The 57,671-nt window shown below is 69.6% G+C and carries 52 protein-coding genes and 1 pseudogene (2 of these 53 cut by a window edge); 26 read left to right on the top strand and 27 right to left on the bottom strand.

Features of this window, described 5'->3' with window-relative positions:
* Positions 1–2,447, bottom strand: partial view of a DNA gyrase subunit A gene (locus QRX50_RS01055; protein WP_353074201.1) — the 5' portion only. It extends 952 nt beyond the left edge of the window; the window shows 2,447 of its 3,399 coding nt (coding positions 1–2,447); it begins with the start codon at positions 2,445–2,447; its stop codon lies beyond the left edge, outside the window.
* Positions 2,448–2,569: 122 nt separating this feature from the next.
* Positions 2,570–4,621, bottom strand: a complete 2,052-nt coding sequence (locus QRX50_RS01050) for a DNA gyrase/topoisomerase IV subunit B (protein ID WP_285970125.1) — start codon at positions 4,619–4,621, stop codon at positions 2,570–2,572.
* A 318-nt stretch (positions 4,622–4,939) separates the two neighbouring features.
* On the opposite strand from QRX50_RS01050, the gene QRX50_RS01045 reads away from it, so the two are divergent.
* Together QRX50_RS01045 and QRX50_RS01040 are read left to right on the top strand one after the other, a co-directional pair.
* The gene (locus tag QRX50_RS01045) at positions 4,940–6,055 is read left to right on the top strand and encodes an LLM class flavin-dependent oxidoreductase (RefSeq protein ID WP_285970124.1); all 1,116 of its coding nucleotides are present in this window, start codon (positions 4,940–4,942) and stop codon (positions 6,053–6,055) included.
* A 28-nt stretch (positions 6,056–6,083) separates the two neighbouring features.
* Positions 6,084–6,692 (top strand): FMN reductase, encoded by a 609-nt coding sequence (locus QRX50_RS01040; protein ID WP_285970123.1) that lies wholly within the window; start codon positions 6,084–6,086, stop codon positions 6,690–6,692.
* Between the two features lie 46 nt (positions 6,693–6,738).
* Here QRX50_RS01040 and QRX50_RS01035 read toward each other — a convergent pair whose 3' ends face one another.
* Together QRX50_RS01035 and QRX50_RS01030 are read right to left on the bottom strand one after the other, a co-directional pair.
* Entirely contained in the window at positions 6,739–8,013 is a 1,275-nt protein-coding gene (locus QRX50_RS01035) for an RNA polymerase sigma factor (protein ID WP_285970122.1), read from the bottom strand.
* Positions 7,986–8,342, bottom strand: a complete 357-nt coding sequence (locus tag QRX50_RS01030) for a YciI family protein (RefSeq protein WP_285970121.1) — start codon at positions 8,340–8,342, stop codon at positions 7,986–7,988. Before QRX50_RS01030 ends, QRX50_RS01035 begins: the two co-directional genes overlap by 28 nt.
* A 166-nt stretch (positions 8,343–8,508) precedes the next feature.
* Here QRX50_RS01030 and QRX50_RS01025 point away from each other — a divergent pair, with 166 nt between their 5' ends.
* The 4 genes and pseudogenes from QRX50_RS01025 to QRX50_RS01010 all read left to right on the top strand — a co-directional run bounded on the left by QRX50_RS01025 (position 8,509) and on the right by QRX50_RS01010 (position 11,047).
* On the top strand, positions 8,509–8,847 hold the full coding sequence (locus QRX50_RS01025; RefSeq protein ID WP_285970120.1) for an ArsR/SmtB family transcription factor: 339 nt from the start codon (positions 8,509–8,511) through the stop codon (positions 8,845–8,847).
* On the top strand, positions 8,844–9,269 hold the full coding sequence (locus QRX50_RS01020; RefSeq protein WP_285970119.1) for an SRPBCC domain-containing protein: 426 nt from the start codon (positions 8,844–8,846) through the stop codon (positions 9,267–9,269). The genes QRX50_RS01025 and QRX50_RS01020 overlap by 4 nt, the downstream gene beginning before the upstream one ends.
* Positions 9,270–9,405: 136 nt before the next feature.
* Positions 9,406–9,798 (top strand): annotated as a pseudogene (locus QRX50_RS01015) (PGPGW domain-containing protein); the annotation flags it as partial.
* A gap of 577 nt (positions 9,799–10,375) precedes the next feature.
* Positions 10,376–11,047 carry a TetR/AcrR family transcriptional regulator gene (locus tag QRX50_RS01010; protein ID WP_285970118.1) on the top strand — a complete coding sequence of 224 codons (672 nt, stop codon included), beginning with the start codon at positions 10,376–10,378 and terminating at the stop codon, positions 11,045–11,047.
* On the opposite strand, the gene QRX50_RS01005 is transcribed toward QRX50_RS01010, so the two are convergent.
* The 5 genes from QRX50_RS01005 to QRX50_RS00985 form a co-directional block, all read right to left on the bottom strand.
* Positions 10,995–11,687, bottom strand: a complete 693-nt coding sequence (locus QRX50_RS01005) for a Rossmann-fold NAD(P)-binding domain-containing protein (RefSeq protein ID WP_285970117.1) — start codon at positions 11,685–11,687, stop codon at positions 10,995–10,997. The genes QRX50_RS01010 and QRX50_RS01005 overlap by 53 nt on opposite strands.
* Positions 11,684–12,082, bottom strand: a complete 399-nt coding sequence (locus tag QRX50_RS01000) for a carboxymuconolactone decarboxylase family protein (RefSeq protein WP_285970116.1) — start codon at positions 12,080–12,082, stop codon at positions 11,684–11,686. The genes QRX50_RS01005 and QRX50_RS01000 overlap by 4 nt, the downstream gene beginning before the upstream one ends.
* 24 nt (positions 12,083–12,106) lie before the next feature.
* On the bottom strand, positions 12,107–13,861 hold the full coding sequence (locus QRX50_RS00995) for a glycoside hydrolase family 2 protein (RefSeq protein ID WP_285970115.1): 1,755 nt from the start codon (positions 13,859–13,861) through the stop codon (positions 12,107–12,109).
* 63 nt (positions 13,862–13,924) lie between these two features.
* Positions 13,925–14,530, bottom strand: a complete 606-nt coding sequence (locus QRX50_RS00990) for a LysE family transporter (RefSeq protein ID WP_285970114.1) — start codon at positions 14,528–14,530, stop codon at positions 13,925–13,927.
* Between the two features lie 212 nt (positions 14,531–14,742).
* Positions 14,743–15,891: an AAA family ATPase gene (locus QRX50_RS00985; RefSeq protein WP_285970113.1), complete on the bottom strand. Its 1,149-nt coding sequence runs from the start codon at positions 15,889–15,891 to the stop codon at positions 14,743–14,745.
* A gap of 522 nt (positions 15,892–16,413) precedes the next feature.
* Between QRX50_RS00985 and QRX50_RS00980 the strand changes: the two genes are divergently transcribed.
* The 8 genes from QRX50_RS00980 (at position 16,414) to QRX50_RS00945 (ending at position 28,069) form a co-directional block, all read left to right on the top strand.
* On the top strand, positions 16,414–18,426 hold the full coding sequence (locus tag QRX50_RS00980; protein WP_285970112.1) for a fibronectin type III domain-containing protein: 2,013 nt from the start codon (positions 16,414–16,416) through the stop codon (positions 18,424–18,426).
* 56 nt (positions 18,427–18,482) lie between these two features.
* A complete protein-coding gene (locus QRX50_RS00975) occupies positions 18,483–19,448 on the top strand; it encodes a carbohydrate ABC transporter permease (protein WP_285970111.1) in 966 nt (321 codons plus the stop codon).
* A gap of 54 nt (positions 19,449–19,502) precedes the next feature.
* Positions 19,503–20,372 carry a carbohydrate ABC transporter permease gene (locus tag QRX50_RS00970; protein ID WP_285970110.1) on the top strand — a complete coding sequence of 290 codons (870 nt, stop codon included), beginning with the start codon at positions 19,503–19,505 and terminating at the stop codon, positions 20,370–20,372.
* Between the two features lie 10 nt (positions 20,373–20,382).
* Complete coding sequence (locus QRX50_RS00965; protein WP_285970109.1) at positions 20,383–22,752, top strand: glycoside hydrolase family 95 protein; 2,370 nt, start codon at positions 20,383–20,385, stop codon at positions 22,750–22,752.
* The gene (locus QRX50_RS00960) at positions 22,752–23,723 is read left to right on the top strand and encodes an acetylxylan esterase (protein WP_285970108.1); all 972 of its coding nucleotides are present in this window, start codon (positions 22,752–22,754) and stop codon (positions 23,721–23,723) included. The genes QRX50_RS00965 and QRX50_RS00960 overlap by 1 nt, the downstream gene beginning before the upstream one ends.
* Positions 23,724–23,846: 123 nt before the next feature.
* Positions 23,847–25,208, top strand: coding sequence for an ABC transporter substrate-binding protein (locus QRX50_RS00955; protein ID WP_285970107.1), 1,362 nt, complete (start codon positions 23,847–23,849; stop codon positions 25,206–25,208).
* Positions 25,209–25,235: 27 nt separating this feature from the next.
* A complete protein-coding gene (locus QRX50_RS00950) occupies positions 25,236–27,395 on the top strand; it encodes an alpha-galactosidase (RefSeq protein ID WP_285970106.1) in 2,160 nt (719 codons plus the stop codon).
* On the top strand, positions 27,392–28,069 hold the full coding sequence (locus tag QRX50_RS00945; RefSeq protein WP_285970105.1) for a GntR family transcriptional regulator: 678 nt from the start codon (positions 27,392–27,394) through the stop codon (positions 28,067–28,069). The genes QRX50_RS00950 and QRX50_RS00945 overlap by 4 nt, the downstream gene beginning before the upstream one ends.
* Positions 28,070–28,137: 68 nt before the next feature.
* Here QRX50_RS00945 and QRX50_RS00940 read toward each other — a convergent pair whose 3' ends face one another.
* Both QRX50_RS00940 and QRX50_RS00935 read right to left on the bottom strand, forming a co-directional pair.
* Entirely contained in the window at positions 28,138–28,716 is a 579-nt protein-coding gene (locus tag QRX50_RS00940) for a snapalysin family zinc-dependent metalloprotease (RefSeq protein WP_285970104.1), read from the bottom strand.
* 142 nt (positions 28,717–28,858) lie between these two features.
* Positions 28,859–29,347 carry a winged helix-turn-helix transcriptional regulator gene (locus QRX50_RS00935; protein ID WP_285970103.1) on the bottom strand — a complete coding sequence of 163 codons (489 nt, stop codon included), beginning with the start codon at positions 29,345–29,347 and terminating at the stop codon, positions 28,859–28,861.
* A gap of 100 nt (positions 29,348–29,447) precedes the next feature.
* Here QRX50_RS00935 and QRX50_RS00930 point away from each other — a divergent pair, with 100 nt between their 5' ends.
* Positions 29,448–30,152 (top strand): SDR family oxidoreductase, encoded by a 705-nt coding sequence (locus QRX50_RS00930; RefSeq protein ID WP_285970102.1) that lies wholly within the window; start codon positions 29,448–29,450, stop codon positions 30,150–30,152.
* Between the two features lie 95 nt (positions 30,153–30,247).
* On the opposite strand, the gene QRX50_RS00925 is transcribed toward QRX50_RS00930, so the two are convergent.
* From QRX50_RS00925 to QRX50_RS00915, 3 genes are read right to left on the bottom strand one after another with little or no spacing between them, the layout of a single operon-like run.
* Positions 30,248–32,665 (bottom strand): hypothetical protein, encoded by a 2,418-nt coding sequence (locus QRX50_RS00925; protein WP_285970101.1) that lies wholly within the window; start codon positions 32,663–32,665, stop codon positions 30,248–30,250.
* Positions 32,662–32,979 (bottom strand): type VII secretion target, encoded by a 318-nt coding sequence (locus tag QRX50_RS00920; RefSeq protein ID WP_285970100.1) that lies wholly within the window; start codon positions 32,977–32,979, stop codon positions 32,662–32,664. The genes QRX50_RS00925 and QRX50_RS00920 overlap by 4 nt, the downstream gene beginning before the upstream one ends.
* Before the next feature lie 16 nt (positions 32,980–32,995).
* Positions 32,996–33,658 (bottom strand): YbaB/EbfC family nucleoid-associated protein, encoded by a 663-nt coding sequence (locus QRX50_RS00915; RefSeq protein ID WP_285970099.1) that lies wholly within the window; start codon positions 33,656–33,658, stop codon positions 32,996–32,998.
* Positions 33,659–33,774: 116 nt separating this feature from the next.
* On the opposite strand from QRX50_RS00915, the gene QRX50_RS00910 reads away from it, so the two are divergent.
* The 5 genes from QRX50_RS00910 (at position 33,775) to QRX50_RS00890 (ending at position 37,499) form a co-directional block, all read left to right on the top strand.
* Entirely contained in the window at positions 33,775–34,401 is a 627-nt protein-coding gene (locus tag QRX50_RS00910) for a TetR/AcrR family transcriptional regulator (RefSeq protein ID WP_285970098.1), read from the top strand.
* Between the two features lie 154 nt (positions 34,402–34,555).
* The gene (locus QRX50_RS00905; protein ID WP_285970097.1) at positions 34,556–35,794 is read left to right on the top strand and encodes a cytochrome P450; all 1,239 of its coding nucleotides are present in this window, start codon (positions 34,556–34,558) and stop codon (positions 35,792–35,794) included.
* A gap of 24 nt (positions 35,795–35,818) precedes the next feature.
* The gene (locus QRX50_RS00900; RefSeq protein WP_285970096.1) at positions 35,819–36,013 is read left to right on the top strand and encodes a ferredoxin; all 195 of its coding nucleotides are present in this window, start codon (positions 35,819–35,821) and stop codon (positions 36,011–36,013) included.
* Between the two features lie 133 nt (positions 36,014–36,146).
* Positions 36,147–36,668, top strand: coding sequence for a hypothetical protein (locus QRX50_RS00895; RefSeq protein ID WP_285970095.1), 522 nt, complete (start codon positions 36,147–36,149; stop codon positions 36,666–36,668).
* A 45-nt stretch (positions 36,669–36,713) separates the two neighbouring features.
* Positions 36,714–37,499: a TetR/AcrR family transcriptional regulator C-terminal domain-containing protein gene (locus tag QRX50_RS00890; RefSeq protein ID WP_285970094.1), complete on the top strand. Its 786-nt coding sequence runs from the start codon at positions 36,714–36,716 to the stop codon at positions 37,497–37,499.
* Between the two features lie 716 nt (positions 37,500–38,215).
* Here QRX50_RS00890 and QRX50_RS00885 read toward each other — a convergent pair.
* From QRX50_RS00885 to QRX50_RS00860, 6 genes are all read right to left on the bottom strand, one after another.
* Positions 38,216–38,452 carry a putative acetyltransferase gene (locus QRX50_RS00885; RefSeq protein ID WP_285970093.1) on the bottom strand — a complete coding sequence of 79 codons (237 nt, stop codon included), beginning with the start codon at positions 38,450–38,452 and terminating at the stop codon, positions 38,216–38,218.
* Complete coding sequence (locus QRX50_RS00880) at positions 38,449–38,673, bottom strand: glutaredoxin family protein (RefSeq protein ID WP_285970092.1); 225 nt, start codon at positions 38,671–38,673, stop codon at positions 38,449–38,451. Before QRX50_RS00880 ends, QRX50_RS00885 begins: the two co-directional genes overlap by 4 nt.
* Entirely contained in the window at positions 38,670–40,790 is a 2,121-nt protein-coding gene (locus tag QRX50_RS00875; protein ID WP_285970091.1) for a phage holin family protein, read from the bottom strand. The genes QRX50_RS00880 and QRX50_RS00875 overlap by 4 nt, the downstream gene beginning before the upstream one ends.
* Complete coding sequence (locus QRX50_RS00870) at positions 40,787–41,380, bottom strand: DedA family protein (protein WP_285970090.1); 594 nt, start codon at positions 41,378–41,380, stop codon at positions 40,787–40,789. The genes QRX50_RS00875 and QRX50_RS00870 overlap by 4 nt, the downstream gene beginning before the upstream one ends.
* Complete coding sequence (locus QRX50_RS00865) at positions 41,377–42,165, bottom strand: MBL fold metallo-hydrolase (protein ID WP_285970089.1); 789 nt, start codon at positions 42,163–42,165, stop codon at positions 41,377–41,379. The genes QRX50_RS00870 and QRX50_RS00865 overlap by 4 nt, the downstream gene beginning before the upstream one ends.
* Positions 42,166–42,902: 737 nt before the next feature.
* Positions 42,903–45,137, bottom strand: a complete 2,235-nt coding sequence (locus tag QRX50_RS00860) for a terpene synthase family protein (RefSeq protein ID WP_353074079.1) — start codon at positions 45,135–45,137, stop codon at positions 42,903–42,905.
* A gap of 254 nt (positions 45,138–45,391) precedes the next feature.
* Between QRX50_RS00860 and QRX50_RS00855 the strand changes: the two genes are divergently transcribed.
* Positions 45,392–45,703: a GNAT family N-acetyltransferase gene (locus QRX50_RS00855; protein ID WP_285970088.1), complete on the top strand. Its 312-nt coding sequence runs from the start codon at positions 45,392–45,394 to the stop codon at positions 45,701–45,703.
* Positions 45,704–45,716: 13 nt separating this feature from the next.
* On the opposite strand, the gene QRX50_RS00850 is transcribed toward QRX50_RS00855, so the two are convergent.
* The gene (locus QRX50_RS00850; RefSeq protein WP_285970087.1) at positions 45,717–46,151 is read right to left on the bottom strand and encodes an SRPBCC family protein; all 435 of its coding nucleotides are present in this window, start codon (positions 46,149–46,151) and stop codon (positions 45,717–45,719) included.
* Between the two features lie 272 nt (positions 46,152–46,423).
* On the opposite strand from QRX50_RS00850, the gene QRX50_RS00845 reads away from it, so the two are divergent.
* The 4 genes from QRX50_RS00845 to QRX50_RS00830 all read left to right on the top strand — a co-directional run bounded on the left by QRX50_RS00845 (position 46,424) and on the right by QRX50_RS00830 (position 50,693).
* Complete coding sequence (locus tag QRX50_RS00845; protein ID WP_285970086.1) at positions 46,424–47,440, top strand: S1 family peptidase; 1,017 nt, start codon at positions 46,424–46,426, stop codon at positions 47,438–47,440.
* Positions 47,441–47,509: 69 nt separating this feature from the next.
* Positions 47,510–48,382: an SCO6745 family protein gene (locus QRX50_RS00840; protein ID WP_285974771.1), complete on the top strand. Its 873-nt coding sequence runs from the start codon at positions 47,510–47,512 to the stop codon at positions 48,380–48,382.
* Positions 48,383–48,917: 535 nt separating this feature from the next.
* Entirely contained in the window at positions 48,918–49,886 is a 969-nt protein-coding gene (locus tag QRX50_RS00835) for a zinc-binding dehydrogenase (RefSeq protein ID WP_285970085.1), read from the top strand.
* Positions 49,887–49,937: 51 nt separating this feature from the next.
* Positions 49,938–50,693, top strand: coding sequence for an SDR family NAD(P)-dependent oxidoreductase (locus tag QRX50_RS00830; RefSeq protein ID WP_285970084.1), 756 nt, complete (start codon positions 49,938–49,940; stop codon positions 50,691–50,693).
* On the opposite strand, the gene QRX50_RS00825 is transcribed toward QRX50_RS00830, so the two are convergent.
* From QRX50_RS00825 to QRX50_RS00800, 6 genes are all read right to left on the bottom strand, one after another.
* On the bottom strand, positions 50,690–51,106 hold the full coding sequence (locus tag QRX50_RS00825; protein WP_285970083.1) for a VOC family protein: 417 nt from the start codon (positions 51,104–51,106) through the stop codon (positions 50,690–50,692). The two genes, QRX50_RS00830 and QRX50_RS00825, sit on opposite strands and share 4 nt — an antisense overlap.
* A gap of 73 nt (positions 51,107–51,179) precedes the next feature.
* Positions 51,180–51,596 carry a hypothetical protein gene (locus QRX50_RS00820; RefSeq protein WP_285970082.1) on the bottom strand — a complete coding sequence of 139 codons (417 nt, stop codon included), beginning with the start codon at positions 51,594–51,596 and terminating at the stop codon, positions 51,180–51,182.
* On the bottom strand, positions 51,596–52,414 hold the full coding sequence (locus tag QRX50_RS00815; RefSeq protein WP_285970081.1) for a heavy metal-binding domain-containing protein: 819 nt from the start codon (positions 52,412–52,414) through the stop codon (positions 51,596–51,598). The genes QRX50_RS00820 and QRX50_RS00815 overlap by 1 nt, the downstream gene beginning before the upstream one ends.
* A gap of 10 nt (positions 52,415–52,424) precedes the next feature.
* On the bottom strand, positions 52,425–53,225 hold the full coding sequence (locus tag QRX50_RS00810) for a heavy metal-binding domain-containing protein (protein ID WP_285970080.1): 801 nt from the start codon (positions 53,223–53,225) through the stop codon (positions 52,425–52,427).
* Between the two features lie 98 nt (positions 53,226–53,323).
* A complete protein-coding gene (locus QRX50_RS00805) occupies positions 53,324–54,562 on the bottom strand; it encodes a GGDEF domain-containing protein (protein ID WP_285970079.1) in 1,239 nt (412 codons plus the stop codon).
* Positions 54,563–55,700: 1,138 nt separating this feature from the next.
* A complete protein-coding gene (locus QRX50_RS00800) occupies positions 55,701–56,894 on the bottom strand; it encodes an MFS transporter (protein WP_434533225.1) in 1,194 nt (397 codons plus the stop codon).
* Positions 56,895–57,028: 134 nt separating this feature from the next.
* On the opposite strand from QRX50_RS00800, the gene QRX50_RS00795 reads away from it, so the two are divergent.
* Positions 57,029–57,671 carry the start of a serine/threonine-protein kinase gene (locus tag QRX50_RS00795; protein WP_285970077.1) on the top strand. Its footprint extends 839 nt past the window's final position, so the window shows 643 of its 1,482 coding nt (coding positions 1–643); its start codon is at positions 57,029–57,031; its stop codon lies off the right edge, out of view.

Raw genomic sequence — 57,671 nt, 5'->3', positions numbered from 1 at the left:
ACCTCCTTGAGGTCACCGTCGATCAGCGCGGTGCGCCGCTCCGTCGGGAAGTCCTTCGCGATCTTCGCCAGCTCCGACGACACGAGCTTCTTCAGCACGGAGTCGTCATCGAGGATCTTCGTGAGCTCCGCGATCTCCTCGCGCAGCCGCTCCTGCTCAGACTCCAGCTCGAGCCGGTCGTACTTGGTCAGCCGGCGCAGCGGCGTGTCCAGGATGTAGGTGGCCTGGATCTCCGAGAGCTTGAAGCGCGTCATCAGGCCGTCCTTGGCCGCCTGCGCGTTCTCGCTTTCACGGATGAGCTTGATGACCTTGTCGATGTTCAGCAGCGCGATCAGCAGGCCGTCGACCAGGTGCAGCCGCTCTTCGCGCTTGCGGCGCCGGTACTTCGTGCGCCGCGTGACCACGTCGTAGCGGTGCCGGAGGAAGACCTCCAGCAGCTCCTTGAGCCCCAGCGTCTGCGGCTGACCGTCGACGAGTACCAGGTTGTTGATGCCGAACGACTGCTCCAGTGGCGTCAGCCGGTACAGGTCCGCCAGCAGCGCCTGCGGGTTCACGCCGACCTTGCACTCGATCACGAGCCGCGTGCCGTTCTCGCGGTCCGTGAGGTCCTTGACGTCGGCGATGCCCGTGAGCCGCTTGGACTTGTTGACCTCGTCGGTGATCTTCTCGATCACCTTCTCGGGGCCCACACCGTAGGGCAGCTCGACGACCGTGATCGCCTGTCGCCCGCGGCTGCCTTCCAGCGGCCCCGTCTCGACGTTCGCGCGCATCCGCACCACGCCACGCCCCGTCTCGTACGCGCGGCGCACCTCGTCCAGGCCGAGCAGCTTGCCGCCCGTCGGCAGGTCGGGGCCGGGCACGAACTCCATCAGCTTGTCGAGCGTCGCCGTCGGATGCGTGATCAGCCACCGCGCCGCCGCGATGACCTCGCCGAGGTTGTGGGGGATCATGTTGGTCGCCATGCCGACCGCGATGCCGGACGTGCCGTTGACCAGCAGGTTCGGGAACGCCGCGGGCAGCACCGAGGGTTCTTCGAGGGAACCGTCGTAGTTGGGCCGGAAGTCGACGGTGTCTTCGCCGAGTTCGCCGACGAGCTGCATTGCCTCGGGCGACATGCGGGCTTCGGTGTTGTGGTTGACGAAGCCGCCGGCGAGGAACGAGTGGTCTTCGGTGGTGACTCGCACCGAGTAGACCTCGGCCGGGTCGCAAGCCTCGACCTCGGTGATCTCCTCGAAGCGGTAACCCGAGTCCATGATCGGCAGGATCGTGGCGAGGACCTCGGTGTTCTTGATCCGGTCGATGATCCGGAGCCGCTCGGTCTCCCAGCGTTCCATGTCATCGACGTCGAGCGCGCCGCCGACGTAGTCGGCAACGAACGGGACCCGGTCGTCGCTGAGCCGATCAGCGCGCCGGCCGGACCGCTGCAGCGCGCCCTGCAGATCGGCCTGCTTGACCCCCAGGAAGCCGATCCGTTCGGCGAACGCCTCGACGTCGCGCGGACCGGACACGACCAGCCGGTGCTCGACCGAGCCACTCACCTCGGTGCCGCGTTCGCGCGTGGCGATGATACCGAACTCGGCCAGTAGTTCTTGAACGTCCAATGCGAGCTGCTCGCTGTGGGTCGTGTATTCGACCGTGTGCGCGCCACCGGCCTCGCGGTGTTCTCCGCCGCCCTCGAAGAGGGCTATCAGGAACGCTCGTTTGACGCCTGGACCACTGGTCCAGATCGGCTCGGGCACGAACTCGGCGTCGGTGGAGGCGAACCCGCCGGTGTCGTACTCATCGGCGGTCGGAACGACCTCGGTCCACGCGTTGCGAGCGAGACACACGACCGTGCCCGGCTTCACCTCGTCGAGCTGGCGCCACTGGAACATCGGGACGCCCATCGGTGCCTCGAGACACAGCACCGGGTGGTTTTCGCTGCCCTGGATCGAGAACCCGGACTTCGTCGTGATCCGGACGGTCGGATGCTCGCCGGAGTTGAAGACCTTGTCGACCCGGACCGCCTTGCCGTCCTTGTCGAGAACCTCGAAGTCGGCGTCGGCCTCGGAATCGGCGGGCAGGTTCACCAAATCGCCGATGCGCAAGCTGGATCCGTCGGCCAGCCTGATCCGGGTGTCGCCCGTCAAGCAGTATCGGCTGGCAGCCGGGCCATCGTCCGGGGACCCGAAGTTGCCGTGCCCGTCGATCAACGGGACGTTCAGCGAGAAGTCCTGTGCCAGCCGTACCATGGCGTCGTAAATCGCCACGTCACCGTGCGGATGGTATTTGCCCATGACGTCGCCGACGACGCGCGAGGACTTCACGTACGCGTGCGTCGGGCGATAGCCGTTCTCGTTCATGGAATACAAGATCCGCCGGTGCACCGGCTTCAACCCGTCCCGCGCGTCAGGCAGCGCGCGCGAGTGGATGACCGAGTAGGCGTACTCCAGGTAGGAGTCTTCGATCTCCGTCTTGAGCGAGTTGTCGAAGACGTTGGCCCCGGCGGAGTCGAACGCGCTGGGATCGACCTTGGTGGTGGTGCCCTTGCGGCGTGCCACGGTAGAACTCCTTGGTAGCTGGAGAAAACTCAGACGTCGATGGCGTCGCGGTCGACGCGGTCGGAGGAGGCGACGAGCCAGTTGCGGCGGGGCTCGACCTTTTCGCCCATGAGCAGTTCCAGGGCGCTCTCGGCGGCTTCGGCGTCGTCCATGGTGATGCGGCGGACGGAGCGCGTGGAGGGGTTCATGGTGGTTTCCCACAGCTCGTCGGCGTCCATCTCGCCGAGGCCCTTGAACCGCGGCACTGGCGTGACGATGCTCTTGCCCGCCTTCTCCAGCTCCGCGAACTTCGTCTCCATCTCGCGCTGCGTGAAGGTGAAGTGCGTCTCCGGGTTGCGGCCCTTCGTCACGAGCTTGTGCAACGGCGGCATCGCCGCGTACAGCCGGCCGTCTTCGATCACGGGGCGCATGTACTTCGCGAACAGCGTGATCAGCAGCGTGCGGATGTGCGAGCCGTCGACGTCGGCGTCGGCCATCAGGATCACGCGGCCGTAGCGCATCGTCGTGAGGTCGAACGTGCGGCCGGTACCGGCGCCGAGCACCTGGACGATCGACGCGATCTCGGCGTTCTTCAGCGTGTCGCCCAGCGACGCCTTCTGCACGTTCAGGATCTTGCCCCGCAGCGGCAGCAGCGCCTGGTACTCCGAGACGCGCGCCATGCGGGCCGACCCGAGTGCGCTGTCACCCTCGACGAGGAACAGCTCGCTGCGGGAGACGCCCGTGGTGCGGCAGTCGACGAGCTTCGGCGGCATCGCCGCGCCCTCTAGCGCGGTCTTGCGTCGCGCGGCGTCCTTCTGCTGCTTCTGGGTGAGCCGCACGCGCGCGGCGTCGACCACCTTCTGCAGCACGACCTTCGCCTCGGACTTGGTCTTGCGGTCGTCGACCCACGCCTTCACGTGCTTGTCGACGATGCCCTGGATCACGCGCGTGATGCCGGCCGTGGACAGCTCGTCCTTGGTCTGCGACGTGAACTGCGGCTCCGGCAGCCGCACGTGGATCACGGCGGTCATGCCTTCGAGCACGTCTTCGAGCGTCGGCGGGTCCTCCTTGGGCTTGAGCAGCCCGCGGGTCTTGCCGATCGCGTCCTGCAGTGCGCGCGTGACGGCGCGGTCGAAACCGCGGCGGTGCGTGCCGCCGTGCACGTTGCGGATCGTGTTGGTGAAGCACTCCACCGTGCGCTCGTAGCCGGTGCCCCAGCGCAGCGCCACCTCGACCTCGGCGAGACGCTCCACATTGGACTGCATCACGCCGTTGGCGTCGGCCGCGTTCTCCTTGTACGTGCCCTCGCCGGTGATCACGAGCGTGCCGCACACCGGCTTCTCGCCCGACGGCGTGAGGAAGTCGACCATGTCCACCAGCCCGTGGGGGTAGTGGAAGGTCTCCTCGTTGATGGTGTCCTCGATGGCCGTGCGCAGCACGTAGGTGACGCCGGGCACGAGGAACGCCGTGTTGCGCAGCTTCGCGCGCACGCCTTCGACGTCGAGCGAAGCGCCCGTCTCGAAATAGCGCGCGTCGTACCAGTAGCGGATCGACGTGCCGCTGCGCTCGCCGCGCTTCATCTTGCCGACGAGGTTGAGCCCCGAGTGGCGCGTGAACTTGGCTTTCGGGCCGGGCGCGTCGAACGTGCCGGGCACGCCGTGCGCGAACGACATCTGGTGCACCTTGCCGTCCTGCTTCACGGTGACGTCGAAGCGGTGCGACAGCGCGTTGACCGCCGACGCGCCCACACCGTGGAGCCCGCCGGAGGTCTTGTACCCCGAACCGCCGAACTTGCCGCCGGCGTGCAGCCGGGTCAGCACCAGTTCGACGCCGGAAAGGCCCGATTTCGCGTGGACGCCGGTGGGGATGCCGCGGCCGTCGTCGTCGACCTGCACGCTGCCGTCGGCGTGGATGGTGACGACGACGCGCGTGGCGTGGCCCGCCACGCCCTCGTCGGTGGAGTTGTCGATGATCTCCGAGAACAAGTGGTTGATGCCACGGCTGTCGGTGGAGCCGATGTACATCCCGGGGCGCTTGCGGACGGCTTCGAGGCCCTCGAGGTGCGTGAGGTCGTCGGCCCCGTACAGAGTCTCAGCAGTCACGAGGTCGCTCTCCCGGATCTTGGCTCGCTGTACGGCGTTGTTCAGGCTGGTTGAGGCACGCATGTGGTTCAGGGACCGTGCCTGGAGACGATGGCGTCCCGGGCAGGCCCCGAGCCGACACCGTACTGCAGGATATCCGCACACCCCGACAGCTTCCGCGCCCTCGGGCCCCGGTGTGGCGAGAGTCCCGTGGGTCAGGGGTGCCGAGAGGGGAGTGCGCGGGGTCACCCGCATTGTCACTATGGAATACTTCTTTCTCGCGAGCAGTTGTGCAGGCAAGGAAGCAGTACCACGAACTACCCCGGCTGAGGAGCGGTCATGCAGTTCGGAATCTTCTCGGTGGGTGACGTCACGACCGACCCCGCCAACGGCACCACGCCGTCGGAGCACGAGCGCATCAAGGCGATGGCCCGGATCGCGCTGAAGGCCGAAGAGGTCGGCCTCGACGTGTTCGCGACCGGTGAGCACCACAACCCGCCGTTCGTCCCCTCGTCGCCGACGACGATGCTCGGCTACATCGCCGCGCAGACGAAGACGATCACGCTGTCGACGTCCACGACGCTGATCACCACCAGCGACCCGGTGAAGATCGCCGAGGACTTCGCGATGCTGCAGCACCTGGCCGACGGCCGCGTGGACCTGATGCTGGGTCGCGGCAACACCGGCCCGGTGTACCCGTGGTTCGGGCAGGACATCCGCCAGGGCATCCCGCTCACCATCGAGAACTACGCGCTGCTGCGCCGCCTCTGGCGCGAAGAGGTCGTGGACTGGGAAGGCAAGTTCCGCACGCCGCTGCAGGGCTTCACCGCCACCCCGCGTCCGCTGGACGACGTACCCCCGTTCGTGTGGCACGGGTCCATCCGCAGCCCGGAGATCGCGGAGCTCGCCGCGTACTACGGCGACGGGTTCTTCGCCAACCACATCTTCTGGCCGACGTCGCACTACCAGCAGCTGATCGGCTTCTACCGCCAGCGCTACGAGCACTACGGCCACGGCAAGGCCGACCAGGCCATCGTCGGGCTCGGTGGGCAGGCCTTCATCCGGCCGAAGTCGCAGGACGCGTGGAACGAGTTCCGGCCGTACTTCGACAACGCGCCGGTGTACGGGCACGGCCCCTCGATGGAGGACTTCACGTCGCAGACGCCGCTGACCGTCGGCAGCCCGCAGGAGGTCATCGACAAGACGCTGACCTTCCGCGAGCACTTCGGTGACTACCAGCGCCAGCTGTTCCTCATGGACCACGCCGGCCTGCCGCTGAAGACCGTGCTGGAGCAGCTCGACCTGCTCGGCGAGCAGGTGGTGCCGGTGCTGCGCAAGGAGCTCGAGTCGATGCGCCCGGCGCACGTGCCGGACGCGCCGACCCACGAGTCGCTGAAGGCCGCGCGCGACGCTGAAGAAACCGCCGAAGAAACCACTGAAGAAACCCGCGTCTGAACCCCGATTCGGAGAGAAGAAGGCAGAAATGACCGCACGCACCATTGCCGTGGTCACCGCCGGGCTGAGCCAGCCGTCGTCGACGCGGCTGCTGGCCGACCGGCTGGCGGACGCGACGCGCACCGCACTGGGTCCCGACACGGTGGTCGAGGTGATCGAGCTGCGCGACACCGCCGTGGACGTCACCAACAACCTGCTCACCGGTTTCCCCAGCCCGAAGCTGAAGGAAGTCATCGACACGGTGACGCACGCCGACGGTCTCATCGCCGTCACGCCGGTCTTCACCGCCTCCTACAGTGGGATGTTCAAGTCCTTCTTCGACGTCCTGGACAAGGAAGCGCTCGACGGCAAGCCGGTGCTGATCGCCGCGACCGGTGGCACGGAACGGCATTCGCTCGTGCTGGACTTCGCGTTGCGCCCGCTCTTCGCTTACCTGCGCGCGATTCCCGTGGCGACGGGCGTGTACGCCGCTTCGTCGGACTGGGGCAGCGCGAGCGCGACCGGCACGCTGCAGCGGCGCGTGGAGCGTGCGGCGGGCGAGCTGGCGGCGGCGGTTTCGGTCGCACCCGAGGCGAAGGCTTCGGACGAGCTGACGTCGCTGCCGTTCGAGCAGTTGCTCGCCGGCGAGGGTTTTTAGCCGATCGTTGGTGAAGGGCACCTGGAGGGATTCCTCAAGGTGCCCTTCACGGCGTTTCGGGGGAGATTTCGGTCAGGCGGCGACGCAGGAAGCGGCGGTCGGCTTCATTGCCGGCCAACGCGAGTGCCGCGCGGTACGCGTCCGCGGCTTCCTCGCGACGGCCGAGGCGGCGCAGCAGATCGGCGCGCGTCGCCGGCAGCAGGTGGTAGCCGTCGAGGTCGCCCGCCATCGCGTCGACCAGCGCCAGGCCGTCGTCCGGGCCGTCGGCCATTGCCACGGCCACCGCGCGGTTGAGCTGCACCACCGGCGAGGGCACGCGCTTCGCGAGTTCCCCGTACAGTGCGGCGATCTGCGGCCAGTCGGTGTCCGCCGCGGCCGGCGCGGCCGCGTGGCAGGCCGCGATGGCCGCCTGGAGCTGGTACGGGCCGGGGGAGCCGCGGTGCAGTGCCGTGTCCACGAGGGCGAGGCCTTCGTCGATCGCCGTCGTGTCCCACCGTGTGCGGTCCTGGTCTTCCAGCGTCACAAGGTCGCCGTCGGCGTCGAGCCGCGCGCCGCGACGGGAGTGCTGGAGCAGCAGCAACGCCAGCAGCCCCTCGATCTCGGGCTCGGCGGGCATGAGCTCCAGCAGCGTGCGGGTGAGGCGGATGGCCTCGGCACACAGGTCGTGGCGCGCGGGCGCTTCGCCGGCGGTCGCGGCGTAACCCTCGTTGAACAGCAGGTACAGCACACCGAGTACGGCCGCCGTGCGTTCCGGCAGCAGGTGCGCGGGCGGCACGCGGTAGGGGATGCCGGCTTCACGGATCTTGCGTTTCGTGCGCACGAGCCGTTGCGACATCGTCGGCTCGCTGACGAGGAACGCGCGCGCGATCTCCGCCGTCGTCAGGCCGGCGAGCGTCCGCAGCGTGAGCGCGACCCGGCCTTCGAGCGGCAACGCCGGGTGGCAGCACGTGAACATCAGCCGCAGCCGGTCGTCCTGCACGCCGCTGGGGTCGGCTTCGGGGTCTTCCGTGGGCGCCAGGGTGGCGACTTCACGCAGCTTCGCGGCTTCCGTCGTGCTGCGTTTGAGGCGGGTCAGCGCGTGGTTGCGCGCGGTGGTGGTGAGCCACGCCGCCGGCCGGCGGGGTACGCCGTCGCGCGGCCAGCGTTCCAGCGCCCGGGCCAGGGCTTCCTGCACGCACTCCTCGGCCAGGTCCCAGTCGCCCGTCAGCCGGATCAGCGTGGCCACCACGCGGCCGCCCTCCTCGCGGAAGGCGGCCGTGACCGCGGCCTCGACGGCTTCGGCGGGGTTCGCGTTCAGCTTTCTTCCCCGGCGAAGGGCCACAGCGGCCGGACCTCGATCGCCCCGTACCGCGCGGACGGGTGCTTCGCCGCGACCTCGAGGGCCTCGTCGAGGTTCTCGCACTCCAGCAGGTCGAAGCCGAGGATCTGCTCCTTCGTCTCGGCAAACGGCCCGTCGGTCAGCAGCACCTCGCCGTCGTTCACGCGGATGGTGGTCGCCATGCTCGCGGGCCGCAGGCGCTGGCCCATCAGGCGCACGCCGCGGCCGTCCATCTCCTTCACCCACGCTTCGGTGGCCGTGTCCATCGGCTCCGACGGCAGCGGCTTCGACTCGTCGTGGCTCGTGCCGCAGATCAGCATCAGGTAGCGCATCGGTTCGCCCCTTCTCTCTGGTGGTTTCCTACCGCGCCGCGGGCGCGGGAGTCGAGGTGTTTCGTCTCTGCGACCACCGGGGACCGCCTGGACCGACAGTGCTCCGGAGAATTTTCAGTTAAGCACCCACTTGACTATTGGGCGACCCGGGCGCATGGTTAAGCACATGGTTGACCATCAGCTCGACCGGGTGTTCCAGGCACTCGCCGACGCGACCCGGCGCGAGCTCGTGGCGCGGCTGGTCACCGGACCGGCCGCGGTGAAGGAGCTGGCGCAGCCGTTTGCGATGTCGCTGCCCGCCGTGATGCAGCACCTGCGGGTGCTCGAGTCGTGCGGGCTGGTGGCTTCGGAGAAGGCCGGCCGGGTCCGCACGTACCGGCTGGAGCCGGCGGGCCTGCGCCTGGCCGAACAGTGGCTGGGCGAGCAGCGCACCGGCTGGGAACACCGGCTCGACCGTCTCGGTGGCTTTCTGACCGCCGACCGACAGAAAGGGAACAGGTCATGACCGACGTCAAACATTCCACGTTCACTCTCGAACGCCATTACCCCGCGTCGCCCGCCCGTGTGTTCGCCGCGTGGGCCGACCCGGCCGCGAAAGCGAGCTGGTTCGGTGCAGCCGACCACTCGCTGGATTTCCGCGTCGGCGGCCGGGAGACCAACCGCAGCGGCGACCTCAGTTTCACGGCCGACTACCACGACATCGTCGACGGCGAACGCATCGTCTACGCCGGGGCCCTGAGCGGTCCCGCTGGTCTGGCGACGGTCTCGATCACCACGGTCGAGTTGGTCCCGGACGGCACCGGCACCCGGTTGGTGCTCACCGAACAAGGCACGTTCCTCGACGGACACGAGGAGCCGGCGTGGCGCGAGCAGGGCACGGGTGACTGGCTCGACAAGCTCGGCGCGCACCTCGGCACGCAGGCCTGACGCCGGCTCTCCAGCCGGTCTCGAGCCGGTCCGCGATCGGTCCACTTCGGACGCGTGCCCGGGGTGATCCGGAGTTTCTCCGGGCGCCCGGTCCGTGAGCCAGGCACACTGGCTGAAACGGACAGAAGGGGGCCGCGTGGAACTCGGCAAACCGGTGAAGCAGGCGCTCGCCGCGGTGGTGGGCGGCTTGCTGTTCCTCGTCGGGGTCGCGTTGCTGGTGCTGCCGGGACCCGGGTTGCTGCTGGTGCTCGCGGGACTGGTGGTGCTGGCCTCGCAGTTCCCGGCGCTGGAACGGTTCGTGGACCCGGTGCGCACGCGGGCGATGAAGGCCGCCGAGGACAGCGTGGCCACGCCGCTGCGGATCGCGGGCTCGGTGCTCGCCGGCCTGGCGCTTTTCGCCGCCGGCATCGTGTGGGGCACGGTCGACTGGCTGCCGTTCAGCGGCTGGAGCACCGGGTCGAGCATCATCCTCTCCGGGGTCATCCTGTTCGCCCTGCTGATCTGGAGCTACCGGCGAGTCAAGTCCCGTGAGGGGGAGGCGCTTCCGGCGCCCGCCGGGCAGAATCCGGGAATGACCAATTCGGACTCCCCGCAGGTGCCGGCCGCGATCCAGCAGTTCGTGGACGCCACCAACAAGGCTGACGCCGAGAGCTTCGTCGACGCCTTCACCTCTGACGCGTTCCTCGAGGACTGGGGACGCAAGTTCCACGGCCGCGAAGGCGTGCTGAGCTGGAACGAAACCGACAACATCGGGGTCGGGGCGAACTTCACCGTGAAGGGCATCAAGCCCGGCAAGGGCGCGGACAACTACGTCCTCACGCTCGGTGTGAAGAGCAACCGCTTCAACGGCACCGGCACGATGACGATCGACCTGCGCGAGGGCAAGATCGCCAGCCTCGTCATCTCCTGACCCGCTGTTACTAATCCGACCGAAAGTGGTCGGATTAGTAACGAATGGCACAGCACCCTGGGCTCGTGGGCGTTCGGGAAGCCGGGCGTCCGCGAGCTCACAGGAGCTGGGCCCCAGTGTCCGGTTCAAGAGGCCGCTGGTTCTTTATCGGCCGCCCGACGGGTTAACAGACTGCTGGGCTGCTAACCTCAGGCCCGTGAGCACCGGTTTCCAGCGTGCCCGCCGCCCCGAGCAGGTCGAGGCCCGGCGCGCCACGATCCTCGCGACGGCCACGGCGATGCTGCGCGAACGGCCGGTCGCCGACATCAGCCTGCGTGAGCTCAGCGACCGCGTCGGGCTCGCGAAGTCCAACGTCCTGCACTACTTCGACAGCCGCGAAGCGATCTTCCTCGAGGTGCTCGACGAGGTGTGGCAGCGGTGGCTGGACGTCACCGCGCGGGCGCTCACCGTCGTGTCGGTCGACGGCCCCGGCTTCGTGCGCGAGGAACGCGTGGCCACGACGATCGCCCGCGCCCTGCAGGACGACCGGCTGCTGTGTGAGCTGGTCAGTGCCATGGCGTCGGTGCTGGAGCGCAACATCTCCGTGGAAACCGCGCGCAGCTTCAAACAGCGCGCGGCCACGAACATCGACCGGCTGGCCGGGCTGGTGCGCGACGAGGTCCCGGAGCTCTCGTCCGCCGGCGCCGCGCACTTCGCGGGCGCGGTGTTCGTGATCGTCGCCGGCCTGTGGCCCTACGCCAACCCGACCGAGGCCGTCGCCACGGCCAGCGCGGAAATGGGCGTCGCGCCCGGCGCCGACCTGTTCGCGGAGAACCTCACCGAGGGCCTGGCGAACCTCCTGGCCGGTCTCGTCGCCCGACGTCGTTGAGGTCACGCGCCTCCAGGATCCGCCGGGGATAGCCCTCGGCCGCGACCGAGATCATCGCGCGCCCGAGCACCTCGGTCGTGATGAACATCGCCGGGAACCGCTGGAGCAGCGGGAAAATCGGCGTCGTGACGCGGTAGATCCCGCGGTACAGGGGCGTTTTCGACGTGATGCCGTGCTGCGGCTGGATGAACCCGGGCCGGAACGCGTAGGCGTCGAGCGGCAGCCGTGCCAGGGCGTTTTCCGTCGCGCCCTTGACCCGCGCCCACCGCACGCGGCCGCGTTCCGTGCTGTCGGTGCCGGCGCCCGACACGTAGATAAAGGTCGCGTCCGGCCGCGCCGTCGAGTAGGTGCGGGCGACCGAAAGCGTGAGCTGGTAGGTGATCCGCTCGTACTCTTCCGCCGGCATCCCGGCCGACGAGACGCCGAGGCAGAAGAAGCACGCGTCATACTCCGCGAGCTGCTCAGCGTGTGGACTCAGGTCGCCGAGGTCGTCGGGCACCAGCTCGGTCACCTTCGGGTGCTCGGTGCCGGTCGCCGTTCGCCCGACGGTGAGCACCCGCTCCACGCGGTCGTCCAGCAGACACTCCCGCAGCGAACCTTGGCCGACCATCCCGGTCGCCCCGAACAGGACGACCTTCACGCCTCACGCACCGGCAGCAGCCCACGCTCGCCGAAGACCTTCTTCGCCACGGCGGTCGCGTTGAGCGCCTTCGGGAACCCGCAGTACCCCGCCGACTGCAGCAGTGCCTCGACGATCTCCGCGGGTGTCAGGCCGACGTTCAGCGCAGTCCCGACGTGCAGCTCCGACTGCGGCTCGCAGCCGCCCATCACGGTCAGCATGCCGATCGTCAGCAGCTGCCGGTCACGCGGCCCGAGCGCCGGCCGAGAGTAGATCTCTCCGAACCCCCACGACACGATCTGCCGCGCCAGCTCGGGCGCGACGTCGCCCAGCCCGTCCAGCACCTTCTGGGCACTGCCGTCGTTCACGGCGTTCATGGTCTCGAGGCCGAGTGCGTAACGCTCTTCTTCGGTCATGCTCCGACCGTATGGGATCGGGGGTCACCGCGCGGCGGATCGCACGGCGAGGTTCGCCCGCCGGGCCACCGCGAAGTCGAGCTTACGGACGCGGCGGTCGTAGGTGAGGAAGCCGTTGACTTCCTTCTCGACGTCGGTGAGCTGCGTGTAGACGGCGGCGGACAGGCCGCGGCGGACCACTGTGGCGAGCTGCTGCTGAAGCTCGACGTAACGCCTGGTCAAGGCGGCGCTGTCGGGTTCCAGTTCGTAGGCGAAGCTGCCTGACGGGTCGAACTCGTGGCCGCGGACCCTCAGGCCCAGGCCGCCGTACTCCCCGTCGACGGTGGCGCGGACCGGGTCCGGCGGTGGGGTGCCGGGGCCGGGGTAGGTGTGGTCGTCGAGGAGGTCACCGTGGCCGGTGTCGGGTTGGGAGCGGCAGCAGTTGACGCCGGACTCGGCGTCGACGAGGCGCGTGGGGTCCCAGGCGGCGATCTCGTCGGCGACGCGGGCGACGTCGAAGTCGCCCCAGCCCTCGTTGAAGGGGACCCACGTGACGATGGACGGGAACGAGCGGTGCTGGTCGATCACGTGGTGCAGCTCGGTCTCGAAGTTCGCGCGGGCCTGGGGCGTCGGGGTGACGTTCTCCGGCATCGCCGGCATGTCCTGCCAGACGAGGAGGCCGAGGCGGTCGGCGTGGTAGTACCAGCGGTCGGGTTCGACCTTCAGGTGCTTGCGGACCATGGTGAAGCCGAGGGCCTTTTCCTGCTGCAGATCGAATTCCAGGGCGGCGTCGGTGGGGGCGGTGTAGAGGCCGTCGGGCCAGAAGCCCTGGTCGAGCGGGCCGAGCTGGACGAACGGCTTGCCGTTGAGGAGGAGGCGGTGGTTTTCGACCGCGATCGAGCGGAGGCCGAAGTAGGAGCCGACGGTGTCCCCTGTGGACAGTGTGACGCGCAGGTCGTAGAGGAACGGGTCGTCGGGCGACCACAGGTGGGGGTGGCCGACGGTGAACGTGAGGGGGTGGCCGGCGGTGCCTTCGGCCTGGGCGACGACGTGGCCGTGGTCGGAGGCGGTGACTCGGAAGGGCGTGCCGTCGGCGCCTTGGACGGTGAGGGTGACCTCGCCGGTTGCAGGGTTCGAAGTGGTGTCCACGCGGGTGATGTGCACCGGCGCCACGGGTTCGAGCCACACCGTCTGCCAGATTCCGGACGACGGGGTGTAGAAGACTCCGGCGCCTGGCGCGCGTTGTTTGCCGAGCGGTTGCCCGTTTCCGGTCGGGTCCGTGACGCCGACGACGAGTTCCTGCGGGCCGGTGGTCAGGGCGTCGGTGATGTCGGCGGTGAAGGAGTCGTAGCCGCCGGTGTGGTGGGTGACTTCGTGGCCGTTGACGTAGACGGTGGCGTCGTGGTCGACGGCCTGGAAGTGCAGCACAGTCCGTCGGGAGCGCCAGGATTCGGGGATGTCGAAGGTGCGGCGGTACCACATGCGGGTCTCGTGGCGCATGATGCCGGACAGTGACGATTCGACGGGGTAGGGGACGAGGATCTGTTCCCTCAGCTGCCGTCCGAAGGGTGGCTCGACGGTGTGGGCCGGTTCGAATTCCCAGACGCCGTTGAGGTTCTGCCACGCGTCGCGGGTGAGCTGCGGGCGCGGGTACTCGGGCAAGGCGTTGGTGGGGGAGACGGCGTCCGTCCACGGTGTACTCAACGGTGGCGTCTCTCGGTGCCACTGCGGCTGCGCGACGGGGGGCACGCCGGAAAGCCCGAACAACAGCACCGCGAGAACTACGGCAGGACGCACCATCGTCGGAACCTCCGGGTCACTTGATGATCATCTCTACCGGGCGCGCCCGCCGATGTAAATCGCTCAGTCCGGCAAGACCAGCCGAACGGCCAACACGACGATCACGGCGCTCGACACCAGCGTCGTCCCCAACCGCCCACGACGGCCGGCGAGCACACGGCCCAGCACCACGCCGCCACCCGCGAGCAGCAGCTGCCAGCTCGCCGACGCGACGAACGCGGCCAGCGCGAACACCGCGCCCGACGCCGTACCGCCGACCACGAGGGCGGTGAAGTACACGATCGTCGCCGGATTCAGCAGGGTGAGGCCGAGGAAACTCACGTACGCGCGCACTGGTCCTGGCGGCGCGGCCTCGGCTTCGGGCGTTTCGCCGGTGCGGTACCTCCGCCACCCGCCTACCGCGGTGTGCGTCGCGAGCGCCACGAGCGCCACCACCGACGCCCACCGCAACGGCCCCGCGACCGGCGCCAGCGCCGGCGCGAGCGCCGCCCCACCGCTCACCGCGACGACGGCATAGACCCCATCCGCACTGGCCACCCCGAGCGCCCCCGCCGCGGCGACCCGCACCGACGTCCGCGCCGCCAGCCCCACCAGCACCGCCCCGACCGCCCCTACCGGCACGGCGATCCCGTACCCCGCGAGCGCCCCGGCGACCACCGCCGCCGTCACGACCGTGCCCGATCACACCCCCGTGGCGCGCACTGCTGCCCACGCCGCACCCGAACGGCGGCGATCGGCGTGGCGTGCGGTGCGGTGGTTGCGGTCATGTCGGGAAGCCTGACCCCGGGTAGGTCGGGGGGCAACCGATTTTCATCGCTCGGGGACAGCCGAGCGCGAAGAACCGGAGATCGTTGCCGTGTGGGCTTTCCTCGGTCGCCGTATCACCGCTTCGGCCAGTGCCACGAAGGCCGATCCAACCGCCCCTGTCCGGAAAGGACAGTCGCGCCGAAGTCCTTCTCCAGTTCCAGCAGAGCGGCGCCCGTGGAGTCCAAGGCGCGCACCAGAGGCTGCGAGTGCGACACCACCACCAGCTGGGTCCGGCGCGCCGCCCGGGTGATCAGCGCCGCGAGCGCCGGGAGGAGTTCCGGGTGCAGGCTTGTCTCGGGTTCGTTCAGCACCAGCAGTTCCGGCGGCCGCGGGCTCAGCAACGCGGCGACCCACAGCAGATACCGCAACGTCCCGTCCGAAAGCTCGGCCGCCGTGAGTGGCCGAAGCAACCCGTGTTGCTGAAAACGCAGCTCGAAGCGCCCGTCGGCCGACGTGATGTCCACTGTGGCGCGCGGAAAGGCGTCCTGAACCGCCGACTCCAACGCGGCCGCGTCGCCGAACTCCTGGATCGTGCGCAGTGCCGCCGCGAGGTCGGCGCCGTCGTGGTCGAGGACGGGGGTGCGGGTGCCGATGCGGGATTCGCGGGCCGGGGCGGTGGCGTCGGTGCGGAAGTGGTCGTAGAAGCGCCATGCGCGGATGCGTTCGCGCAGCACGAGGAGTTCCGGAGCGGGGAAGGAGCTGAGCATGCTGTCCGTGAGTCCGATGGGCTGCGGTTCGGAGGGCCACGCGCCGGTGGCGTCGCGAAGGCGCAGGGTGGGGCCGGCGCGGTCGGCGAGGAGGGTGCGTGAAGAAAACACCGGGCCGGACCACACGCATTCGCGTTTGAACTCCGGGTCGAGGGAGAACATCGACGGGCCGGGTCTCGGCAAGCCCAGGTCCAGGGCGTAGCCGAACTCGTCGCCGGAGAACCCCAGCCGCAGGCCGACCGGCTGGGTGCGGCGCGTGCCCTGCACGGGAGAGCGCCCGGAACGGACCGCGCGACCGATCGCCTCCGGGCCGGCCCACAGCGTGGACGGTAAGCCGCCTTCGCGGGCCAAAGCGGCGACGGCGCCGTTGTGCGCGGCGTCGGCCAGCAAGCGCAGGGCGCGGTAGAGGCTCGACTTCCCGCTGCCGTTCGCGCCGGTCACCACGGTCAGCTCCGACAGCGGCAGCACCAGATCACGCAACGACCGGTAGTTCTCCACGGCAAGGGTTTTCAGCACCCGGCCGACGTTATCCGCCGCCACCGACAGATAACGATCGTGACTACGAAGCGCCCAACCCCGGGTGCTCTCACCTGCGGCTCTCACCGTCAGTTGCCGAATTAATTCTGCCCGTGTTCGCGCCCACTGGACTCCGGGCCCTATTCGTCAGATCTTTGTCCGCGACCTCGTTGACACCACCGAAGCGCGAGGTAAGAATTTCGTTTCACATATCCTATAGGATTCGCGATCCGGAAGAGGTGTCTGTGGTGGCAGCGAGGCGAAAGGTCGTGGTCCCGGCATGCGGGACGGCGATCTGTCGCCGCCCCCGGCCGGTCAGCGCTTCGCGAAGAACGCCGTCAACGAGTGACTTTTCGCGCCAGGACCTCCGATGTCTGGGCGCGCTCAGTGACTGAAGCCCACCCCGAAGTGGCTGAAGTCAGCAGGAACGCCGGGCGGCGCGCGGGCCGTCCGGTGCCAAGGTCCGACCTCGAAGGAGTGGTCATGCCAACATCGGGCAGAACCGGGACACGGAAATTCGCCGTGCTCACCGGGATCGCGGCCTCGGTGCTGACGCTTTCGGCGATCCAGATCCCCGCCTCCGCCGCACCCGCGGCTCCCACCCAGAACAGCACCGGCACCCAGATCGCCCAAAAGCCATACCTGGGCTGGAGCAGCTGGAGCCTCGAGTCCACGAACTACCCCGGCGTGAACCCGACCGGCGGTGGCAGCTGGCTCAACGAAGCACACGTGCTGCAGCAGGCCGACATCCTGGCGGCGAAGTTCAAGCAGCACGGCTACGAGTACGTGAACATCGACGCCGGCTGGGTCGGCTCCTTCGACCAGTACGGCCGCCCCGTCGTCGACGCGAAGAAATTCCCCGACGGCATGAAGTACGTTGCGGACTACGTGCACAAGAAGGGCCTCAAGCTCGGCTCCTACCTCGCGGTCGGCCTGGACCTCAAGGCCTACAACGACGGCAACTCGCCGATCTTCGGCACCACCGACTGCCACACGCGCGACCTGGTCTACCCCGACCTGCGCCAGACCAGCGGCTGGGACAACCAGTCGTACCAGATCAACTTCGCCAGCCCCTGCGCCCAGGCCTACATCCAGTCCGAGGCCGACGTGCTCGCCGGCTTCGGCGTCGACTTCCTCAAGCTCGACGGCGTCGGCCCGGGTTCGTTCAAGGGGGACGCGGCGCACGACAACACCCCCGACGTGAAGGCCTGGTCCGCCGCGCTGAAGAAGACCGGCCGGTCCATGCAGTTCGTGCTGTCGTGGTCCCTGTCGCACAACCAGATCGACACCTGGAAGGCCAACTCCAACGGCTGGCGCATCGACACCGACGTCGAGTGCTACTGCGACACCCTCGTCACCTGGAACAACTCGGTGAAGGGCCGCTGGAACGACGTCGTGCAGTACATCCCCGACGCCGGCCCGGGCCACTGGAACAACCTCGACTCCCTCGACGTCGGCAGCGGCAAGATGGACGGCATCACCGAGGCCGAGCGCCAGAGCTACATGACGCTGTGGGCGATCGAGTCGGCGCCGCTCTACCTGGGTGACGACCTCACGCAGCTCGACGACTACGGCACCAAGCTGCTCACCAACGACGAGGTCATCGCCGTGGACCAGGCCGGCGTTCCCGCCAAGCCCGTGAGCCAGAAGAGCGACCAGCAGGTCTGGTACGCCCGCAACGCCGACGGCAGCTACACGGTCGCGCTGTTCAACCTCGGCTCCGCTCCGACGTCCGTCACCGCGAACTTCGGCGACTTCGGCCTCACCGGCACGGCCAAGGCCCATGACCTCTGGAGCCACCAGGACCTGGGGCTGAGCAACGGTTCCTTCACCGCGACCCTGCCCGTCCACGGCTCGAAGCTGCTGCGCCTGACCCCGGCCAACCCGGTGCAGGTCTCGGCTCCCGCCGTGGTTCACGGCACCGCTTCGACCCCGACCAGCGTCTCGCTGGCCTGGGACGCGTCGGCCAGCAAGCTCGCCCCGGTGACCGGCTACGACGTGTTCGCCGGCGGCCACAAGGTCGCCTCGAGCAACGGGACCGGCACGACCGTCAACGGCCTCAAGCCCTCGACGTCGTACACGTTCACGGTGGTCGCCCACGACCGCTTCGGCCGCAGCTCCGCCGCGAGCACCGCGGTGTCCTACGTGACGCCTGCGGCTTCCGGCCCGATCGTCTACGAGGCGGAGAACGGCAGCCCCGGCGGTGGCGCGACGGTGTACGACTGCACCTGCTCGGGCGGCAAGAAGGTCGGCTACCTCGGCGGGTCCGGCGTGCTGACCATGAACAACATCAAGGTCGCCGCCGAGGGCACGTACCTGGTGAAGCTCGGTTACGTCGACGGTGACACCAGCCGCTCCGCCGTGGTCACGGTCAACGGCAGCTCGTTCCGGCTGCCCGCCCCGGGCACGAACGACAACGACTGGAACACCGCACGCACGATCACGGTGCCGATCTACCTGATGGCCGGCAACAACCAGGTCATCTTCGGCAACCCGAGCGACAGCGTGTTCGACGTGGACCAGCTGACCGTCTGACAACCCCGTGAGCGGCGGTGAGAGCCGCCACTCACGGACACGAGTGAGGAGACGCCGTGGTGGTGACCACGCACAACAACAGCCTTCCCGTGCGAGGCGCCACCGCGGCGTCCCGTGTGGACAGACCGCGTAGGACCCGGCCCGGCGCGGCCGCGCACCGGAACGACGCCAAGATCGCGTGGCTGCTCGTGCTGCCCGCCATCCTCGGGTTCGGCGTGTTCTTCGCCTACCCGACCATCCGCGGCATCTACCTGAGCTTCACCGAGTTCCACGTGCTGTCCGCTCCGAAGTGGATCGGCCTGGCCAACTTCATCGAGCTCATCGCCGACGGCGTGTTCTGGAAATCGCTGCTCGTCACGATCTACTTCGTGGTGCTGTCGGTGGTCCTGGGCATGCTCGTGTCGCTGCTGACCGCCGTGATCCTGCATCGGCTCGCGGCCTCCACGACCGTGCGCGGCCTGATGATCCTGCCGTTCCTGATCTCCGGTGTGGTCACGGCGCTCACGTGGTCGCTGATGCTCGACCCGAGCCTCGGCATCCTCAACGTGCTGATCACCAAGATCTTCGGCCACCCCGTGCTGTTCCTCGGCTCCGGCGGCTGGGCCGTGCCGACGCTGGCGGCGATCAATGTGTGGAAGTCCATGGGCTACAACGCGGTGCTGATCTTCGCGGGCCTGCAGACGATCCCGGCCACGATCTACGAGGCCGGCCGCATCGACGGCGCGAGCGAGGTGCAGATGTTCCGCCGCCTCACGATCCCGCTGCTGCGCCCGATCCTCGTGATGGTCGTGATCCTCACGGTGATCAGCTCGTTCCAGATCTTCGACATCGTGGCCGTGACCACGCAGGGTGGGCCGGAGAACGCGTCCAACGTGCTGCAGATGTACATCTACAACAAGGCGTTCCGCCAGTTCGACTTCGGCTACGCGGCCACGATGTCCCTGGCGTTGTTCGTCCTCCTCATCGCCATCACGTTCACGCAGCTGCGCATGGCGCGCGCAGGCGAATCCGACACGAACTAGGGCAGGGACATGGTTACGCTGACTCGACCGGCATCCGCCCGCACACGCAAACGCGTGTCCGTCGGCCGAATCATTGCCTGGGCCTACGTCGCGGTGATCCTGTTGATCACGATCTTCCCGTTCTACTGGATGCTGCGCACCGCACTGTCCAACAACTACTCGCTCTCCACCGACCCGTGGTCGTTCTTCCCGGTCGACTTCACCTTCGGCGCATTCAAGCGAGCGCTCGGGCTCGCGTCACCGGCGGAAGCCGCGGCGCAGGGCGGTTCCGGCGCGTCGCTCGGCCTGACGCTGGCGCTGCGCAACTCGATCATCTACGCGGCCCTGCTCACCGTGTGCACGGTGTTCTTCTCCGCCATCGCGGCCTACGCCTTCGCGCGGCTGCACTGGCGTGGGCGCAACACCGTGTTCTCGATCCTGCTCACCGCACTGATGGTGCCGCAGGTGCTCACGCTGCTGCCGAACTTCGTGCTGGTGAAGGACCTGGGCCTGCTCAACACGTTCGCCGGCCTGGTGCTGCCCAACGCGTTCTTCTCGGCGTTCAACATCTTCTTCCTGCGCCAGTTCATGCTCGGGCTCTCGACGGAGATCGAGGAAGCCGCGATCATCGACGGCGCCGGACCCTTGCGCGTGTGTTTCCGGATCGTGCTGCCGATGTGCTCGGCGCCGATCGCGACGCTCGCGTTGCTGACCTTCATCAACACCTGGAACGACTACTTCTGGCCACTGCTCGTTTCCTCCGACACGTCCACGAGCCCGCTGACGCTCGCGCTGGCGGTGTTCAAGCAGTCGTCGCCGCAGGAGGCACTCGACTGGTCGGGCCTGATGGCCGCGACCATCATCGCGGCGCTGCCGATGCTGCTCGTGTTCATGGTGTTCGGCAGGCGGATCGTGAACTCCATCGGGTTCACCGGGCTCAAGTGAGAGAACTGCTGTGACGAACGAAGATCTGTGCCTCGGCTGGGCCGCGCCCGCGGTCGAGTGGACCGAGGCGAGCCCCGTGGGCAACGGCCGGCTCGGCGCAATGGTGTTCGGCGGTGCCGGCCGCGCCCGTGTGCAGCTCAACGACGCGACGGTCTGGTCCGGAACTCCCGCGGGCCCGGTCGACGCGCTGGCGGACGTCGTTGCCGCCGGCGCCGGACCGCAGCGGCTGACGGAGGTCCGCGAGGCCGTGCGGGTGCGCGACTACCGCCGGGCCGAAGCGTTGCTCATGTCGTTCGAAGGGCCGTACAGCCAGGAGTTCCTGCCGTGGGGCGACGTCTGGGTGACGCTGCCGGACGGCGAGAGCCACGGTCGTCAGCTCAACCTGGCCAACGGTGTGGTCACCGAACGGTTGTCCCTCGGCGGGACCACTGTGGACCGCGCGGTGTGGGCGAGCCGGCCCGCCGGTGCTCTGGTGATTTCCCTGACGGCGTCGGCATCTGTCGACCTCGGCGTGGAGTTGAGCACGCCACTGCGTGAGGTGACCCGGATCGTCGAGGAGAGCGGGATCACGCTCGGGATCGAGCTGCCCGTGGACGCCGCGCCCAAGCACGAACCGGAGGTCGCCGAGCCGCTGCGGTACGCCGACCGGGCTCGCCCTGGTTACGACCCGTTCGGCGCACTCGCGCTACGGCTCGACACCGACGGCACCGTGTCCACCGTGGACGGTGCGCTCAGGGTGGCCGGAGCGACCCGGTTGCTGCTCACGGTGTCCAGCTCTACCAACGCCGCCGACGTCTGGACCGGCACGGCACCCCGTTCCCGCGAACGGCATCAGGCCGTGGCCGCCGGAACCGCCGCGACCGCGTTGGCCGAAGGCGCCGACGAGCTGCTGCGCGCGCACGAAGCCGACCTCCGGCCATTGCTCGCGGCGGCGAGCCTGCAGTTCGGGCACCACCGCGCGGGCACCTACGACGTGGCTGCCGACATCCTGTCCGGAAAGGACGAACAGCTCACCGCCACGGTGATGTTCGCCTACGGCCGCTACCTGCTGGCCACGTCGTCCCGCCCAGGTGCGCCGCCCGCGAACCTCCAGGGCATCTGGAACGAAGAGCTGCGCCCGGCGTGGTCGTCGAACTACACCGTGAACATCAACACCGAGATGAACTACTGGGCCGCCGAGACGACCGGGCTCGGCGAGTGCCACACACCGCTGTTCGACCTGCTGGGCAAGCTCGCCGTGACCGGCGCCGACGTCGCCCGTGAGCTCTACGGCGCCCGCGGCTGGGTCACCCACCACAACACGGACCCGTGGGGCTGGGCGCTGCCGGTGGGCATGGGCCACGGCAACCCGTCGTGGGCGATCTGGCAGATGGGTGGCGCCTGGCTCGTCCAGCACGCCTGGGACCACTACGACTTCACGCGTGACACCGCGTTCCTGCGCGAGACGGCCTGGCCGCTGCTCAAGGGCTGCGCCGAGTTCTGCCTCGACTGGCTCACCGAGGGCCCGGACGGCTTCCTCGACACGATCCCGTCGACGTCGCCCGAGAACCTGTTCGTCTCCGAAGCCGGCGAGCCCGAGTCGCTGACCTGGTCGGTCACGATGGACACGGCGCTGACCCGCGCGGTCTTCTCGCGCACGCTCGCGGCGGCCGAAGCGCTCGGTATCGAGCACCCGGTAGCGGCCGAGATCACCGCGGCGTTGCCGCGCCTGCGTCCGCTGCGCGCGACCGACGGCGGCTGGCTCGCGGAGTGGGCCGAGGACCTGCCCGAGCAAGATCCGAAGCACCGGCACATGTCCCAGATGATCGCGGTCTATCCGCTCGGCCACATCACCGCCGGCACGGAGCTGGGCGCGGCCGCGACCGCGTTGCTGGACCGTCGCGGCTCGGGCGCGATGGGCTGGTCGTGGGCGTGGAAGATCGCGCTGCGCGCCCGGCTCGGCGACGGGGACACCGCGCGCTCGCTGCTTTCCGAGGCGACGCAGCCGTTCACCGGCGACCGGCACCGCGACGCGCCCGTGGACGGCTCCGAGTGGGGCGGGCTGCTGCCCAACCTGTTCAGCACCCACCCGCCGTTCCAGATCGACGGCAACTACGGCTTCCCGGCCGGCCTGGCGGAACTCGTGGTGCGGAGCCATGCCGGCGCGATCGACCTGCTGCCCGCGTTGCCCTCGGTGTGGCCGGACGGCACGGCGCACGGGCTCAGGGCTCGCGGCGGGCTGGCGGTGGACTTGTCCTGGCAGGCCGGGAAGGTCGTGTCGGCGAGGGTGACGCGGCTGTCCGGTGAGGCCGGCGACGACGTCGTGGTCCGATGGCCGGGTGGCGGCACGACGCTCAGGGTCGCCGTCGGTGAAGTGTCCGAACTGGACGGTGAGTTCTGATGTTGACCGATCTGCCTCTTGCGCAGCTGCGTACGTACACCAGCGCCTACCAAGCCCCGGAAGACTTCGACGAGTTCTGGCGGGAGACCCTCGCGGAAGCGGCGAAGTACGAGATCGACGTGACCGTGACGCCGGTCGAGACCGCGCTGCGGACACTCGACGTGTTCGAGGTGACCTACGCCGGCTTCGGCGGCCACCCTATCCACGCCTGGCTGCGCGTGCCCAGGAACCAGCCCGGTCCGTTGCCCGCTGTCGTGCAGTTCCACGGCTACGGCAGCGGCCGCGGCAGCGCGCTCGAAGAGCTGGTCTGGGCTTCGGCGGGCTACGCGCAGCTGCAGATCGACGTCCGCGGCCAGGGCGGCGCCCACGCGGGCGGCACGACCGGCGACCCGGTGGGCAGCGGCCCGTCGTTCCCGGGGTTCCTGACCCGCGGGATCGAAAGCCGCGAAACGTACTTCTACCGTCGCGTGTTCACCGACGCGGCCCGGGCGGTGGAGGCCGCGCGGGCGCTCGACGTCGTCGACGCGGACCGGGTCGCCGTGGTGGGTAACAGCCAGGGCGGCGGGATCGCCCTGGCCGCGGCGGCACTCGTGCCCGACGTCGCGGCGCTGTACGCGCAGGCGCCGTTCCTGTGCGACCTCCGGCGCGCATCGCTGATCGCGGGCAAAGCGCCCTACACCGAGCTCGCCGGTTACCTGGCCACACAACGGCATGAGGTCGACCGCACGTTCGAGGTGCTGTCCTATTTCGACGGTGTCGGCTTCGCGAGCCGCGCCACCGCCCCGGCGCACTTCTCGATCGGGCTGATGGACGACGTCGTCCCTCCGTCGACGGTTTTCGGCGCCTACAACGCTTATCGCGGCCGGAAGCACCTCGACGTGTGGGAGTACAACGGGCACGAGGCCGGTGGGGGCCAGGACCTCGAGAACGTGCTGGCCACGTTCGCGCCGCTGCTCAAGCCGGGCAGCTGAGAGTCAATCTGTTTCCAGAGTTCTGAAATCCCCCAGGTTTGAATTCCCAGTTCGAATTCCCCAGTTTGGATTCCACAGTGGAGTGGAGAAGCGTCCCGAGTGGGCGCGGAAGCGAGGAAACCCATGAAGATCCGCACTTGGGCCGCCACCGGGTTGGCGGCGGTGCTCGGAGCAGTGCTGGCCGGTTGCGGCGGTGGTTCGGCCGACGCCGGCGGCAACACCGTGAACTGGTGGACCTGGGACGATCACCAGGCCGCCGCCTACCAGGTGTGCGCCGATGCCTTCCAGAAGGCCAACCCCGGCACCACGGTGAAGATCTCCCAATACACCGTGGCGGACTACTTCACGAAGCTCACCGCCGGCTTCGTCGCGGGCACCGCGCCCGACGCGTTCCAGGACAGCGTGCAGTACCTGCAGGCCTACGCGAGCCAGCACCAGCTGCTGCCGCTCGACGACTACATCAAGAAGGACAACTTCGACCTCAAGAAGTTCTCCGTGGGCGTCGACTCGTGGAAGTTCACCGACGGCAAGCAGTACGGCCTGCCGCTCGATTGGGCGTCGGCCGGTCTCTACTACAACACCGACGCCCTCACCAAGGCCGGCTACACCGCCGCCGAAGTGCAGAACCTCAGCTGGAACCCCGACGACGGCGGCACGTTCGACAAGATGGTGGCGCACCTGACCATCGACAAGTTGGGCGTGCGCGGCGACCAGCCGGGCTTCGACAAGAACAACGTCGCCACCTACGGCATGGGCCAGCTCGCGGCGAAGGACTTCATCGGCCAGGTGACCTTCAGCGCGTTCGCCTCGACGCTGGGCTGGCGCCTCGGTGACAAGCCGGAGTGGCCGACGAAGTTCAACTACAGCGACCCGCGGTTCGTCAAGACCGTGAACTACATCCGCACGCTCACCGACCGCGGCCTCGCGCCGAAGATCGGCACGTTCACCACTGGCGGTGGCCAGTCCACCGTCAGCGACGCCGACCTGATCGGCTCGGGCAAGGTCGCCATGGAGCTCTCGGGTTCCTGGTCCGCGCCGAGCTTCGCGAAGCTGCCGGGCGTGAAGATCGGGATCGCCGCCCCGCCCACCGGGCCCGACGGCAAGACCCGCGCCCTGACCTCGAACTCCAACGGCAACACGATCTGGGCCGGCACCAAGAACCCCGACCTGACCTGGAAGTGGGTCTCGTACATGGGCTCGCAGGAGTGCCAGACGGCGGCGTCGAAGACGGGCACGTTCTTCCCGTCGATCCCGGCCTCGATGGACGCGACCACCGCCGCGATGAAGCCGCAGGGCGTGGACCTGTCGGTGTTCACCGCGATGCTGAAGAACCGCTCGCTCTACCCGGCCGAGGTGTACGCCAACGGCGCCGCCGTGCAGGCCGCGGAGGAGCCGCTGCTCGAGTCGTTCTACTCGCACAACCGTAACGACGAAGTGTTCCCCGACATGGAGAAGCAGAGCGTTTCGCTGCTCGCCAAGAGCTAGGAACGCCCGGGAGTCAGGAGTGAGGACATGTCCAGCCCTACGGTGGTCGGCCTGCGGGCCGCCGGCACGAGTTTCGCCGTGGAACTCGGCCGGCCGGTGCCGCGCGTGCTGCACTGGGGCGCCGACCTCGGCGAACTGTCCGAAGTGGAGGCTGAGGCACTGCGGCTGACCGCCGGGGGCGCGGTGCTCAACAACGCGCCCGACGTGCCCCGCCCGTTTTCTGTGTGGCCGACGGAAGCCGAAACGTGGTCCGGCACCCCCGCGGTGTCGGGCCACGCCGCCGGCCGCGGCGCGGTGCCGCGGCCGGTGCTGCGGGGCTTTTCCCAGGACGACGCCGCGTTGACGCTGGAGCTCACCGACGCGTCGTCCGGGCTGGACGTGGCGCTGACCTACCGGCTGACCCCTTCGGGGGTGCTGGAGGTCGCGACCAAGGTGACCCGCCACGGGGACGCGGGCGCCGAACCGTACGACCTCGCCGGGGTGGTGGCCGTGCTGCCGCTGCCCCGGCGGGCCGCGGAGGTGCTCGACTTCACGGGCAAGTGGTGCCGGGAACGCAGCCCGCAGCGGCTGCCGTTGGCGTTCGGCGGCCACGTGCGCGAGGTGCGCCGTGGCAAGCCGGGCGCGGACTCCCCGTACCTGCTCACTGTCGGTGAGCCCGGGTTTTCCTTCGCCTCAGGGGAAGTCTGGGGTATGCACGTGGCGTGGAGCGGCGACCAGAAGTGGTTCGCCGAGCAGCTGCCCGAAGGCGCGGGCGTGCACGCGAGCGTGCTCGGCGGCGGTGAGCTGCTGCGGCCGGGTGAGGTCCGGCTCGCGGCGGGGGAGTCGTACGTGGCTCCCGTGGTGTGTTTCGCCTGGTCGGACGAGGGACTCGACGGGCTCGCCGCCCGGTTCCACGCGTACCACCGCGCGCGGGCCACGCACACGGGCAAACCGCGGCCGCTGTCGTTGAACACGTGGGAGGCCGTGTACTTCGAGCACGACCTCGACCGCCTGCTGGAGCTCACGGAGCTGGCCGCGAAGGTCGGCGTGGAACGGCTCGTGCTCGACGACGGCTGGTTCCGCGGCCGGCGCGACGACACCGTGGGCCTCGGCGACTGGACCGTCGACCGCGCCGTGTGGCCGCAGGGCCTCACGCCGCTGGTGGAACGCGTGCACGCGCTGGGGATGGAGTTCGGGCTGTGGGTCGAGCCGGAGATGGTGAACCTCGACTCCGACACCGCCCGGGAGCACCCTTCGTGGATTCTCGGGCCCGCTGAGCTGGGCGCGCCTTCGCGCAACCAGTACACGCTGAACATCGCCCACCCCGAGGCGTACCAGTACCTGCTGGGCTCGCTCGACGCGCTGGTGGGCGAGTACGGCGTCGACTACCTCAAGTGGGACCACAACCGCGAGCTGCACGAGGCCTACGACCGGGTCACGGGCCGCGCGGGCTCGCGCGCGCAGACGCTGGCGCTGTACCGGCTGCTCGACGAGCTGCGGCTCCGCCATCCGCGGCTGGAGATCGAGAGCTGCGCGAGCGGCGGCGGCCGCGTCGACCTGGGGATCCTGGGCCGGACCGATCGCGTGTGGGCGTCGGACTGCATCGACCCGCTGGAGCGGCAGGCGATCCAGCGCTGGACCGCGCAGCTGATCCCGCCGGAGGTGATCGGCTCACATGTCGGCGCGGAGCGCGGCCACACCACCGCGCGCGTGACGGAGCTGTCGTTCCGGCTGGCCACGGCGTTGTTCGGGCACGCCGGGATCGAAGCCGACCTCACACGCAGCACGCCGGAGGAGCTGGCGGCGTTCACGGCGTGGGCGCAGCTGTACAAGGAGTTCCGGCCGCTGCTGCACGGAGGGCGCGTGGTTCGCGCGGACCTGCCGGACGCCGACGCCTACCTGCACGGCGTGGTTTCGCAGACGCGTGCGCTGTTCTGCTGGGCCCGGTTGGCGACGGGCGCGGCGGGACAGCCCGGACGCGTGCGGCTGCCGGGACTGGACCCGTCGCGGCTGTATCGCGTGCGGGTGCGGACCGACGCCGGGCTGCCGTCGTTGCGGGAAGTGGCGGCGCCGGAGTGGTTCACGCGAGCAGTCGACGGGCCGGTGGAACTGCCGGGCAGTGTGCTCACGGTGGCCGGCCTGCCGATGCCGGTGCTCGATCCGGCGCAGGCGCTGCTGTTGGACCTGTCCACTGTGGACAGGTCATGAAGCTGGGCGCGGAGCGCGGGCTCGTCGCGCTGCCGGCCCGGCAGGTGCTCGCCGACGGCGTCTACGAGCAGCTCCGCGCCCTCATCATGAACGACGGCATCGCGCCCGGCGCCCGCGTGAACATCGACGAGATCGCGCGGGAGCTGGGTGTCTCGGGCACGCCGGTGCGGGAAGCGTTGGCGCGCCTGGAATCCGAGAAAATGGTGAGCCGCCTGCCGTTGCGCGGCTACCGCGTGACCGAGCTGCTGAGCCGCCGCGAGGTCGACGACGTGTACTCGCTGCGGATGCTGCTGGAGCCGCCGAGTGCCGGGCTCGCCGCGAAGGCGATGTCGGACGAGCATTCGGCGGCGTTGCGCGCGGAGCTGGCGACGTGTCCCGCCGCGCCCGCGCATGACGCGTACAGCGACTACAAGGCGCTGACTGCGCATGACGCGCGGCTGCACGAGCTCGTGCTGCGCATCGCGGGCAACGCCGCGGTGGAGCAGGCGTTCGCGCGCACCCACTGCCACCTGCATTTCTTCCGGCTCAACTACAACCAGCCGTTCGGCGAGCAGACGATCTCGGAGCACCGCGACATCGTCGAGGCCCTCGTGTCGGGCAGCGCGGTGGCGGCGCGCAAGGCGATGGCCGCGCACCTTGAAGTGGCGCGCGACCGGCTGTTGTCCCGCATGTGAGCACCCCAATGTGGCGTTCGGTGCGTTCAACGCACCGAACGCCACATTGGGGCGCTTCGGGCGTGGGGTCAGTGCGTGAGGACGGGCAGCGTCTCGTAGATGCGCTGCTGCGGTCCGCCGGCGCCCAGTGTGCGGAAACCGTTGGCCCACAGTGAGTTCACGCGGGAGCGTTCCTGCGCGTTGGGGTTGGCGTTGGTGCACGACGGGCCGGGGCCGCCACCGGACATCAGTTCGGAGCAGGGGCCGGAGTAGTGGTCGGGCAGGCCGAGCACGTGGCCGGTTTCGTGGGCGGCGATGCGGGTGTTGTCGTACTTCTCGGCCTGGGCGTAGTCGATGAAGACGGTGCCGGTGCCGTGGCCGTCGCTCTGGGCGTAGGAGCCGCGCGGGTCGTTGCCCTCGACGTAGCGCAGCGAGGCGCCCGAAGAGTGTTCGACCAGATTGACGTTGGTGACCGAGCGGTTCCAGTTGGCCGCACCGGCGTTGATTGCCGCGCGGAAGGTCGGCGCGCCGGAGGTGCTGTAGTACACCGTGGTGACGGCCGCGGCCTGGCCGGCGGCGGCTGTGGCGGCGGTGGCCGTGCCCGCGACGAGCGGGGCGGCGGCGACGGCCAGGGCGATGGCGCCGGACAGCAAGAACTTCCTCGACATCGGAAAGCTCCTCGGGTGGATGAGGGGAGTTTTGCCTGATTTGCGCGCGCTGCACCGAATCTAGGCAATCAAGCCCCGTTTGTGACCCGACCTTCGTACTGTCCGGAAAGTGGTGATTTACCAACACCATCCACGGGTTGACTCAGGCGACGGGTTCGGCCAGCGGCACCTGCTCGTGCGTGTCCTTCTCGAATCGGCGCAGTTCCGCCCGGTTCACGTCGCCGCCGCAGTGGTCGCACTTCTCGCCGGGACGCGTGAGCTCGCCGCACGGGGTGTGGACCAGCAGCATCGGCTCGCCCGGGGCGGGCGAGCGCGTGTAGGTGTCGCCCCAGGCACCCAGCGCGTGGATCACCGGCAGCGTGTCGGCGCCGGCCTGGGTGAGGCGGTACTCGTCGCGGGTGCGGCCACCGTCACGGTAGGGGACGCGCGTCATCAGGCCGGTCTCGACCATCCGCGCGAGCCGCGACGACAGCACGTTGTCCGCGATGCCGAGGCGATTGCGGAAGCCGTCGAAGCGCGTGGTGCCCGCATGGGCGTCGCGCAGGATCACCAGCGTCCACGGCTCGCCGAGCACGTCCGCGCCGCGGGCGATGGGGCAGGGCGTGCCTTCCCAGCTTGACCGTCGGCCCATGGTTTCCTCCCATGCTGGCTTGCTTAGAGCAAGTTTAACCCGTAGTGTCGGCGACGGCTAGCTTGCAAATAACAAGTCAGGTGTGTTGGGAGTGGGTTTGATGGAGATCAAGGGTTCTGTCGCGCTGGTGACGGGGGCGAACCGCGGGCTGGGCCGGGAGCTGGCCGCTGCCCTGCTGGAGCGCGGGGCGGCAAAGGTCTACGCCGCGGTGCGCCGCCCGGAAACGGTCGACCTGCCGGGTGTCGTGCCACTCGCGGTCGACGTCACCGACCCGGCCTCGATCCAGGCCGCCGCCTCGGCGGCGGGCGACGTGACGCTGTTGATCAACAACGCCGGCGTCTCCACGGGCGCGTCGTTCCTCGACGGTTCGCTCGACGACGTCCGGCTCGAGATGGAGACGCACTACTTCGGCCCGCTGGAGACGGCACGCGCCTTCGCTCCCGTGCTGGCCCGCAACGGCGGCGGCGCGATCCTGAACATCCTCTCGGTGCTGTCGTGGTTCACCGCGCCCAACGTGAACGCGTACTCCGCCGGCAAAGCGGCGGGCCTCCAGCTGACCAACGGCCTGCGCCTCGCCCTGCACGACCAGGGCACGCTCGTCACGGCCCTGCACGTCGGCTACATGGACACGGACATGGCGGCGGACATCGCAGCCCCCAAGTCGGACCCGGCGTCGATCGCCGCGCTGGCCCTGGACGGTCTGGAAAAGGGTGACTTCGAGATCGTTGCGGACGACGTGAGCCGCGCCGTGCGGGCGAGCCTGTCGGGAGACATCGCGGGGCAGTACCCGCAGCTGGTTTCCTGACTTCGGGTTCGCCTCTCCGGTTCCTGGCTTCGCGAAACACCGCGCCCCTGGCGGCCTTGTGGGCTGCCAGGGGCGCGGTGTTTTTCGTGGCGGGCTTAGTGGCCGCCGTCTGCTGGGGGCTGGTCGCCACCGCCGGGGTTGGCGTCGGCGTTCGCGTTGGCCCAGCCGGTTTCGGCTGTTTTCTGGATGTCGAGCATCTGCTTCATGATCTCCTGGCCGCCCTTGACCGGCCACGCCCACATTTCCTTGGCGCTGTCGGAGTCGGCGACCCACTGCTTCAGGATCGAGAAGGCCTGGGGGTGGTTCGCCTTCAGCTGGTTCTCGAGGTACTTGTACTTGGCGTAGGCGTCCGGCTGGTGCTGCTTCAGCCAATCCTCGTGCGCCTTCGTCCACGGCGTCTTGGGCGGCTGGTTCGCCGGCGGCGGCGTCGCGTCGTCGCCGTGGTGACTGCCTTGGGAGGCGGCGTCGTCCCCGTGGTGGCTGCCGGGCGGGGTGCCGTCGTCGCCATGGTGGCTGCTGCCCGGAGGCGTGCCGTCGTCCCCGTGGTGGCTGCCCTGGGTGCCGCCGTGGCTGCTGTCGGAGGCGGCGTCATCCCCGTGATGACTGCCCTGAGTGCCGCCGTGGCTGCTGTCCGATGCTGCGTCGTCTCCGTGGTGGCTGGCCTGGTTGCCCGCGGTCGAGGCGGCGTCGTCGCCGGAATGGCTGCCCGGGGGCGGGACGTCGTCCTTGGGCGGGACGGGCGGCGGCACGTCGTCACCCGAGTGGCTGCCGGGCGGAGGCGTGGCCGCGTCGTCGCCGGAGTGGCTGCCGGGCGGAGGCGTGGCCGCGTCGTCGCCGGAGTGGCTGCCGGGCGGAGGGGTCGCGGCGTCGTCGCCGGAGTGCGTTGCCGGCGGCGGGACGTCGTCCTTCGGGGGCACGGGGGGCGGCACGTCGTCGCCCGAGTGGCTGCTCGGCGGCGGGGTCGCTGCGTCGTCGCCGCTGTGCGTTGCGGGCGGAGGCGTGGCGGCGTCGTCCCCGGAATGGGTTGCCGGCGGGGGCACGTCGTCCTTCGGCGGGACGGGCGGTGGGACGTCGTCGCCGGCGTGTGAGGCCGGGGGCGGTGTGGCGGCGTCGTCGCCGGAGTGGGTTGCCGGGGGCGGGACGTCGTCCTTGGGTGGGACCGGCGGCGGAGTTGCGGCGTCGTCGCCGGCGTGGGTGGGCGGCGGAGGCGTGGCGGCGTCGTCGCCGGAGTGGGCGGCGTTGCCGGAACCGCTGCCCGAGCCTGAGCCGCTGCCTGAACCGCTGCCTGAACCGCCGCCGCTGGTGGGCGGGGGCACGTCGTCCTTGGGCGGGACCGGCGGTGGCACGTCGTCGCCGGCGTGTGAAGCCGGGGGCGGGGTGGCGGCGTCGTCGCCGCTGTGGGTCGGGGGTGGAGGTGTGGCGGCGTCGTCGCTGGCGTGGGTGGGCGGCGGAGGCGTCGCGGCATCGTCGCCGGCGTGGGTGCCGCTGCCAGAGCCGCTGCCCGAGCCCGAGCCACTACCCGAGCCCGAGCCAGAACCACCCGCAGGCGGCGGCACCTCATCCTTCGGCGGCACCGGCGGCGGAGTAGCCGCATCGTCACCACTGTGCGCGCCCGAAGACCCAGCGCCGCCACCCGCGCCGCCGCGGTTGGGGACCGGGCCCAGGGGGATGTCGTCACCGGCATGGGCGCCGCCGCCGGCGGCGCCGCTCGCGCCGGGGCGGGTCTTGAGGCTCTTGACGACGTTGCCGATGCGCGCGGCCGAGCGGGTGGCTTGCGCGACGACCGCGGCGAGCTTCGCGCCGAGCGAGGTGGCGGTGAGCGTCGCCTGCGCGACGCACCAGCCGACGCCCGCGACGATCGACGCGCCGAACGTCGGGATGGCGGCCGCCAGAGCGATGAGCATCGTGGAGATCATGTCGCCCAGCACCGTGGTGATGAGGTCGCGGAACAGACCCCGCACGGCGGCGATGATGGCCATGTTCGTCTGGATCAGGTACGCCACGATGTCGGTGCCGTGGGCCTTGCTGTCCAGGTCGGCGGCGAGCTCCTGCATGCGCTGCCGGAACGTGTCGGCGGCGCTGCCCTGCCATTCCTTGATGGCACCGTCCAAAGAGGACTTCTGGTCCTCGCCGATCTGCCGGATGGTCTCGGCGATCGTGTGCACTTCCTGGCTCAGCAGCTGGATCTGGTCCGGGTCGCCCATCAGCATGTCGAGCGGCTCGCGCAGGAAGCTCACGTGCTCGATCAGCCAGCCGAGCCCCGCGGAGATCAGGCTGCCCAGCGGGTTGAGCGCGAACTTCACCGTGTCCACGGCCGAAGCCACCACACCGAGCCCGATCGAGACGCCCAGGGCCGCCTTGTCGGAGTCGTCGGCGGTCTTCATGTCTTCGCAGCTCTTGATGAGGAACGAGTACGAGTCGAGGACTCCCGCACCGGAGAACTTGTTGGAGTCGGTGATCACCACTCCGGCGCCGAAGTCGGGCTTGGCGTTCGGGTCGAACGTCGTGGTCACGTCGGGGTCCCCGCTGTCGTGATGGCCTGCGCGTGGTTGGTTTCCGTGGTGCGGTACTGGTCCGCGGCCGTGCGCGTGTTGTTGGCCTGGTCGGTGATCGCCTTCGCGGCGCCGTTGACCTGGTCGTGCAGCACACCGAGCGCGATGCGCGTCGGGATCCCCAGCACCTGGCCGACGACCACGCCGAACGCGTTGATGTCGCCGCCGTTGACCTCTTGGATGCGGTTGGCCGCGGTCGTCACCTTGCCGCCGCGGTCATCCAGACCACTCGCGTACGTCGTCAGCACGTCGGGTTCGACGGTGTACCCGTCCATCAGCGCATCTCCCTCGTCACCACGGCTGCATCTCGTCGTCGTCGCCGTCCATGCGGCGGCGGTGCGGGCCCGACTGCGGCCTCGGCTGCTGGTCCGGCCGTGGCTGCGGCGGCGCGGGCGGCCCCGACTGCGGAGCCGGCGGAACGGGAGGCACCGGCGGCGGGGGCATCCGCGGCGGCAGGGGCGGAGGAGGCGCCTGCGGCGGCATTCCGCGCTGCGCGGGCGGCACACCCCCGGCCGGTGGCATCCGCGGCGGGGCGGGCGGCGGCGGGGTGCGGTCCTCGGCCTCGGGCTCACCGGGCTGGCGCGGCGCTTCCTGCGGCTCGTCCTCCTCGGGCTCCGGTGCGGGCAGGAAGGACCGGACCACGTCCATCATCTCGGTGCTGCCGGCCAGCGGCTCGAGCGCGTCGGCGACCTCACGCGACACCTGTCGCTGGGCCTTGCCGTAGGTCTCCATGATGGTGGCGGTGAGCTGGGCTCCGCCGGACGAACGCAGCGCCCGGTCGTCGATGTGCAGGTTCTTCAGCGCGCCGTTGGGGCTGACGGTGACCGTGACCAGTCCGTCCGACGAACGCGCCTTGCCTTCGGCCTCGGTGAGCTTTTCTTGCAATGCAACGCTTTTCGCGCGCATGTCGTCCACACGCCGCTGGAAGTCGTCCAGCCACTCCTGCTCGTCCACCAGGAAAAAAATATCGAGATGTCCGGCCTGCCGGGGTGAACCACAGATGACGGGTCGACGACGAAACGAGGCGGCCCATCCGACGCCCGGGCAGGTCAAACGGTAAGAATGGGCACGTGCCGGAAGAAGTCGAGGTCAGCGCCGGGCGCACCCGGAACAGGTGGGGCGAGGGCGACCGGCTGCGCGGGGAGATCCTCGACGCGGCCAGCCGGCTGCTGTCCGAGCTCGGCGGTGAGGACGGCCTGACGATCCGCGGCGTCGCCCGCGCGGTCGGCATCGCGCCGGCGAGCATCTACCAGCACTTCACGGACCGTTCCGCCCTCGTCGCGGGCTTGCTCGACTACGAGTTCGCGCGGCTGCGCGCCGCGATGGAAGTGGCCGAGGCGGGCGAGGATCCGGCCGACGTCGTCGGCCGCGTGCGCGCGCTGATCCACGCATACTGCCGCTTCGCCATGGACAACCCCGGCCACCACCGGCTGATGATGGCCAACGGCGCCACCCGCGCGACCCCCGACGCGCATCCGCAGGGACCGTTGCCCGATCTCATCGAACTGCTCACGACCGGCTTCGCGCGCTGCGACGCCGCGGGCTTCTCGCTCAGAGTGCCCGCCGAGCGGGCCGGCGTGATCGCGTTCGTCGGCGCTCACGGCCGCGTCGCGCTGTTCCACAACTCGCCCTCGCGGGGCGGCGCCGACTCCGTCCTGCCGTTCGTCGATGAGCTCGTTTCGCTCGTTTTCGGTTGACTCACGGGCGTTTTCTCCCGTTTTCACCCGGCTGCTCTCGGCCGTCCCGGTGATCTTGTGCAGGAAGCTGGGCAACTCTCCACCAGATTGCCTAACATTTGTTCAGTAAGTATCAGAACAATCGTTTGGTAACTCTCCGTAGGAGGAATTTTCGATGACGGAGGCCCTCTCGTCCTCGCCTCGAGTCGAGTCCGACGCTCGTGAGCCCGAGTTCCCGATGTCGCGCGGGCGGTGCCCGTTCGACCCGCCGCCCGAGCTCGAGCGGCGGCTGCACGACGAGCCGGTGTCCCGCGTCCGGATCTGGGACGGCAGCGAGCCCTGGCTGTTCACGCGCTACGAAGACGTCCGCGCGCTGCTTCGCGACTCGCGCGTCAGCGCCGACAGCGACCTGCCGGGCTACCCGCCGCAGTCGCCGGGCGTCGCGGCCCGGCGCAAGCGCGCCAAGGCGTTCATCAGCATGGACGACCCCGACCACGCTTCCCAGCGCCGGATGCTGACCGCCGACTTCATGGTCAAGAAGGTGGAGCGCCTGCGCCCGCACATCCAGAAGATCGTCGACGAGCTGATCGACGACATGCTGGCCGGCCCGAAGCCCGCGGACCTCGTGCAGGCCTTCGCGCTTCCCCTGCCGTCGCTGGTGATCTGCGAGCTGCTCGGTGTGCCGTACGAAGACCGCGAGCTGTTCCACCGCCTCAGCAAGGTGCTGATCTCGCAGGAGGCGACCCCGCAGCAGTCGCTGGACGCGATCGAGGAACTGCTGGCCTACCTGAGCCGGCTGGTGGAGCAGAAGCTCAAGGACCCGGGCGACGACGTGCTGAGCCGCCTCGCGACCGAGCAGGTGGCCGCCGGGACCATGACGGCCGACGACGTCGCCGCGATGGGCCAGCTCCTGCTCGTGGCCGGCCACGAGACCACGGCCAACATGATCGCGCTCGGCACCGTGGCGCTGCTGGAACACCCGGACCAGCTCGACCTCGTGCGCGACGGCGACCCGGCGTTGATCGCCAACGCCGTGGAGGAGCTGCTGCGCTACCTCACGATCGTCCACACAGGACGCCGGCGCGTCGCGCTGGAGGACCTGGAGGTCGCGGGGCAGCAGATCCGCAAGGGCGACGGCCTCATCGCCGCTTCGGACGTCGCCAACCGCGACGCCGAGGCCTTCCCCGACCCGGACAAGCTCGACGTGACGCGCAAGGCCCGCCACCACGTGGCGTTCGGCTACGGCGTGCACCAGTGTCTCGGCCAGCCCCTCGCGCGCGTCGAGCTGCAAGTGGTCTACAGCACGCTCTACCGGCGGATCCCGACGCTGAAGGTGGCGGCGCCGTTGGCGGAGCTGGACTTCAAGAACGACATGCTGGTCTACGGCGTGCACTCGCTGCCCGTGACCTGGTGAAACTTCCGCGAAAGGACGATTGAGATGAAGGTGGTCATCGACCAGGACCGGTGCGTCGGGGCGGGGCAGTGCGTGCTCGCCGCGCCGGAGGTGTTCGACCAGCGCGAGGACGACGGCATCGTCGTGCTGCTGGACGAGAACCCGCCCGAGGAGCTGCACGACCAGGTCCGCGAGGCGGCGCAGATCTGTCCCGCGCTGGCGATCGAGCTAGCGGGGTAATCCAGTCTTTGTAGTCCATTGTGGAACCGGTCGGGCGCCACACGGTGGTGTGACGCCCGACCGGGGAATGTCGTGGTCGGCGCGGTGCTGGCTAGGGTGACTCGTCCTGGTTGCCGGGGAAGGGAAACCCGCCGTGTCGCTCCGCCGTCTCGTGTCCGTGCTGATCGCCGCGCCGGCCCTCCTCGGGGCGGCCGCCGTGCCCGCCTCCGCGTCCATCGCGCCGATCCCGCCGTCGCCGCTGCGGTGCGCCGTGGTCGGTGACGTCGCGGCCACGCTGGACTCCCGCGTCGAGGCCATCGTCGCCGAGATGGGCACCAACCCGAACGCCACGGCGAACCCGGTGGCCTCGGCGTTCAACGACGCCACCGCCGACCTGCCCGCCGCGCCCGCCACGGGCTGCGCCACCGACTCGGCCGCGGCCGACACCGTCGTGCACTCGGTTTTCACGTACGTGCGCGCCGTGAACCGCTTCTCGCCCACGCTCACGCCGACGATCAGCCTCGTCGTGGACCCGAGCGTGAGCAACTTCGTGTACGCCGTGCAGACCGCTTCGCCGGGCACCTACACCGACACGTCGAACGCCATCACCCCGGAGATGCGCGGCGAACTGCTGCAGGGCAAGTACGTGCTGACGGTCACCGCGCTCGGCTTCTGACCCGGGCTTTATGCTGTAAGGAGTCGCCGTCACAGGGGGTTCCTCGTGGTCGTCTTCGCCGGGCAAGGGGACGCCCGCCGCTCGATGGAGCTCCTGTGGCGCAAGGACGTCGCGCCCCGAGGCGGCGGCCCGGGGCCCAAGCCCGGGCTGAGCGTGGACGCCATCGTCGCGGCGGCCGTGGAGATCGCCGACGTCTCGGGCATGGGCGCGCTGTCCATGCGGGCGGTGGGCGAGCGTCTGGGCCGCACGGCCATGGCGTTGTACACGTATGTGCCAGGCAAGACCGAGCTCATCGACCTCATGTACGACCAGACGCTCACCGAGCTGCGCGACGACCACGACCTGTCCGGCGGCTGGCGCTCCGCGATCGCCGCCCTGGCGCGTGAGCTCTGGGACTTCCACCTGCGGCACCCCTGGCTGCTGCAGGTTTCCTACGCCCGCCCGGTACTGGGGCCGGGGGAGTTCCGGATGCAGCAACTGGTGCTGCGGGTGTTGTTCGCGACCGGCCTGCCCGCGGCCCGGGTGCGGTGGCTCGTGGGCGCCCTGCTGAACACGGTCCGCGGCTCGGTTCAGATCGCCGCCGAGTCACGCCAGATCTCCCGCGAGACCGGACTGTCTGAAGAGGACTGGTGGTCCTCGCGGGCTTCGGTGCTGGGGGAGCTGGTGCCGGACTTGGTTTCGCGGTATCCGTTGGTGGGGCAGCTGGGTTCGGAGCAGCCGTCCGTTCCGTCGGATGAGCCTTATCTTGAGCGGGAGGCGCGGCTGAGCCTGGAGTCAGGGTTGGATCTGCTGCTGGATGGTATCGAGGCGGCTCTCGCGCGGGAGAGCTGATTCAGGGCTTGCGCGCTCTTTCGCGATTTGGGTGCCGTGGTGGTCTTGTGTACCCGCCGGGTGGCGCGTGAGGCTGCCACTCGCGCAGTTCGCGTAGACGCCCTCACCGACTCAGCCTTGCCGGCGAACGCGAGTTGCCTCCCGCCTGAAGCTCAGCTGCCGCGCATACAGCTTCGACGACCCTGAGTGTGCCGAAGATCGCCGGCATATCGTCGACGGCACCGCGGCTTGACCCTCTGTAAATCCTTGTCAAGCGGCATTCGCACTTGTCCACAGCGCTGCCACTTGTCCACAGGTTCTGCCGGATTCCCTTGTTACCAATGAGTTCTGTCGGCCCCCCTTGATAGACTGGCAGTGGGACGCCCCCTTAGGGAGGGGCGGGGGTTTGTTCGCGCGAGGCTTGTTGCCCGGCACGGAATGAGTGCGAGGGTGCGGCAACGCTGCGGTGGAAGCGGGGTCCTCGGCGGCCCAGCCATACGTGGGCGGAGCGCCACGGCGGGGCCAAAAATCCGTCGCGACGCTGAGAAATAGCGCTGACGGGCTAGCGCGCACTGCGCCGCTCGTTTGGATGTCGCGGCGACCTGGGCCGGTCAGCCGTAGCTAATGCGTCGGTAGCTGGCAGGCGTTGTTCGGTTGTGTGAGAGGGCTGAGCCACGATAAGTCTCTATGAGGGAGTGGCTATGGTCCGTCTGCCGATTGAAGGGCACCTATCGTCGTCACAGGTCGGCGGGCGGCGGGCCACTCGATTTCGGACGGCGGCGCTCCGGAGCGGGCGGCACCGGCTTCGCCGCGACAACCTCGGACAGCGGAACCACCACGAGGCCACGCTTCGTTTCCACTGTGCACGAGGAAGAATCGCGGTCCCGCAGCTCGCCGAGGGCGTCCGTGAAGCCGCCTTCGACGCGGTAGCGGACGACGACGCGGGTGCCCAGCGGCAGGTCCAGCAGGATCACAGGCGCGCCGAGAGTTCGTCGTCGCTCGGCTCGACCAGGTGAGTGCCGTCGCCGAAGACGATGGTGGGGATGCGGCGCGCGCCGTCTTGCAGGGAGCGCACCAGTGCCTCGGCGGTCGGGTCCGCCTCGACGTCCACGTAGTCGTACGCCACGCCGCGGGAGTCGAGCAGCGCACGGCTGCGTTTGACGTCCGGGCACCAGCTCGCGCCGTACACGATCATGAAGCCACCTCCGAAACAGCAACCGAAGCAGACGAAGCGGGCACCCCGTGACCCAGGAACGTCAGCCAGTCCTTGAAAACGTGGTGCACCGCCTCCGCCCCGACGGGTTCGCCGGGCGCCGGGAACGAGCGCGGGTGCAGGATGAAGCCGCGCTGCTGCGGGCCGCCGAGGGCGCCGTGAGACCCGACGTGCCGCTCGAACGGCGACGACTGGTCCGACTCCGGGTCGTAGCGGCTGTTGATCATGACGTCCGCGCAGTGCGGGAACGTGTCGACGCGCTTCACCAGCTCGTCGGCGTACGGGCCGTAGTCCGCCAGCGGGTCCTCGCCGATCACGACGCCCGTGGCGAGGCGCTTCAAGCCGTCGCGGCCGAGGACGACCGGGCCGAACTCCGAGCTGTGCACCAGCATGAACCCGACGCCGTCGTGGTCGACCAGCGTCGGCAGCAGGTTCGGGTACTCGCGCTCGATCGTCTCCAGGTCCACACGGCCCTCGTGCTCGGTGAACGACACCATCGCCAGGTGCCCGGACACCACGCAGACCACGCCGGGCGCCACGCGCGTGACCTCGCCGGGCGAGCCGCTCGTGGTGCGCGGCCGGTTCTCCGCGCACTCGGCGTCCTCGACGCGCGAGCGCAGCCGGCGCGCGATCAGGCCGCCGGTGGTGGTCGCCTCGGCGAGCGCCGCGTTGACCTGCCAGCTCTCGGCCTGCCGGCGTTTGCCGTGCTCGGCCACCGGAGCGCCGCCGCACAGGCGTCCGACCAGGGCTTCCATCGTCTCGCCGAAGCGGTCGACGAACGCCTGGCCCTGGGTCTGGCCGTGGTCCGACAGCCCGACGATGTGGTAGCGCCGCGGTGCGATGCGGCTCGTGCGCAGCAGCCGCGCGAACTGCTGGTCGATCGAGCGCAGCACCTCGAGGGTGTCGAACCGCTCGATGCCGGAGTGGTGCGCCACCTCGTCGTAGCCGAGGAAGTCCGCGTACACCACTGGCCGGCCCGCCAGCATGTCGCCGATGATCGCGGAGACGACCACGTCGCGCGCGATCACCGTGGTGCCCGGGCGCGCGAGCGGGTAGAAGCCGCCGCGCGGGATCCGCGGCACCACGCCGGCGCGACGCTGCTTGGCGGCCGCGGACAGCTCGCGGAAGACGTCGATGAGGGCCACGCCGAACGTCCGCAGCACGTTGACCGGGTTCGCGAAGTACGCGCGGTAGCCGGCGCCGACGGAGTCGTGGCGCGGGCCGCGGACCTTGCGCGGCACCAGGACCGGGATGGAGCTCATCGTGAGGCTCACGTGCTCGGCGTCGCCGGAGAACAGGTTGCCGTGGCTGGCGCCGTCACCCGCGAGCAGGCCGCCCCCGTTGGTGTGGCGGCGCTCGATCTCGGCCGCGTCACTCGGGTGCGCGCACGCCATCACGTGGTCGCGGTCCTTCTCGTACCAGCGGAACCCGAGGATGTCGTGGTTGGAGCCGTGCAGGATGCCGCACACGCTGGCGCCGGTTTGCGAGCTCCAGTCGGTGTGCCAGCGCGTGAGCGAATGCGTGCCCTCGGACAGCCACGCGGCGAATGTCGGCATGTCCCCGTCGCGCACAGCGCGGCGCACGGTGTCGTAGCCCAGCCCGTCGATCTGCAGGAAGACGACGCCGGGTGGCTCCTCGGCGAGGTGCTCACCGGGCGCGTGCTTGCGCCGGCGGCGCGCGGCCCGGCGGAAGAAGATCTCGTCCTCGTCCACGGCGAGCGCGCTCGAGATCAGCGCGCCCACAGCCGACATCACGACCGTGATGATCACCGCCGCACCGAAGTCGTTCAGCTCGACGCCCGGCACAGCCTGCAGGATCGCCAACGTCGCCGCGCCCAGCAGCAGGTACGTGCCCACGCCGAGCGTGAAGTACGCGATCGGCCACGCGACCCGCACCACCCACGGCCACACCACGGACGTGAGCAGCCCGAGGATCAGCGCGCACACGGTGGGCTGCCACCACGACTGCATGCTGAACCCGTCGAGCCACATGTCGAGCAGCCGCAACGCGCCCGTCACCGCGGCCCACACCAGCACCACGCGGGCGACGACCCGGCCGCCGCCCAGCAGGCGCCCCTTCGACGGAGCGGGTGTCGTCACTGATGTCCTCCAGTCCGTTCGGCTGCCCGCGCACGCAGCTTGCTGATCACCGTCAACAACACGGTCACCAGCAGCACGAGCACGGTGGCCAGCAGCGTGGCGATCAACGGCGAATCGAAGATGCCGCCGCTCAGGATGCCGAGCAGAGAATAGGCAACGGCCCACAACACACAGGCCACGAGCCCCGCCGGCAGCAGCTTGCGCCACGGGTACCCCAGCGTCCCGGCGGCGAGCAGTACCGGGATGCGCCCGGCCGGCACGAGCCTTCCGATGACGACGAGCTGCCAGCCCCGGTGCGCGAACTGCTCCCGGCCCTTGGCCAGTCTTTCCGCTTGCTGGCGCTTCTCCACCCAGCGCAGCAGCGGCTCGCTGCCGAACCTGGGCACGGCGAACGTCAGCACGTCCCCGAGGTAGGCGCCGGCGATCGCCAGCAGGATGACCAGGGGGAGTGAGAGGTGATCCGTCGTCGTCGCGACCGCCGCCGCCGCCCCCACGAGCGCTCCCGTCGGCACGATCGGGATCACCGACCCCAGCAGGACCCCGCCGAACAGCGCCGGGTAGCCGATGGCCGACGGGTCCGCCCAGTTCACGCCCGTTCCTCGGGGGCGGGCAAGGTCACTTCGGCACCGGGCCGCGTGATCAGGACGTCCGTCGGCAGGCCGGCTTCGACCACGTGCTCGGCGAACGTTTCCGGCGGTTCTACGAGGAGCTTCTTCATCTGCTTCGTCAAGTGGATCCCGGGGACGGCCAGCGTGCCCCAATGGACGGGGACGACTGCTGCGGCTTTGAGCAACCCTGCAGCCACGGCGGCTCGCTCCGGCGTGAGGTGCCCGGGACCGAGGTTGGGGCCCCATCCCCAGACGGGGAGCAGGGCGACGTCGACGGGGCCGAGCTGCTTCATGCCTTCGAAGAGGTCGGTGTCTCCGGCCGAGTAGACCCTGGTGCCGTCCGCCTCGAGGAGGTGACCGAGCGCCGGGCTCTGCGGCCCGTGGGTGAGCCGCGGTCCCCAACGGTGGCCGGAGTGGATGGCTTCCGTCGCGGTGATGTGGAGGGCGCCGTCCTGGATGGTTTCTCCGGGGGCGATCTCTTCGACGTTGTGGACTCCATGCTTCCTCAGCCACGCGCCGGCGCCCCTCGGGACGACGATCCGCGCCCTGCTGAGCAGCCGCAGCGAGGGGAGGTGCAGGTGGTCCCCATGCAGGTGAGAGACGAGGACGGTGTCCACTTCAGCCCAAGCCGACGAATCGGGCAACGGCACCACTCGCGTCAACGGCCCGACACGCTTTGTGAGCACCGGGTCCGTCAGCACCACCCGTCCACCGAGCTCCACTCGCGTCGTCGCGTGGCCGAGGAAGTGCAGGTTCAAGCCTCTCACGCTTCGAGTATCACCTGATGAGGGCGAAAACGCCCGGAGGAGTGGTGGGTTGCACCCTGATCGGGTTGGCCTTGGGCACGGTCTCTGCCCGGTGGGTCCGCTCCGCAGCTCAGCCACCTCCAGGGCCCGGCTCGGCGGGCCAACCATCTACCCAACGGCCACCTCCCGACCGTCACGCAGCTCAACCACCCACAGCACGGACCGGCAAGACCGCCAACCATCTACCCAACGGCCACCGATCGGCAGACACGACTCCCAACCCAACCACCCGACAAAGCCGTCGATATCTCCGGCTAACCTTCCCCCGGCCGGCCCCGGCGAAGCACTTTCTTCTACGGGACTTGCTTTGTGTCAAGGTACTCTTTCCCGCCTTGACACAAAGCAAGTCCCGTAGAACCATTGAGTGCAGCGGGGGCTAGCCATCTGCATCTTCTTTTGATCTTTGGCTTTTAAAGATCAAAATATTAAAAGATAAAAGATGACCTGCGAATAGCTCCCCGAAGTTCAATTGTCACGACGGCTCGGGGTAGCTTGTCAATGCGGGAAAGAGTACCTTGACAAGCTACCCCGAGCCGTGTTGGTTCACCTTCGTCGGGGGCCGGCCGGGGGAAAGGTCGGGGGTTGGTTGAGGGGATCTTGGGTTGGGTGGGCCCGCTGTCTGTTGGGTGGGTGGGTGGGTTTGGCTGACGTTGAGTGGGTGGTTCAGGAAAGCCGGGTGGGTGCTTGTTTTTGGTGGGTTACCTGGCGGCGGGGAGGATGGAAGAGATCCGCAGTGCGCCTGTGCCCAGGCCTGTTGGGCCTGTTGAGAAGGCTGGTGTGGTGGGGGCGTCCTCCGGGGCGCCGGGGCGGCGGCGGATTTCTTCTTCGGTGTACCTGGCGCAGCCTTCGTGCCAGTTCAGGATGCCGACCATCCAGTCCTTCAGTTCGTCCGCGTAGGCGGTCAGGGCGATTTGGACGTCGTCGTTGAGGGAGAAGTCGGAGAACAAGCCGGGTAGGCCGACTTCGACGGAGTGTTCGAATTCCTTCATGCGGGCGGTCATCAGGTCGTTGACGATTTCGAATGCGGTCTGTTCGTCCACGTCAAGGAAGTTGCGTACCACGAGTACTGAGTTGTGGAGCTCGCCTTCGTACTGGATTTCTTTCTTGTACGAGAACACGTCGTTCAGCAGGCAGGCGTAATCCATTGCCGAGTGTTCGATGGCCTGGATCGTGCGGGTTCGGTAGATCTCCGGTGGCACCACTCGGCCGTGGGAGATCCGGGACAGGCTCATGGTCAGGTCTGAGCCGAAGGTCTTCCGGCGCATTTCCACGTAGTCGATCGGGTCCGGGATTCGGTTTTCGGCTTGGTTGGCCAGTTCCCAAAGCCAGCTGTCGCACATGTCGACAACGGCCTTGCGGAAGGCGCGGCGGAACTCCAGGCTCATCGGGCCGGCCGTCCGCTGCCACAGGTCGGCGAGGCCGGTCTCCAGGGAGCTCTCGGGAGGTGGTATCGGCTCGTCCTCGAGGGGCATGAAGAGCTTGAAGCGTTCGGTCGCGACCTTCGCCGCGCCCAGGTTGCGGGAAGCCCCGAAGACGACGGGGTAGTAGTCGTCCCCGTAGGTGCCCCAGGCCAGCCAGGCGCTGGTCAGGTCGAGTTGCTCGGGTGACGCATCCGGGTGGATGCCGGCCGAGCACAGGGGGAGGTCCATGGCGCGCATCTTGTGCTCGTCCCAGACGACGCCGTCGAGGAAGCCCATCGAGGTGCACCAGTCGGCCAGGTTTTCGCGGGCGGTGGCCAGGTGGGGGCTCAGGCGGAGCTCGAAAGGCATGTAGATGTCGGGCCGGGCGATGGGGCCGACGATCTCGTGCGGCTGGTGGGAAAAGGACCGTAGACGCTGGGGGGCGGTGGCCACCAGGGAAGAGAAGATGCGGGCGGCCGAGGTGCCCAGGCCGGTGGCGCCGCCGAGCAGCTCTGGGCCGCCACGGGAGTCGAGGGCGCCTTCGTTCATGTAGCGGCTGGAGCGCAGGTGCCATTCGTGGCCGCCGGATTGCCAGTCCTGGAGGCCCTTGACGTAGGCGAAGGTCTCGGCGCGGCCGGACAGGTCGACTGCGTGTTCGTCGAAGAGGGCCGGGACCTCGGTGAGGGCGGTGTGTTCGAACTGGCGCAGCCGGGACGTCAGCAGATCGTTGACGGCGTCGGCGGCTTCCTGGGTGGTGCGGCCGAGGAACTTCTCGAAGACGAGTACGCCGTTGGAGAGCTCGCCTTCGTCTTCGACCTCGCGTTGGTAGGAGAACAGATCGTTGCGGAGGTGGACGGCGTCGGCGAAGCAGTCGCGCAGGACTTCCATGGGGCGGGAGGCGGCGATGGCGTCGGGGACCTCGGCGTGGACCGAATGCTCGATGAGGTTCGCCGACCAGGGCGCGCCGCCGACTTTGCGGCGCATTTCGATGTATTCGATGGGGTTGGAGACGCGGCCCTCGTTGATGTTGGCGAGTTCCCACAGGGACTCGTCCAGCAGGTTGCGCGTGCTTTCGACGAACCGGCGGCGCCAGCCCTCCGAGCGATGGGGGACGGTGCGGTTCCACAAGTCCTCGAGGCCGCGCTCGACGGGGTTCTCCGCGGTGGCCGTGATGGCGCCCGTGACCGGCATGAACAGGGCGATCCGGTCGAGGTAGGCGCGGGCGCTGTCGATGTCGCCGGTGCGTTTGAACAGCTCCAGGAAGTGGTCGTCGAAGTAGAAGACCCAGACGTACCAGTCGGTGATGAGGTCGAGCTCCGTGGCGCCGGCGTCCGGGTGCGTGTAGGCGCAGAGCAGCGCGTAGTCGTGGGAGTCGAAGTCGTGTTCGTCCCAGATCACGGTGCCGTGCTGGGGGACGTCGATCATGTCCATCGTGTACGCCCATGCCTTGCTGTGCTCCCGCGCACCGCCGAGGTGCGGGCTCAGCCGGGCCGGGTAGGGCATGTAGAACTCGGGCAGAACGAACGGCTGCACAGCGCGGTCCTGGCCTTCCCAGTGGTGGTCACCGACCCAGAGAATCAACCAAACGCGCCCGGCGCCTCGGAAGGTCCGGGCGGGCGTTCCACCCGATCGCCCACACCGTGTCGCCCGGGCGGCCCAGCCCGGATCACCTGTGGGTCGTTTCCCGCGCCGCGGCATCATTCTTCGGTGAAGATCACGGGGACGCCCGGAAGTACGGCAGGCTGTCCGGCGTTCACCTGAATGCCCGGACTATTGAGGAGCGACGAATGAGCGACGAGACCCGCGTGGTCCGCAACGACGAGAAACACCGCTACGAGGTGTACGCGGACGACCAGCTGGCCGGCTTCACGCAGTACCTCCTGCGCGGCGACCAGACGGTGTTCACCCACACCGAGATCGACAAGGCCTTCGGCGGCCGCGGCCTCGGCACCACGCTGGCCACGCACGCGCTCGACGACGTCGTGGCCAACGGTGGGGTGATCGTGCCGGTTTGCCCGTTCATCGCGGCGTTCCTGCGCAAGCACACCGGCTACGAAGAGCACGTCCGGTGGCCGGAAGGCACCTCCGCCGCGCAGTGAGTCCCTTGTGGACTCAGCCGAGCCGCTCGGCGAGGATGCCCGCGCGGGCGAGCTGCACCGCGCGGGCCCGTGAAGCGGCGAAGCGAAGCAGGCCCGGCGGCGTGTGCAGCCGCAGCGTGTCGGTGACGCGCGTGCTGCCGCCGTCGGGCTCGAGGTCGAACCGGTAACCCATCCGCACGCCGCCGGGCGACACCACGTCGCCGTGCACTGCCGCCGAGCCGGTGGTGCGGAGCGTGACGACGATCGGGTTGTCGTGGCGCAGGAAACCGAAGAAGCGGAACCGCTCCACCGCGGTGTACCGCGTCAGCTCCCCTTCCCGCGCGACATCGCGCACCTGGACCACCAGCGGCGACAAACCGACGTAGTTCGCCGGCTCCGCGAGATGGGCGACGACGGCCACGGGCGGTGCGGCCACGGTGAACACGTGGCGCAGCTCGGTGTCGGGCACGCGCCGACCTTAACCGGAAGCCCCGCCCCGAGATTGTCCCGTGGCGCCCAGCGGGTAACCCATCCCGGTGAACGGTGCGGTCGCACGGCTGTTCGGCCTAGCGTCCCTGAGCCGAACGGGTGCGGCAGTCCGATTTGCCCGGATGAATTGGTTATTAACCAACCTTCGTCGGTAGTGCGTTGGTTGCCTGGCAACAAAAGTGTGGGGAGTCCCACCGTGGTCGCGCGAGCCGTTCGCGCAGGATCCGTCCAGCTCAACTGGAGGAAGATTCGATGACTTCCCGGAAAACGTTCGTCGCCGGTTTCACCGTGTTCTCGGCGGCGGCGCTCACCGCCGGCCTTTGCGTGAACGCCGCTTCGGCCAGCCCGCTCGCCTTCGCGCAGATGCAGGCCCAGGCCATCACCCAGGCGACGCAGGTCGTCGACAGTCTCGGCCAGTCGGGCGGTGGCATCTACCTCGACAACGGCAAGGCCATCGTCAACGTCATCGACGCGACCGCCCAGCAGAAGGCCGAAGCCGCCGGCTTCGCCACGAAGCTGGTGAAGCACAGCTTCGCCGCGCTGACCAACGCCAAGAACTCGCTCGACGCCGTGAAGAACGTGCCGCAGACCGCGTGGGGCATCGACACCAAGAACAACCAGGTCGTCGTGAAGATCTACGACGCCGCCTCGAAGGCCACCGTCGACAAGGTCACCGCGGCCGCCGCGAAGCTGGGCGACTCCGCCCGCATCGAGCACCGTGCCGGCAAGCTGTCGACCTACATCGCCGACGGTGACTCGATCAACAACGGCCAGTTCACCTGCTCCCTCGGCTTCAACGTCACCCGTGGCGGCGAGCCGATGATGCTCACGGCCGGCCACTGCACCAACGAGGGCGGCACCTGGTCCGGTGGCGACGTCTCCGGCGCCCAGGTGGTGGAGAGCGACTGCCCCGGTGCGGACTCCGGTCTGCTGACCCGCCCGAACGGCACGGGTGACGGCGCCATCAACACCGGCCAGGAGATCACCAGCGCCGGCACGCCGACCGTCGGCGAGCAGATCCAGAAGCAGGGCCAGACCACCGGCGGCGGCAGCGGCGAGGTCACCTCGGTCGACGAGTCCGTGAACTTCGACGTGGGTGTGCTCAACCACGAGTTCGGCACCACCGCGCACACCGACCACGGTGACTCGGGCGGCCCGGCGTACGACGGCTCGAAGGGCCTCGGCACGCTGTCCGGCGGCGACACCGTGACCAGCTACTTCTACCCGCTGACCCTCGAGCTGCAGTCCTACGGGCTCGAGCTCGCCTGACAATCGGTTTACTCGAAGGCCCCTTCACCGCGCGGTGAAGGGGCCTTCGTCGTGCGTACGCTGACCGGCATGGTCGTCCTGGAGCCGAATTCGAGCCTGGCCAGGCGGTTCTGGGTCGCGCTGGAGCCGCTGCACGCCGTCGTCTACTTCGCACCCGAGCCCGCCGCGGCGGCGAAGGAAGTGGGCCTGCGCGGCTGGTGGATGGGGTACTTCGCGGGCCGCGCGGCGCCACTGGGCCCGATCGGGCCGGGGCCGGTCACGTCGATGTTCTACGGCTTCGCGCCGGGGATGGTTGCGCGCGCCCTGCCCGACGCGTGGACGTTCGCGAAGCCGGAAGACGTGCTGCAGAGCCGGATTCTCGCCGTGGAAGCCGCTTTGACGCGGTTGCTGCCGCCGGGCGCCGAACTCGCCGAACTCGACGAACTGGCCGTGCTGCTCGAACGCGCCGTCGCCGGCTGCCGCTTCGACGGCCGTCCGCTCGCTGCGGCGTGGGCGTCGGCCGAACCCCCCGACCGTCCGCTCGCCCGCCTCTGGCTCGCCACCTGCGCCCTGCGGGAACACCGCGGCGACGGCCACGTGCTCGCCGGTGTGTCCGCCGGGCTGTCCGGTCTCGACGCGAGCCTCACCCACATCGCCGCCGGCGCCACGACCCGCGAGCTCGTCCAACGCGCCCGCGGCTGGACCGACGAGGAGTGGGCCGGGTCGACGGCGCGCCTGCTTTCCCGTGGCCTCCTCGACTCCGCCGGCCGGCTCACGGCGAGCGGTGCCGCCGTCCGCCACGACGTCGAGGAGATGACCGACCGCCTGGCCACCGACCCGCTCGACGCGCTCGGCCCGGCCGCCGTGGACCGCGCGCTGGAGCTGGCCGAACCCCTCAGCCGCGCGGTCGTCGACGCGGGTGGCCTGCCGATCCCGAACCCCATGGGCGCCGTCCGGCCGTAGCACGGAGAAACCGCGGCTCGGTTCTCGAGTCGCGGGCCGTGCGGTGTCCGCCGGCGGTCTCGTGGACCGTGCGCGGACACCGCCGTCCTCAGTCGGCGAGTGGCGCGGGGGCGTTGCGGCCTCGCAACAGGTCGTACTGGCAGTACAACTCGTGCGCCTCGTCCTCGTAACGGCGCTTGGCCTGCAGGTACGGCCGCACGGTCTCGCTGTAGTGACGCAGGTCGTCCTGTTCCAGACTGTCCGATCCGGACGGTCCCGCCGACGTCGACGCGGTCGCCCAGCAGCTGCTGAACCTGGGGGTTAATGCGGTCTGTGTCGTGGAAGAATTCAGGTGCAGGCTCCGCACGGTCACCGTGAGCAAGGACATCGAGGGCCCCGCAGTTCTCCTTGATGACATGCCGAGTTCTCGCGAAAGATTCCCGGCAGCGCTGATACACCAGCTGTTGAAGGTAGGTCGCGACTTCACGGAAGAAGCGCTGGATTACGCAGTGACAGCCAGGGCCACGCGATCCTCACCGCTGGTAGCTTCGCCTGAGTGAAGGCTGCGTTCGTCGGGAAGCCCGGCCCAGTCGAGGAAATCCGCTTCGGCGAGCTCCCCGATCCCGTGCCGGCGCTCGGTGAGGTGCTCGTCGACGTCGTCGTGAGCACCGTGAACCCCGTGGACACGTTCGTGCGCAACGGGATGTGGCCGGTGCCGGGGCCGTGGCCGCTCGTGCTGGGGCGCGATTTCGTCGGCCACGTCGTGGACGCGGCGAACGGGTTCGCGGCCGGGGAGACGGTGTGGGGCAACAGCCTCGGGCACGGCGGACGGCAGGGCGCGGCGGCCGAACGCGTGGCAGTGGCGGCGGATCGGCTGTACCGCCTGCCCGCCGGGGTCGATCCGTTCGACGCCGTGGCCGTGCTGCATCCCGCGACCACGGCGTACCTGGCGTTGTTCACGCACGGTGGGTTGCGCGCGGGCCAGACCGTGCTGGTCGTCGGGGGTGGCGGCAACGTCGGGACCGCGTTGATCGAGCTCGCCGCCGCGGCGGGTGCGCGAGTGGTGGCCACGGCGTCGGCGGCGGATCTGGGCCATTGCCTGTCCCGCGGCGCCGACGTGGCGCTGGACTACCGCAGGACCGACCTGCCGGACGGCATCGACCTCTTCGTGGACACTTCCGGCACCAACGACCTCGAAACCGCCGTGGCACACCTGAGTTTCCGCGGTCGGATCGTGCTGCTCGCGGGGCCGCGCAGCCGTCCGGTGCTGCCCGCCGGTGAGCTGTACCTGAACGACCAGTCCGTGGTCGGGTTCGTCATCTCCCGGGCGACGGCCGCCGAGCTCGCCGACGCGGCGGCGGCGCTGAACGAGCGGTTCGCCGCCGGTGGCCTGCGTCCGCGGGTGGTGGAGCGCGTGCCGCTCGCCGAAGCGGCCGACGCGCACGGCCGGATGGAACGCGGTGAGCTGCACGGGCGCCGGATCGTGCTCGTCGTCAGAAACGTCGCGGATCCTGTCGATTCGTGAGCGCCTCGTTCGACGCACGGGTGGAAGCGGAACCCGACGAACGGAGAGCCCATGCTGCTCGAAGGCAAGAACGCAGTGGTCTACGGCGGTGGCGGAGCGATCGGCGGCGCCATCGCGCGCGGGTTCGCCGAGGAGGGCGCGCGCGTCTTCCTGGCCGGCCGTACGCGCGCGAAGCTCGAGAAGGTCGCCGACGAGATCCGCGCGGCGGGCGGGCGCGCCGACGTCGAGGAGCTCGACGCCCTGGACGAGCAGGCGGTCGATCAGCACGCCGACGCCGTGGTCGCCGCCGGCGGCAGCCTCGACATCTCGGTCAACGTCATCACCCACGGCGACGTGCAGGGCACCCCGCTGCTGGAGATGTCCTTGGCCGACTACGAACAGCCCGTGGTCACCGCCGTGCGCACCACGTTCCTCACCATGCGCGCCGCCGGCCGCCACATGAAGCGCCAGCGCGGCGGCGTCGTACTCGTCTTCGGCGGCGACGGGGACCCGGTGCGCACCCACCCGGTCGGCGGCCTGCAGGTGGCGTTCGCCGCGCTGGAGGCCATGCGCCGGCAGCTCGCCGCGGAGCTGGGCGGCTACGGCGTCCGCACCGTCACCCTCCGGTCCGGTGGCGTGCCCGAATCGCTCCCCGCGGACTTCGCGCACGCCGACGCGGTCACGGACGAGATCGCGAAAACCACCCTGCTCGGGCGGCCCGCGACGCTCGCGGACGTCGGCGCGGTCGCCGCGTTCGTGGCCTCCGACCGCGCCCGCACCATGACCGCCGCGACGGCCAACGTCAGCTGTGGCGCACTCGTGGACTAACTGTTGCCGCGCGCCGAGATCTGCTGCACGGCCCAGGCGTTGCCGTCGGGGTCGGAGAAGTGGAAGAAGCCGATGTTGTCGAGGTCTTCGGGCCGGCCCGTGGCCGGGTCGGGCCCGAGGAGCTGGATCTCGCTGACGTCGACGCCGCCCGCGAGCAGCGTCTCGCGGGCGCGCGGCAGGTCGGCGACCACGAGCTGCAGGCCCTTGAGCGAGCCGGGCGGCATCGGGGGCACCACGCCCTCGCCGACAACGATCGAGCACCCGGAGCCGCGCGGGGTCAGCTGCACGACTCGGGCGCCGGGCCCCACCACGGTGTCGTGGTCGACGTGGAAGCCGCACTGCTCGCCGTAGAACGCCTTGGCGCGGTCCACATCGGACACGGGAACGATGACGACCTCGAGTGTCCAGTCCATCCCCGATGTCTAACCGGGCAAACCGGGCGGGTCAAGGTTCGGCGGTTCAACCACGCTGGTCAAAAGGCTGGCGTCAGCTGCCGAGAAATCGCGACAAGGCCTCCCGCGCCTTCGCATCCCGCGAAGCCAGCGCCTGCAGCTCCTCGGCGAGCACCGTCACCCATTCCTCGACGTCGGTGTCCCGCCGGCTGATCACGACCCCGCGCACCACCTGGCGAATCTCACCCGTGACCCCACCGGACCGCCCGGCCGTGAGCACGAGCAGCTGGTGCGGCGTCGACACGCGTACCTCCACCGGCTGCCCGAGGCGCCCGGCCACGCGGTCGGCGAAGCTGCGCCGCCGGTCGATCTCGACCATGCCCGGCGGGAGAGCGGAGCCGAGGGTCTCGGACAGCACACGCGTGTAGGACTCGACGTCGGCGCGATCGGCGCGCAGCGCGGCCACCAGGAGATGGAATTCGCCGGCCGGGCCGAGCTCTGACCCGGACATCAGTCGGTGAGGGGCAGCACGAGCTGCGGCTTGGTGATGCGGTGGTCGGGGCGCAGTGGCTTCACGGCAGTGCCGATGGCGAAGAACTCCGTCGTGTGCCCGCCCCATCGATGCGGCAGTGACAGCAACTGCACCCCCACGATGCCCTCGGCGTGCAGCTGCTCGGCCTCGGCCTGCATGCGTGACATCGCCAGCTCACGCGCGTCGTAGAGGGCCTCGGTGTACTGCGGGATCTCCACGTTCTGCCCGATGTTGCTCATCGCCTGGCGGAAGCGCTGGTGTGCGATGTGATAGACGCAGGTGCCCATCACCATGCCCAGCGGCGCGTACCCGGCCTGCACGAGCGTCCAGAAGTCCTGGCCGGACAGATCGGACGTGAACGGCTTGCCGGTGTTGTTGCGCCACTCGCCGGGCTCGTCGGCCTTCACCGCGGTGCCCACGGCGATGAACTCGGCCAGGTCGCTGCCAAACTCCTTGAACTCGATCTCCAGGCGCACGGCCACGATCCCGTCGGCGCCCAGCAGGTCGGCCTCGGTCTCCATGCGCGTCATCGCGAGCTCGCGCGCGTGGTACATCGCGGCCGACAGGCGGTCCATCTCCTGGTTCTTGCTCCAGCGTCCCATCTGGAACCCGACGTGGTAGATGCTCGATCCGAGCACCAGGCCCAGCGGGCGGAAGCCGGCCTCGCGCACGAGGAGGAACTCGTTCACGCTCAGGTCGGACGTGAACAGGCTCGTCGCCTGTCCCGGCCGCATCTCGGCGAGCCGGCGCATCGCATCTTCCGGGATCTGCTGTGCGGCGGGGTCCGTGGTCGTCACAGGGCCTCCTTCAAACTCGGTTCAGCGGCAGGATGGTGAGCGCGGACGTGGGCGCGGATTTGCCGCTGTGGAAACGGGCGATGGCGGTGCCGAACACGCTCGACACCCCGGCCACGGCGACCTCGCCCAGCTGCCAGGTGTCGAGCGACATCCGCGAGACGATCGCCCCGTCGGCGCCGGTGGTCTGCACGGTCTTGCGGAACTGGCTGCGCGCGTCGGCTCGCACCTCGGTGACGAGCCGGGTGTGGGCGTCGACCTCGACGTTCCCGGCCCACATCGTGGTCTGGTACTGCATGTTGTAGTCGAACGTGGTGTGCGCGGAGATGCCGATCGCGACGGCCGCGGGCACCCAGCCGGCCTGCATCAGCTTGCCGACGTCCTGGCCCGGCAGCTCGGTGGTGAACACGCGCCGCGGCCGTTGCCGCGTCTCGGCGCGCACCGCGGTGCCGAGCGCCACGAACTCCTGCATGGTCTCGTCGAGCCGCGTGACGGACGTGGTGATGCCGAGGACGCCGTCGGCGCCGATCGCCTCGGCCTCCAGGCGCAGCCGGTCCAGCGCGGTGCGGTAGCCCTGACGCAGCGCGTCGGCGTAGATGGCGGCCTGCTGGTTGGGTGTGATGCCGAAGCCGGAGGTCCAGCCGAGGCGCTCCACGACGCAACCCATGACCTCCCCCACGGGGGTGAATCCGGCGACTTCCGCGCCGATCGCGCCGGGGACGCTCAGCAGTGAGGTGCGCAGGCCGGACGAAGCGAACCGGTCGACGCGCGCCCGCGCGACCGGCGGCAGTCCACGGCCATCCCAGTCGGGCACTCGGACCTCCTCGCGGGCCTCGGCGGCCCTCAGCGTCCATCGTGGCACGCGGGGGAGGCGAAGTCGGAACGAGAAGGCGGGGTTGTCCGGTACGTCCTTCAGTGTGTGGCGAGCTCCACGCGGTTGCGGCCCGCCTGCTTCGCCCGGTACAGGGCGGTGTCGGTGGCGACCAGCACGTCGTCGACGCCCGTGAGGTGCTCGGCCGGGTAGAGCGCGCAGCCGATCGACACGGTCAGGTCGCTGATCACGGTGTCCCGCTCGGACAGGGGCACGACGACCTGCGGGATGCGCCGGCGGATGCGGTCGGCGAGCTGGCCGAGGTGCTCCATCGTCGGCACGTTGGGCAGCACGATCGCGAACTCCTCGCCGCCCCAGCGGCCGCAGATGTCCTGGTCGCGCACCTCGCTGCGCAGCGCCATGGCGATCTCGCGCAGCACGATGTCGCCGGTCGGGTGGCCGTAGGTGTCGTTGATGGCCTTGAAGTGGTCGAGGTCGAGCAGCAGCACGCCGACGGTGCCGTTGCCCGTGCGGGCGCGCTCGAGGTACTGCTCGGCGAGCGTGCGCCACCAGCGTTTGGTGGCCAGGCCGGTCGTCACGTCGGTGCGCGCGTCGCGCTGGAACTGCGCGAGCAGCAGGCCGCGGTGCAGCGCCACCAGCGCCACGACCACACCGGTGAGCACCAGCGGATTGGCCAGCAGGAGCAGTGCGGCGGTGACCAGGCCGAGGCCGATCGCGCCGGCTTCCAGCAGCTGGTCGCCGAAGCCGGAGAACAGGTCCGACAGCGAGCGTGGCGGGCTGGAGAGCGCGATGGCGACCATCACCAGCGCCGTGTTGATGGCCCAGCGCAGGGCGGCCGCGAAGATGATGACGACCAGGTCGGTGAGGCCGGGCAGGAACCCCGCGGCCGGCACGCCGGGGTAGTGGTGCATGCCCAGCGCGAGCACGGCGACCGCCGCCTGCGTGCCGCACAGCACAGTCGCGGCGGAGAAGATCCAGCGGTGGGGGAGCACCGGCCGTTCGCGCGGCCAGACCCGCCACCACGCCATCGCGTAGGTGAACACGACCATCGCCGTGGCCAGCACGGCCGGCAGCGCCACCACGGCCGCGATGCTCCACACGGCCTTGGTGTCGACGTAGGCGACCGTGGGCGCGCGGTTGTACTCGCGCTGGCGCTCGATGTGGCGCGTGGCCTCGATGGCGGCGGCCGCGCACACGGCCAGCACGCCGAAGCGGATCAGGTCCTGCTGGTGCACCGGCACCAGCCACGCGGTGCTCACCGACGCCAGGATCGCCAGGAAGTTGACGAGGAGCACATAAGTGCGGACATGCGAGGGCAACCGCCAAAGGCGCCAGCCCGTGAACCATCCGGCAGACCGGTTTGCTCGTCCGCGCACTCTTCACCTCACCCGGTTGGCTTCTACCGTAAACGACGGGGCGCGCCGTGTGCCGCCCGTGGTCCGGACTCTGGGACCTGGCCGGGGAATTTCGCCCGGACAGCCCAGTGCCCGGCCCGCGCAGAGGGAGGTGACCACTGAGCGTAGTGGTGGCCCGCCGCGATTCCTTGGCGTACCTGGGAATCCGCGGTCTCCGGCCACTGAAGCCACTGACGTGCGACAACCACGATCGGTGACTGGCGGGCTCCGCGAAACCGCCGGTCGGCGCGGCCCCGGCGAGGAGGTGACGACGGTGCGCGACAACAACTGGACGCTTTCCGCCTGAGTGGTCTGGACCGTTGAGCTCGACTTGAGGTCGAGAGTTGTGAGCGTTTTCGGTGCGACCTGTGGGAGGAGGTGTCCACGGTGCAGGACAACAACTGGTGAGCGCGAACCTTTGGCGAACCGCTGTGCGGAAAGGAGGTCCGGCGGTGCGGGACAACCACTGGTGACGGCCGAATTCCGCTGAACAGCCGAGGTGAAAGGGGGTAGAGCCGTGCGTGACGACAACTGGACCCGCTGAGGTCCTGGGGTCCTGAGGTCAGACCAACGAACACGACGAGCGGAGAGGAGCAGCCGGTGCGTGACAACAACTGGACCCGCTGAGGCAAGTGGTCAACGTCCGTGACGAGTGGAAGGGAGATGCCGGTGCGTGACAACAACTGGACTCGGTGAACCCCGCAGGCAACCCCGACGAGGCCGAGAGGAGACCCCCGTGCGTGACAACAACTGGACCCGCTGAACCCCGCCCGACCGCGACAGCCCCGACAAAACGCGACAAACCGCGACGAGCCGAGAGGAGCGCCAGGTGCGCGACAACAACTGGACCTGCTGACCCGAAGCCCGGCGAACACCCGACGAGGGGGTGAAAGGCATGCGTGACAACAACTGGACGTGAGTCCTGCCCGCGAGAGAGCCCGACCCTGCACGAGAACCACGAGCACCACGAGAACCACGAGGAGGTGGGCCGGTCACCGGACGTGAGCCGTGAGGTTCAGGACGTGGCAGGTGGCGTGGCCTCGTCGACGGGAGTTCGACGAGGTCACGCCGCGCGCAGCCAGGCCGTGGCGGCGAGGGCGGCGACCGTCGCACCGGCGACGGCCGCGACGGCCACCACGGTCGTGGGCGCGAGCACCTGGGTGAGCGCGCCGGCGGCCGCGATCGCCAGGCCCTGCGACGCTCGCAGGGCCGCGATCGCGACGCCGATCACCTGGCCGCGCTGTTCGGGCGGGGCGGCCAGGCTGTACTGCACCTGCGTGATCAAGTCGTGTGCGGAGAACATGCCGGACAACGTCCACAAAACCACCATCACGACGAGCCCTGGCGTCCAGCCCGTCGGCAGCAACACCAGGCTGGTCGCCACGGCGAGCGGCCCCAGCAGCCGCGCCTGGCGTACGCGCGGCACCCGGCTGAGCAGCACCGCGCCGAGCAGCGACCCGACGGGGTTGGCGATGAGCAGCCACGCCAGCACCCCCGTGCCGCCGAGCTGCGAGGCGATCGGCACGGCCAGGCCTTCGGGCACCACGTAGAACCCGCTGCAGCACGCGATCGCCAGCAACGACCGCAGCCGCCGGTCCCGCCCGACCAGCCGGCAGCCCGCGACGAGCGAAGCCCACTGGGAAGCCGCAGCCGGACCCCGTTCGACGACGTTCACCGGGTGCGGCCGCAGTCCCCACCGCAGCGCGAGCGCCGACACGGCGAAGGTCACCGCGTCCACGGCCAGCGCGCCCGTCACGCCGAGCCACGCGACCACCGCCGCGCCCGCGCCGAAGCCGATCACGAGCGCCGCCTGGTACGTCGAGGACAACATCGCCTGGCCGACGGGCAGCCGGTCGGGCCCGAGGATGTCCGGCAGCACGGCCTGCCGCGCGGCCTGGAAGGGTCCGGCCGCCAGCTGCACCACCACCAGCAGTGCCGCCGCGACCGGCCACGGCAGCCCCGGGATCGCCATCACGGCGAGGAGCGCGGCCCGCAGCACGTCGGCCACCACGAGCACCGTGCGCCGCGGGAACCGGTCGGCCAGTCCGCCGAGCGCGCCGCCGAGCAGATCGGGCAGATAAGTCAGCGCGTACGTGAGCGCCGCCCAGCCCGCGGATTCGGTACGGTCGAACACGAGAACCGTGAGCGCGACGCGAGCCAGTTGATCACCGGCGACCGACAGCACGTGCGCGAGCCACAGGGCCCGGAATTCGGTCGCGCCGAACACGTTTCGGAATGACGGGGCCCCGGCGCTCATATGATCAGAGTGTCCCGGTTCGGCCACGTGGAGCAACCCCCGCACCCTCCGGTGGGTCGTAGGGACACCCGGGCGAGGGCCGTGAAAAACTTGGCGATCGCCGTCCGTGAACGTTGCACTGAGGGGTTTTTTCGTTGACCGAGGAGAGCCGGCAGATCGCCGGTCGCTACCAGCTCGTCGAGCTCATCGGCAGCGGCGCCATGGGCATGGTCTGGCGCGGCGAGGACAAGATCCTCGGCCGCGTCGTCGCGGTGAAAGAACTCCTCATGCCGATGAACCAGGGCGAGGAGAAAGTCGCCGAGGCGAAGAGCCGCGCCATGCGCGAGGCCCGGATCGCCGCGCGCCTGCAGCACCCCAACGCCATCTCCGTGTTCAACGTGGTCGAGTACGAAGACCGCCCGTGGCTGATCATGGAGTACCTGCCCTCGCGCAGCCTCTCGGCGAAGCTGCACGATGACGGCCCGCTGACCGTCGACGAGGTCATCCCCATCGCGGTGCAGCTGGCCGGCGTGCTCGCCGCCGCGCACCGCGCCGGCATCGTGCACCGCGACGTGAAGCCGGGCAACGTCCTGCTCGGCGAAGACGGCACCGTCAAGGTCACCGACTTCGGCATCTCCCGCGCGGTCGGCGACGTCACACTGACGGCCACGGGCGAAATCTCCGGTACGCCCGCGTTCCTCGCACCCGAGGTCGCGCGCGGCGAGGAAGCCATGTTCGCCTCCGACGTCTTCGCCCTCGGCGCCACGCTCTACATGGCGGTGGAGGGCGCGCCGCCGT

It is taken from the genome of Amycolatopsis sp. 2-15 (genome assembly GCF_030285625.1).
Lineage (GTDB): Bacteria > Actinomycetota > Actinomycetes > Mycobacteriales > Pseudonocardiaceae > Amycolatopsis > Amycolatopsis carbonis.
Note: the sequence above shows the minus strand (reverse complement) of the source record. Positions and strands in the feature narration are given on the sequence as shown.

Excerpts from the sequence above, each read along its gene's own strand:
- QRX50_RS00855 (WP_285970088.1), top strand. The coding sequence starts at position 45,392 with ATGAGCGACGAGACCCGCGTGGTCCGCAACGACGAGAAACACCGCTAC.
- QRX50_RS00905 (WP_285970097.1), top strand. The coding sequence starts at position 34,556 with ATGACGGAGGCCCTCTCGTCCTCGCCTCGAGTCGAGTCCGACGCTCGT.
- QRX50_RS00880 (WP_285970092.1), bottom strand. The coding sequence starts at position 38,673 with ATGATCGTGTACGGCGCGAGCTGGTGCCCGGACGTCAAACGCAGCCGT.
- QRX50_RS00920 (WP_285970100.1), bottom strand. The coding sequence starts at position 32,979 with ATGGACGGGTACACCGTCGAACCCGACGTGCTGACGACGTACGCGAGT.
- QRX50_RS00935 (WP_285970103.1), bottom strand. The coding sequence starts at position 29,347 with ATGGGCCGACGGTCAAGCTGGGAAGGCACGCCCTGCCCCATCGCCCGC.
- QRX50_RS01040 (WP_285970123.1), top strand. The coding sequence starts at position 6,084 with ATGACCGCACGCACCATTGCCGTGGTCACCGCCGGGCTGAGCCAGCCG.
- QRX50_RS00900 (WP_285970096.1), top strand. The coding sequence starts at position 35,819 with ATGAAGGTGGTCATCGACCAGGACCGGTGCGTCGGGGCGGGGCAGTGC.
- QRX50_RS01000 (WP_285970116.1), bottom strand. The coding sequence starts at position 12,082 with ATGACCGAAGAAGAGCGTTACGCACTCGGCCTCGAGACCATGAACGCC.
- QRX50_RS00960 (WP_285970108.1), top strand. The coding sequence starts at position 22,752 with ATGTTGACCGATCTGCCTCTTGCGCAGCTGCGTACGTACACCAGCGCC.
- QRX50_RS00800 (WP_434533225.1), bottom strand. The coding sequence starts at position 56,894 with ATGAGCGCCGGGGCCCCGTCATTCCGAAACGTGTTCGGCGCGACCGAA.
- QRX50_RS00950 (WP_285970106.1), top strand. The coding sequence starts at position 25,236 with ATGTCCAGCCCTACGGTGGTCGGCCTGCGGGCCGCCGGCACGAGTTTC.
- QRX50_RS00995 (WP_285970115.1), bottom strand. The coding sequence starts at position 13,861 with ATGGTGCGTCCTGCCGTAGTTCTCGCGGTGCTGTTGTTCGGGCTTTCC.
- QRX50_RS00840 (WP_285974771.1), top strand. The coding sequence starts at position 47,510 with ATGGTCGTCCTGGAGCCGAATTCGAGCCTGGCCAGGCGGTTCTGGGTC.
- QRX50_RS00945 (WP_285970105.1), top strand. The coding sequence starts at position 27,392 with ATGAAGCTGGGCGCGGAGCGCGGGCTCGTCGCGCTGCCGGCCCGGCAG.
- QRX50_RS01020 (WP_285970119.1), top strand. The coding sequence starts at position 8,844 with ATGACCGACGTCAAACATTCCACGTTCACTCTCGAACGCCATTACCCC.
- QRX50_RS00930 (WP_285970102.1), top strand. The coding sequence starts at position 29,448 with ATGGAGATCAAGGGTTCTGTCGCGCTGGTGACGGGGGCGAACCGCGGG.
- QRX50_RS00845 (WP_285970086.1), top strand. The coding sequence starts at position 46,424 with ATGACTTCCCGGAAAACGTTCGTCGCCGGTTTCACCGTGTTCTCGGCG.
- QRX50_RS00825 (WP_285970083.1), bottom strand. The coding sequence starts at position 51,106 with ATGGACTGGACACTCGAGGTCGTCATCGTTCCCGTGTCCGATGTGGAC.
- QRX50_RS01025 (WP_285970120.1), top strand. The coding sequence starts at position 8,509 with ATGGTTGACCATCAGCTCGACCGGGTGTTCCAGGCACTCGCCGACGCG.
- QRX50_RS00820 (WP_285970082.1), bottom strand. The coding sequence starts at position 51,596 with ATGTCCGGGTCAGAGCTCGGCCCGGCCGGCGAATTCCATCTCCTGGTG.
- QRX50_RS01030 (WP_285970121.1), bottom strand. The coding sequence starts at position 8,342 with ATGCGCTACCTGATGCTGATCTGCGGCACGAGCCACGACGAGTCGAAG.
- QRX50_RS00830 (WP_285970084.1), top strand. The coding sequence starts at position 49,938 with ATGCTGCTCGAAGGCAAGAACGCAGTGGTCTACGGCGGTGGCGGAGCG.
- QRX50_RS00940 (WP_285970104.1), bottom strand. The coding sequence starts at position 28,716 with ATGTCGAGGAAGTTCTTGCTGTCCGGCGCCATCGCCCTGGCCGTCGCC.
- QRX50_RS01045 (WP_285970124.1), top strand. The coding sequence starts at position 4,940 with ATGCAGTTCGGAATCTTCTCGGTGGGTGACGTCACGACCGACCCCGCC.
- QRX50_RS00955 (WP_285970107.1), top strand. The coding sequence starts at position 23,847 with ATGAAGATCCGCACTTGGGCCGCCACCGGGTTGGCGGCGGTGCTCGGA.